A 57,671-nucleotide genomic window follows, 5' to 3' on the forward strand; every position below is an offset into this window, starting at 1 on the left:
TTCAAAGCAGAGTATATAATGGCCAAAAGGCTCAACTGGAAATCAGGTTTAAAAAGGAATTTGAAAATGGAAATTTCCCTTATGCATTAAAAAGCCAATTGGAATCCAAAGCAGTATTTACAGGCCTTGCCGATTTCATGATTTATGGCATTGGGGAAGGCTTTAATAATAAATTAGACAAAGAAACAACCAATTATGCACTGACACTGCAAGGTTATAACTATGAAAAGTTGTACAGATTTGCTGAACAGGTAAAAAGCCTGTTATTAAAGAATGCAAGAGTAGAGAAAATTAGTATTGGAAGCACAAGGGATCCGGAAGGGGAAAAAATGAATTATGAATTTGTATTCAGGGTGAACAGCCAGGAAAAATTACTGGAAAATAATTTGTCGCCCCAAATCATAAGCAATGCCCTCACAGATTTTTCAGTTGATAAAAGCACTGTCAGTACAATTTTTTACAAGGGCGGTTATGCCCCGGTCATTCTATCTACGGCAAATGAGCAGGCATCTGTTTGGCAGGTAATGAACCAACCGGTTGTTTATGATTCGGGAAGTTATGTTCGGTTAAAGGATTTTGCTGCTATAAATAAAGAAAAAGGCGCCAATGAAATTGTGCGGGAAAATCAGCAATATCAACTGGTGGTAAATTATAATTTTATAGGCGACAATTATTACGCATCTCTTGTTTCTGAAAAGATCGCTGACGAGGTAAGTAAGCAGTTGCCATTGGGGTTTAGCATTAAGCAACAGGAAATTAATTTTTGGAGTGGGGCTGAAAAAAAACTGACCTGGGCAATTTTTTTAACAGTGGCGATCGTGTTCTCCATTTGTGCAATTCTTCTGAACTCATTGCGTCAATCATTGGCGGTAATTGCCATGGTGCCCATATCTTTCATTGGTTTATTTATTACCAGCTGGTTGTTTGCATATAATTTCGATGAAGGAGGTTATGTAGCCTTTATTGTGTTGTGTGGTGTAGTTGTGAATGCCGCATTATTTATTCTTAATGATTTCAATAACTTAAAAAGAGATTATCCCACCAAACCTCTGCGCTTGCTTTATATTAAAGCTTATAATTCCAAAATCATTCCGGTTATATTAAGCAAAACTTCAATGATATTAGGTCTGGTGCCATTCATTATCGATTCAAAACACGAACCTTTCTGGTACCCGTTGGCGATGAGTGTAGCAGGTGGCATTTTGTTTTCAATGATTGCCATTCTGTTCTTTCTACCGCTTTTTTTAAAAGGTATTGGAAGTAAAAAATCTCATAACCTGTAAAAAAAACGAGTCAGTTAAAGAATAATTATGCCATGGTTAAATTTCTGATTAATAAGCCTGTTGCTGTTATCGTGGTATTTGTAGCGTTGGTACTTTTAGGAGCAATTGCGGTTCTGAAAGTTCCGGTATCTCCGCTACCCGATATAGATATACCTGAGATCACGGTTCATGTCAGTAAACAAAATACATCTTCAAAAGAATTAGAAAGTATTATTGCCAGTATACGTACACAATTACTACAGGTTCCCAACCTGCAGGATATTCATAGCGAAACCCGTGACGGTTATTCAATTTTACGGCTGAAGTTTGCTTATGGGGCCGATATTAATTATGCTTTTATTGAGGTAAATGAAAAAATTGATCTTTCTATGAACGCTTTACCCCGCGACATGGAAAGGCCGCGGGTAATAAAAGCAAGTGCTACAGACATTCCGGTTTTTCACCTTAACCTGAGTTTGAAAAATGACAAGACTGATATTCATGCTGCTTCCCGTTTTATAGAATTAAGCCAGTTTGCAGAACATGTTATCAAACGCCGGCTGGAGCAATTACCCGAAATCGCCTTTGTTGATATTACCGGAGTGTTGCAACCTGAAATATATATTATTCCTGACCCCGCAGTAATGGCTGCCTTGCATTTAAACGTTGATGACTTTAAACGGATAATAACTGGTCATAACCTTCTTTATGGGAATGTTACTGCAATGGATGGAGGCTTGCAATACAATGTACGTTTCGAATCAAAAAACCTGCTGTCTGTTGAAGATATTCGCAATATCAGCTTTAAGTATGCCGATAGAATTTTTAAACTCAGCGACATTGCTGATATTGGCTTAAGAGAAAGCGATGCAAAAGGCTGCTTTTTAGCCAATAACCAACCGGCAATCAGCCTTGCTATTATAAAACAACCCGACACTAAATTAGCCGACTTAAGAAGCAATATTAATGTACTGCTTACAGATTTTAAACGCGATTATCCCGATATACAATTTGAACAAACACAGGACCAAACAGAATTACTTGAATTTTCAATCACTAATTTAAAGCAGGATCTGATCATAGGAAGTTTTCTTGCTTTTATACTGATGTTCTTTTTTTTAAAGAATTTAAGGTCTCCGCTTCTCATAGGCATTGCTGTACCAGTTAGCCTTGTAATCAGTATTCTCTTTTTTAAAATATTCCATATCAGTATTAACATTATTTCCCTTTCCGGTCTTGTACTGGGTGTGGGATTAATGATAGATAATTCAATAATCGTTATCGACAATATCAGCCAATATAAACAACGAAATCACGACCTGGCAGAAGCATGTAGTAAGGGAACTATGGAAATTATAAGACCTTTGCTATCATCTGTATTAACCACATGCTCAGTATTTCTTCCTTTGATATTTTTAAGCGGAATATCCGGCGCTCTTTTTTATGAGCAGGCCATGGCGATTACTATTGGCCTGGTTATATCGCTGATTGTGTCTGTTACCCTGTTGCCTACACTTTATCGTCTTTTTCATAAAGGAAAGGTCCGGAAACTGGAAATCAATTTTTTTGAAAAATATGGCATTAATTTTTTTACAAGACTGTATGAGTTGGGTTTTCACTGGGTTTTTAAAAACAAGCTATATTCCCTCGCTATTGTAATTATGCTCATTGTTTTGAATGTTTTTCTGTTTACCCATCTGAAAAGGGAAAAACTACCTGCATTTCAGCAAACAGAGCTGGTATCGAAAATTGACTGGAACAGGAATATTACAATTGCAGAAAATAAAAGCCGTGTTTCATCTCTTATAACAACCCTGGGTAACAGACTGGTTCAATCGAACTGCCTGATTGGAGAACAGCAATATTTGTTAAATAAAGAAAAGGAACTGTCATCTTCTGAGTCGCAGGTTTATATTAAGATCAGTGACCCTGATTCTTTATTGTCAATAAAGAATGAAATCAGAAGTTATATCGAAAAAAATTATCCCGAAGCAAGTTTGAAACTTGGGGCGCCCAAAAATATCTTTGAAAACGTATTTGGCGATGACGAACCTCCATTAATTGTGCAATTGAAACAATCGGGAAATGAGGTTTTGCCTTCCAAAGAAAAAGCCTCTCAGGTATTAAAACTAATCGACCGGGCATTTCCTGGTTCTGAAATCACTCCGCTTCCTGTACAAAATTCACTGGCGCTGGTAGCAGACCCTGAAAAACTTTTGTTATACGATTTATCGTTATATGCAATATTTAACCGGCTTCGCGGCGCTTTACATGCAGATGAAGTTGCCAGTTTGCCAAACGGACAAAAAAGTACGCCTGTTGTAGTTACTGATAAAGTGCAGGACCTTAACTATGTTTTAAATAATGTATCTGTAACAAATAACAAAGGAATACAAATTCCTGTTCGCAGTTTTTTGAAAATTGTTAACGAGGAAACATACAAAACAATAGAGGGCGGAAAAAATGGCAACTACATTCCGTTGGCTATTCATACAAACAAACCGCAGGATATAATAAACTATGTAAATGAGCAAATTAAAGCAAAAAACAATTTAGATGTAAGCTATACCGGCAGCTTTTTTTCGAATAAAGAGCTGATTAAAGAAATGAGTATTGTGTTAATTGTTGCCGTGTTATTGTTATATTTTATTCTTGCTGCCCAGTTTGAATCGTTGATACAACCTGTTATTGTGTTGCTTGAATTGCCAATCAGTATGAGCGGGGCTTTAATTATGCTGTATGTATTTAACTCCTCCATTAACCTGATTTCATTAATAGGATTCGTGGTAATGTGCGGCATCATTATTAACGATTCGATATTGAAAATCGATATAATTAATCAATTACGAAGAAACGAAGGGTATGAATTAATGGATGCTATCCATGCCGGTGGAAAAAGACGGTTGCAATCTATCGTAATGACGGCCATGACAACCATTCTTTCTGTAGCGCCATTTCTGTTTGGCAATGATGTGGGGTCGGTATTACAAAGGCCTTTATCTCTTGCATTGATAGGCGGTATGGTCATAGGCACACCGGTAAGTTTGTATTTTATTCCGCTTGTGTACTGGTTTTACTACACCTATTTATCCAAACACTTTATTAAATTATAGTAATGAACATTATTGCCAGGTGCATCTTTATCCTTATAATTCATATCCCATTTCAAATTAACGCACAGATAATAAAACTCTCATTGAATAATGCGATCGTGCTTGCCCAAAAGAATTCCCTGGATTATAAAATCGCCAACAATATTGCGAAGTCGGCTTTTTGGGATTACCGGGCTTATAAATCAGGTTTTTTACCAAAGCTTTCATTAAGTGGTACGTTGCCTGATTATTATAGAACTATCAATTCAATTACATTACCTAACGGGCAAAGCCAGTTCGTAGCACAAAATCTTGCAAATTCGGGTGTGAGTCTCAACCTGTCGCAAAGCATTGGTTTAACCGGTGGCAGTGTTTCAATAGGCTCATCTCTTCAACGGATCGATAATTTCGGAAATTATAAAAGCACCGCTTACACGGCGGTTCCCCTTTCTTTTAGCTATTCCCAGCAAAGTCTGTTTTATAACGAATTTAAATGGCAAAGAAAAATCCAGCCAATCAGGTTCGAAGAATCGAAGAGGCAATACCTGGAAAGCCTTGAGGAAATTTCGTATAATACTATTTACAGGTATTTTGATTTATTAAAAGCAAATGTTCAATTGAAGCTTGATGAACAAAATCTTAAAAACATCGATACGCTTATAAAGATTACCCAGGCTCGCTTCGAAATAGGAACGGTGCAATTAAATGATATATTACAATCCAAAGTAAGCCTGATGAATGCAAAACGAGCTGTTTTGGCCTCCACTTTAAACCTTGAAACAGCAAAACAGAATCTGATCCGTTACTTAACCCTCGACAAGGATCAACAGATCGACTTGCTGGTTCCCGACTCGCTGACCTTCTTTAAGATAAGTAGTGACCTTGCTTTAAAACAGGCGCTAAGCAATCGAAAATTTGTTTCAGAATTTGAACGCAGGCGGTTGCAGGCTGAGCAGGAAATTGAAAGAACAAGATCCCAGGCCGGACCTACCGTTAGCTTAAGAGCGAATTTAGGTCTGACGCAAACCGCCATGACATTTAATCACAGTTATGAAAGCCTTCTTCGAAACCAGGCGGTGGTGATTGGTTTTAATATCCCTTTAATTGACTGGAACGTAAATAGATCAAACCGTAAAAGGGCAGAAGCTAATTTAGAATTGGAAAGTAATTATATAGCTCAACAGCAATTATCAGCCGAACAGGAAATCTCTTACGAGATAATGAAATGGAACATGCAGGAAGAACAAATTGAAATGGCTAAGTTAACAAGAGAACTTGCACATCAACGATACGAAATAGCAAAACAGAAATATGCCATTGGAAGTATTACTTACACCGATTTCAATAATGCACAAATAGATAAAGACAGAGCTGAAACGGAGTATATCAATAGTTTGCTTAATTATTGGGCGTCTTATTATTTGATAAGAAAAATAACGCTTTATGATTTTAGTAATAATAAAAGAATTGACTCTGAAAATAGGTTTTCAAATTGAACTGAGGACCGGCCAGGTTCCCTGCCTGGAAGCACTTTAATTTATACCCGGTTGATATATTATAAGCATTTCACATACTATTAAAATTCACTTCCGGGCACAGGTAACCGCCTGCAGGATGGATTTTGAAGATGGTTCGTGTTACCAGGTTAAACTCGGGTCAAAGGATAAACGTTCATACAGCATCGTATTTAATGATGGAAATCGGCCTTTGCCGTCGCAAAATCTGTCGTTGCATATAACACAGGAGAAAAGCGCCCTGCAGTTCCCATTTGAGTGTTTTATGAATATTTGGAAATTTCGCAAATCCCGCATTGAAGATTGCGGGCATTACAATGAACGGGGAGTACTTTTTACACTAATTTGAATTTTAAGACAACCGTGTGAGTTGCCTTAGCGACAGCTATGCCTGCAAATGTTTCAGGCTCACATTCAAGCCTGCATTTCCTGGTTTTAATTAGTTAGTATTAATTAATACACATTTATTATTGGTACACTTAGTTTGACTATCAGAGAATATAGTGCTTAAATTAAAAGAAATGGAGCTCAAAAATTGGTATGTTGCTTATACTCTTCCAAAGGCAGAAAAACAAGTTCAAAGAATGCTTGACAAAATGGGGATTGTTTCATTTTTGCCTTTAAATAAAGTAATAAGAATCTGGAGCGACCGTAAGAAACAAATAGAATTACCACTATTCCCTAACTACATTTTTATTTATACTTCTTTTCGTGATCGGTATAAACCCTTGCAGGTAAAAAGCGTTGTTAATTATGTTTGTTTTGACGGGAAGCCTGCCACTGTTTCTGAAAGTGTAATTGACACATTAAAAAAAGTTTTGAACGCAAATGTGGAGGTAACGAATGATAGTTTCAGTTACTATAGTACAGGCACGCGCGTTAAAATAGGCGAAGGCCCATTTGCCGGAACAGAAGGTATATTATTAAAAAGGAATGGTAAAAGCCGGTTGGTGCTTCAGATTGAATCTTTGAACAGAGAAGTTTCTATTGAAATTCCTGCCAATATGGTCATCCCTTATGCAGGTCAGCTTGAAAAAAAAGCTGTATAAATTTGCAACGTTGCTTTCCGAAATAGCGGGAAGTTGTTGAACGCTCTTTAACATTAAATGACGATCAGTCTCAAAATGGAACGTGTTCTTGTTACAGGCGGAGCCGGATTTATCGGAAGCAATCTGATAAAGCGGCTGCTTTCCCTGGGAAAATATTATGTTTATTGCCTGGATAATTTCGACGCGTTTTATGCAAAAGAACAGAAAGAGTTAAATATCAGAGATTTTTTCGGCAACTCCCGTTTTAAATTCATCATGGATGATATCAGGAATATAAACAATCATACAGAATTTGAGAAGATTGATATAATCATTCATCTTGCAGCAAAGGCCGGCGTAAGGCAAAGTATTCTGGACCCTTTATTATATCAAAATGTAAATATCGGTGGCACACAGGCGCTTTTGGAATTTGCGAAGGAAAGAAAAATAAAACAATTTGTATTCGCTTCTTCCAGCAGTGTGTATGGTATTAGTCCAAATGCGCCCTGGAGTGAAAATGAACAGATTTTTCCGATAAGTCCTTATGCAGGTTCGAAGCATTCAGCCGAAATGTTCGGTCATGTCTATAGCCATCTTTACAAGATCCGTTTTATTGCACTTAGATTTTTTACCGTATATGGGCCTGCCCAAAGGCCCGACCTGGCAATATATAAGTTTTTTGACTGCATACTGAAACAAAAGCCTATTCCTGTGTTTGGCGATGGCAATTCGGCAAGAGATTACACTTATATAGACGATGTTGTAAATGGAATTATATCTGCCATTGACTATAGAGCATCTGATTTTGAGATCATAAACATTGGTAATAATCGCACAGTTACATTGAATTATCTTATCCGTACAATCGAGCAGGTGTGCAAATGCCGGGCAATAATTCAATATTATCCTGAACAGGCAGGTGATGTGCCGATTACATATGCTGATATAAGAAAGGCTGCCCGTTTGCTCAATTACAAGCCTGCTACTGATCTGTTATGCGGCCTGAAGAATTTTTATAGCTGGTATACAAAGAACCAGTGTCTTCCGAATACTTATTAGCCTTACTAATATCATAAACGAACTATAATGAAAAGAAATGCATTATTATTTATAACGCTGCTCATTTGCTGTTTAACTGCAATCACTCAGGTTCCTGTTGATAACCCTTACAAAACCCGATTTAAGGTAAAGGAGCATTGGACAGACGATTTTAAATGGTCGAAAGTTACCAATGCGGCTGATGTAACAGGCTTGTTTAATGATAAAAAAGAAATTGATAAAACCGTACTTCAAAGTACACTGAAAAAGATTTCGGATGAAGGAGGAGGTGTTTTGTATTTTGGTCCCGGGGAGTACTATTTTAACTTCAATGTTAAATTATATAATGGTTGTGTGCTGAGGGGCGCAACTCCACGAGGTGTTACTAACGCGATCAGTTCGGGGTACAGGCCTCCTACCAAATTCCTGTTCCCAAAGTTTATTATGAAATTTCAGGGAGATAAAGTGAACGACGAGGATGCGTACAAAAAAATATATGTCGATTCGAATACCAATTTTGCAGTGGTGAACCTCGATATCAGCAGATCGCTGATATATGTTCATGAAAACTTTATATCAAACAATATGATATTCGGTGTAAGGTCGAATAATGCAACTGAACACAAGGCGCTTTTTATGCCATCTTCGATTGGTCTCGGGTGGGAAAGATATCCTACTGTAAATGTCGGCAACATTTTTACTACATGTAATAAGGGTGTGGTCGCAAACTGCCGGATCAACGATTCAATAACAGATGATTTCGAAATGCCCAATTTCATGGCGAATGATGGACGAGTTTTTAAAGATACCACTATAAAATTTCAATATGGTTTGCAAAGTGGTATAACGGTGAATAATTCGGAACCTAAACCCGGAAAGGTAGAATTGCTGGACAATTATGTTAAAGGGTATAATGTTTCTAATATTGGGGTTGACTTTGAAGGTGATAAAACCATAAAAAATAATCAATTTATTTTTCTTCCTTGCCAGAATTTACTGGGCGAAGAGTTTTATTCGAGGGAGCTCGAGGAGCATACCATCAGGGCGTTTGATAAGAAGTACTTTATAAATAAAGAAAATGATTCGCTGGAATATTGGCTCTTAACTCCTAAAAACTATGATCCGAACAAAAAGTATCCTATTGTAATGTTCTTTCATGGCGGAGGACAACGTGGGAAAAGAAATCCGCTTATTCACTATGTTTCTATTTACGCGAATGAAGAAGCGAGGGATAAATATCCTTGTTTTGTAGTTGTACCGCATATCAAAAAGGGAGAAGAGTTCTTTACATCTTTGAATGCTGCTCCTACCAAAGCTTACACTTTATCAATCGCCCTTTATAAATCGCTTAAGGAAAAATATTCTATTGATACCGGCAATACCTTTATTGCTGGTATTTCAACCGGTGGACAGGGTGCAATTGAAGCAACAGTTCGTGAGCCCGATTTGTTTCGCCACGCTGTTATTATGAGTGGGTATACGCCTCTCAATTCCGAACAAATGAATAGAATAAAGAATGTTCACTTTATAATCTCTGCAGGTACAGAAAATCCAAGGATAGCGGATTTCTTCCGTCAGTTTGTAACAGCTTTACGGAATCAGGGCAATAAAGTAGATTATTTTGAATATCCAATAGGGCACTGGAGCTGGCTGAATCTTTGTATCGATCAAAAATTTCTAAATATTATTTTGACAAGAATGTAAGTATGACAGCCTTCTGTTTTGTGTGCGCGAACAAAATTTGTTGAATATCTAAGACTTGTATATCCAATACAATGGCAAAAAATGAATTGTTGAAGAGATTAAAGGGTAACGGTTTAATGGTCTTTATCGATGATGCCGGTGAGTTGAAACTAAAGGTCAGGAGCGGTCAACAGGTCGATGACCGGATAATGCGGGAATTGAAAGAAAATAAACAACATCTTTTAAAATATTTAAAGGAGCAAAAAGAGGTTGAAAAGATCAGGGCGGCCTTTCTTAAAAGTAAGGAGGTACTATCTGCTTCGCCTGGCCGGAAAACTGTTTATGAAGCATCCCATCAGCAGAGAAAGGAGTATCTGCGATATCTGATAACAGGAAAAAATACTTCTAATGTATATTTTACTCTTCGACTCCGGAACGTGGAAAAGGAGGTCATAACAGCTGCGGTGTTCGAAGTGTTTAATCGTCACGAGAGTCTTCGAACCTCTTTTTACAGAACGGGAGATGGAAGCGTGAAAGCCACCACCAGAAATCCGGAGGACTTTTTTCCTATTGAATTTGTGGATTTACGTCAGGGCAACATGCACGAAATGGCCGCCGGCATAAAGAAAGAGCTCGATAGCATTAGTTTCGATTTTGAAAAGGGCAGCCTCGTAAGAGTTAAATTGCTCGCTTTGCCTGAACAGGAGTACATGCTGATCTTTGTCGTGCATCATGCCATAAGTGATGATGATTCGATTGACATACTGAAAAAAGAAATTGGCGTTTTGTGCGGATCATTTAAGAATCGATCAGAAAGCTCTCTTCCACCGGTGAAAACGCAATTCAGCGATTATGCTAACTGGATGAACAGTTGGATTGAAAGTGACGAGGGTAAGCAACATAGGGCGCTTTATTGCAATGGCATCATGGAGAGCCTGGAAAGGGTACAAGCGGTAAATTGTTCCGGACCCGGCGCCAGGTCATACAGGGCAGAGCTGAATGATCAGATGAAGGTGTTCCTTGGTGAGAGGAATAGCTCAGAATATCAGGATGCAGTAGGCGCTGTAGTAACTTTGAACCCTCCACCAGGGGCTGTTTATGTTTTTTTTATTGACGAACAGCTAACAAACAATTTGAATGCTCTGGCAGCCAGCTGCACTTCCAGCCTTTTTATGACCCTGATCTCGGCTTTTGTCATCCTCTTGTATGAAACAGAAGGTAAGAGGAATATACGGGTCAGTATACCTTTTTCAACGAGATTTTTTAATGAATTTAAAGATATCGTAGGGTGGCTGACCCATAATCTTATTGTTTGTTTCGAAGTAGATAGGGGCACAGATTGGAATGCTTTTATAACCGACGTAACCGAAACGGTACTGGAGGCTTCTGATTTTGCTGTATATCCTCACGAATTGATCATGAAAGACCTTGATCTGCCATTGGAAATACTGGCACCTGCATATATCAATCTTGTTAAGAATAAAGAGGAGCTGATAAACGATCTTACACCTTATCACCTCAGCAAAGGTTCGGGTATACTGCCGCTCAAATGTATTATTAAAGAATGTAAGAACGGCATCGAATTAAAGTTTCACTACAAAGTCGGCAAGTATTCCGGTTCCGATATAGAATTATTGAGCAAACGGTTTGTCGAAATTATGCACCGGCTTACCAATAACTTCTGATTCATAAAACTCCATCCTTTCATTGACGACGGAATTTCTGGCAGCAGATAACCTCCCCGGTCTTGTCAACCCGATCTGTCATAACCACCTTGCTGCACAGATATCTCAATACTTTCTCATACACCGGGTTGACTCCCTCCAAAAAAAGTTTTATTGCCGGATTGGGATCGGGCCTTGTTTCCAATCTCTCCATCAACAACAAGCTGGAAATGCCGGATATGTACGGGTTTATCAGGCTATAGAAGGCCGGCCTCGCGAAAATTTAGCACTATAAAAAAAATTATAAATGAGAAATGGGGATTTGAACATTGCACTCAGTGTTTTACGCCGTGCAAAAAGCAGGGGCGTTCAATTATTTTCAGAACAAGGAAAACTTAAATTTAAAATCCCTAAAAATGGAGTGCCGGATGCGGATTTATTGGAGGAAATAAAAAAACACAAGGATGTGCTTAAGGCCCTGCTCGACAACGGGGAAGACTTTTTTAATAACGAGAGTATCAGTGCAGAGTTGTCGGCTTCTTATCGGTTGGATAGTAAAAGGATTCCACTGTCGTATAGCCAGGAACGTTTGTGGTTCATCGATCAGCTGGGGGGGAGTGTTCAGTATCATATCCCGATGATGCTTCGGCTGAAGGAAATAAACGGCGAGGCGCTGGAGAAGGCGTTGCGGGGATTGATTGAACGGCATGAGGTGTTACGGACGGTGTACCGTCAGCATGAGGGGGTAGCCTACCAGGAGGTGCTGGAAGCCGGGGGCTGGCGGCTGGGTCGGCCGGTGGTGGGAGATCGCCTGGCCGAAGAGCTGGCCGGGGAGTTGATAGGCCGTCCGTTCGATCTGTCTGCAGACTACATGCTACGTGCCGACCTGGTTGAGAAAGCAGGTGCGGAGGCGATGCTGGTGGTGACGATACATCATATTGCCTCAGATGGCTGGTCATCAGATATCCTATACCGTGAGCTGCCGGAGTTGTATGAGGCAGATTTGAATGGTCGTTCGCTGGTGCTGGAGCCGCTGGGATTACAATATGCAGATTATGCGATCTGGCAGAGGGAGTATTTGTTGGGGCCGGTGCTGGAGGCAAAGCTGTTGTACTGGAAAGAGAAGTTGAGTGGGGTATTGCCACTGGAACTGCCTGCAGATCATATTCGCCCTGCAGTGAGCAACGGCCGGGGAGCGATGTTGACCTTTCACTTAGATAAAGAACTGAGCGAAAGGCTGCGGGAGTTATCGCAGCAAAAAGAGGTGACTTTATTTATGACGCTGCTATCGGTATTCAAAGTATTGCTGTACCGGTACAGCGGTCAGGAAGATATATGTGTAGGCAGTCCTGTGGCCAACCGTGGACAGCGGGAGGTGGGAGGGTTGATCGGCTTTTTTGTGAATACGGTGGCGCTGCGCAGTGATCTAAGGGGCAACCCATCGTTCAGCGAATTGCTTGATCAGGTGCGGGAGACGACATTGTCGGCGTATGCGCACCAGGACACGCCGTTCGAGAAGGTGGTGGAAGCGGTGGTAGACCACCGTGACCTGAGCCGGAGCCCATTGTTTCAGGTAATGTTTGAATGGCAGAATAATTTTTCGGGTAAAGAAAGCGTAACTAATATCGGAACCGTAATATCGAAACCAGTCGTTTATGAGCAAACGACTTCCAAATTTGATCTGACATTAACAACTCAATCCGGTGAACAGGGAATAATCGCCAGCATAACCTATAGTACAGACCTGTTTGAGGTGGAGCGGATACGTCGGATGGCGGGTCATTACGAGCGTTTGCTGCGGTCGGTGGTATCGGATCCTGAGCAGCGGATCGGTGAGCTTGAGCTGCTGAGTGAGGCGGAGCGCCGTCAGCTACTGGAGGAGTTCAATAATACGGCGGTAGAATATCCGCAGAACAGGACCGTGCTGGACCTGTTCAGGGAGCAGGTATTGCGCAGCCCCGGGGCCACGGCGGTGGTGTATGAAGCACAGCGGCTGACGTACCGGGAGCTGGATGAGCGGAGTAACCAGGTAGCGCACCATCTGCTAAAGAAGGGTGTTGTGGCGGAGACGCTGGTGCCCTTGTGTATCGGGCGGTCGGTGGAGCTGATCATTGGCGTGCTGGGGATACTAAAGGCGGGAGGGGCGTATGTGCCTTTGTCTCCTGAATATCCTGCTGAACGATTGTACCATATAATTACCGATACGGGAGCAGGCGTGGTTGTTACCAATGAATATACCCGGGAACTATTAAGTAAGTGGGAAAATTTACAAATAATCAGTCTTGAAAATACTAATATAAGTAAAGAACTAAACACCAGGCCGGAAGTATGGCTACATGCCGGCAGTCTTGCTTATGTAATATATACATCGGGAAGTACAGGATTGCCGAAAGGCGTATTAGTGGAACATGGTTCTGTAATAAATCTGATAGTTCATCAGAGTAAAGAGTTTGTAATCGAAAAAAGCGATAAGATATTACAATTTGCCAATTTCTGTTTTGATGCTTCGGTTGAACAGATATTTCTTGCCCTGGTCAATGGAGCCACGCTGGTTTTATTTCCTGAAGGTTTGCAGTTGTCGGCCGACAGGTTTGAACGGATGCTGTTAGATGAGCGGATCACTCATTTACATGCTACACCCGGTTTTCTTGAAACTATTACACCTGGCAGGCATGGAGGGCTAAAGCGGGTAATCGCAGGAGGAGAGTATTGTAAAAGTGAATTATGCCGGAAATGGATAGCCTATACAGATTTTTATAATGAATACGGTCCTACAGAAACTACGGTAACGGCTGTTGAGTATGCAGCAGTGACAGGAGATGCAAAAGCAATTGAAGGACTGCCGATCGGGAAACCATTATCCAATACACGGATTTATATCCTCGATGGCAACGGGCTGCCGGTTCCGGTAGGAATACCGGGCGAGATTTATATAGGCGGTGTTGGCGTAGCACGCGGGTATCTTAACCGTCGTGAACTGACAGCCGAACTATTTATCCCGGATTCTTTTTCGAAGGAAGCAGGCGGCCGCTTGTATCGAACGGGAGACATAGGTCGCTGGCTGTCTGATGGGAATATAGAATACCTGGGCCGGCAGGATAATCAGGTGAAGCTAAGGGGTTACCGGATAGAGCTGGGCGAAATAGAAAGTGTGTTGAACGAAAGTACGGGAGTATTGAATGGGGTGGTAATAGTACATGAGGATGATAAGGGAAATAAACAATTAATAGGTTATGTGGCGGTGGAAGAAAGTTATAACCGGGAGGAGGTGATAAAGTACCTGCAATCGCGGTTACCCTCGTATATGGTACCTGTTTTACTGATAGAACTTGAAGCGCTGCCGCTGACGGATAATGGTAAAGTAGACAGGAAGCAGTTAAGCAAAAGAGATGTAAATGGATTATTTAGCGATCAATATGAAGGTCCGCAAAATGCGATACAGGCCAGCATTGTGGAAATATGGCAGGAGTTGCTGGGCCGGGAAGTTATAGGAGTGCATGACAACTTTTTTGAGCTGGGCGGTCATTCGCTGCTGGCAATGCGGGTGCTGTCGGCGATACAGGCAAAGTTGAAGGCCGGGTTAGAGGTACGGGATATCTTCGGGCGTCCTACGATAGCGGGTTTGTCGGAATTGTTGCAGGAGCGTTCCGCAGAGGTACTGCTGCCTGCACTGGTTCGTCAGCCGCGCGGTGGGCGAATCCCGTTGTCGTACAGCCAGGAGCGGCTTTGGTTTATCGATCAATTGAATGGTAGTGTTCAGTATCATATTCCGGTGGTGCTGCGGATGAAAGGGATAAACGGCGCAGTGTTGGAGCGGGCATTACAGGGGTTGCTCGAACGGCATGAGGTGCTCCGAACCGTATACCGTCAGCAGGAAGGAGTAGCCTACCAGGAAGTGCTGGAGGCCGGCGGCTGGCGGCTGGGTCGGCAGATGGTGGAAGATCGCCTGGCCGAAGAGCTGGCCGGGGAGCTGGCGAGCCGTCCGTTCGATCTGTCAGCGGACTATATGCTGCGGGCTGATCTGTTGGGGTTTAATAACGGGGAGACACTGCTGGTAGTGACTGTACATCATATTGCCTCGGATGGCTGGTCATCGAATATCCTATATCGTGAATTGATGGAGCTGTATGAGGCAGAGGTGAGTGGTCGTGTGCCGGTGTTGGAGCCGCTGGGATTACAATATGCAGACTATGCGATCTGGCAGCGGGAGTATTTGTCGGGGAAAGTGCTGGAGGCAAAGCTGTCGTACTGGAAAGAGAAGTTGAGGGGGGTATTGCCACTGGAACTGCCGGCGGATTATGTTCGCCCTGCAGTGAATAGCGGTCGGGGTGCGGCGCAAAACTTCCGGTTGAATAAGGAACTGAGCGGTGGGTTGCGGGAGTTATCGCAGCAAAAAGAGGTGACTTTATTTATGACGCTGCTATCGGTATTCAAGGTTTTGCTGTACCGGTACAGCGGTCAGGAAGATATATGTGTTGGAAGTCCTGTGGCCAACCGTGGCCAGCAGGAGGTAGAGGGGCTGATCGGCTTTTTTGTGAACACGGTGGCGCTGCGCAGTGATTTTGGAGGCAACCTGTCGTTCAGCGGGTTGCTGAACCAGGTGCGGGAAACGACATTGTCGGCGTATGCGCACCAGGACGCGCCGTTCGAAAAGGTGGTGGAGGCGGTAGTAGAACACCGTGACCTGAGCCGGAGCCCGTTGTTCCAGGTGCTGTTCGTATGGCAGCAGGCCGCGCGGGGTCAGCATGAGGAGACTGGTTTGTTGGGTGTGGAGGTATCCGGAGAGGGGGTAGCGCACACGACCTCGAAGTTCGACCTGACCTTTACCTTAATAGAGGAAGGAGAAACCATCGGGGTAGCGGTAGAATACAGTACAGACCTGTTTGAGGCAGAGCGGATAGGCCGGATGTTTGATCATTACGAGCAGTTGCTGGGGTCGGTGGTATCGGATCCCGGACAGCGGATCGGTGACCTGCAGCTGCTGAGTGAGGCAGAGCGCCGTCAGCTGCTGGAGTTCAATAATACTGCGGTAGAATATCCGCAGAACAGGACCGTGCTTAACCTGTTCAGGGAGCAGGTTTTGCGAAGCCCGGAGGCAACGGCGGTGGTGTATGAAGAACAGCGGCTGACCTACCGGGAACTGGATGAGCGGAGTAACCAGGTGGCGCACTACCTGTTACAGAAAGGTGTAGTGCCGGAGACGCTGGTGCCGTTGTGTATTGAGCGGTCTGTGGAGATGATCGTTGGCGTGCTGGGAATACTAAAAGCAGGAGGGGCATATGTGCCGGTAGACCCGTCCTATCCGTCGGAGCGGATAGGGTATATGCTGCAGGATACGGGAGCGAAGTGGGTGCTGGGCAGCAGGGCGGCCGGCGAGCGGTTGCCATCCTCATTCGCAGGTGAGGTGATCCTGCTGGATGAGGGGGAAGAGATCTGGCATCAGCCGGTGACGGTAGTGGAGGCGCAGGTGTTGCCCGATCAGCTGGCGTATGTGATCTATACCTCGGGCTCTACGGGCAGACCCAAGGGCGTAATGATAGAACATGGCAATGCGTATTGTTTTCTGGAATGGTGCCGAACGATTTTCGAGCCGGAAGAATACGGGATTATCTATGCGGGTACTTCCCTGTCGTTTGACCTGTCGGTATTTGAGCTGTTTTATCCATTGAGTACGGGCAGGAGAATCCGTTTGCTGGAAGATGGCTTATCGATTGGCCGGTATGTGTCGAAGGATGAGGATATTCTGTTGAATACGGTACCGACGGTGATCCGCCATTTGCTGGAGGAGCAGACAGACCTGAGCCGGGTGAAGGGTATTAATATGGCCGGAGAGCCGATTGGAGCTGATATTTATAAGAGCCTTCCGTTAGACAGGATGCGGGTAAGAAATCTGTACGGTCCCACGGAAGACACAACATATAGTACGAGCTACCGGCTGAACAGTGGGGGCACGGCGTTGATAGGCAAGCCGATCAGCAATACGCAGATCTATATACTTGATAGCGGCGGTCAATTATCGCCGTTGGGTATACCAGGGGAGCTGTTTATCGGAGGGGCGCACGTTGCGCGCGGTTATTTGAACCGTGAGGAACTGACGGCAGAGAAGTTTGTGGCCGATCTGTTCAGTGGGGAAGTGGGGGCGCGACTGTACCGGACAGGGGACCGGGCCAGGTGGCTGGAAGACGGGAACATTGAGTTTCTGGGCCGCATAGACGACCAGGTGAAGATCAGGGGATACCGGATCGAGCCGGGAGAGATTGAGAGCATGCTGCAGGAGAGCGGCCTGGTGAAGCAGTCGGTGGTGGTGGCCAGGCAGCAGGAGGCAGGCGGTCAGCGGCTGGTGGGGTATGTGGTGCCTGCAGAGGGGTACAAGCGGGAGTCTTTGCTGTTGTGGGTGCGGCAGCGGTTGCCGGAGTACATGGTACCGGGGGTGCTGGCAGAGCTGGAGGCATTGCCGCTGACGGCGAACGGGAAGGTAAACCGGCTGGCGCTGCCCGAGCCGGGTCAGGCAGCCAGTAGTGCGTATGAGGCGCCGCAGACCCATATAGAGCGCGTGCTGGCGGAGATCTGGGGAGAGCTGCTGCGGGTAGAACGGGTAGGTATAAATGACAATTTTTTTGAACTGGGAGGCGACTCGATCATTACGATTCAGGTGGTGAGCCGGGCGCGCCGGCATGGATATATACTGGAGCCGAAGGATCTGTTTGTGCACCAGACGGTGGCCCGGTTGTCGGGCGAGCTCGGGGCGCGTGACCGGGAGGCGGTGAAGGCCGAGCAGGGAGTGTTAAAGGGCAACTGCGGGTTGTTGCCGATTCAGCGGTGGTATTTTAGCGGGGAACGCCTGAAGGAGTCTCATTTTAACCAAAGCGTACAGGTTGGTTTAGTGAAGGGGGTGCCCCTGGACCGGGTGAGGAAGGCGGTGTTGGAAATGCAGGAGCAGCACGATGCGCTGCGCCTGGTATATGGGCAGGGAATATCTGAGTATGGAGAAGTGTACAATTGTGTGGAAGAAATAGTAGTGGGCAGCCGGGAAGAGCTGTTAAGCGCAGCCGAAGAGGCGCAGCGGAGCCTGTCGATAAGGGAGGGCCGGCTGATGAGGGTCCTGGTAGTGCGAACGCCGGCGCAGGAGGAGCATGACCGGCTGCTGATGGTAATCCATCATCTGTCGGTTGATGGGGTGTCGTGGCGGATATTGCTGCAGGACCTGGAGGAATTGCTTAGCGGCTATGCGGAGGGCAGGCAGGTGAAGCTGGGAGCCAAAACGAGTTCCTATCGGGAGTGGGTGGAGAGTGTGGATCGGTATAGTCAAACGCGTCGTTTGGCAGACCAGGAGGATTACTGGCGGAGGGTGGTGAGCCGTTACCAGCCTTTGCGGGTGGATGAGGCAGAAGGGCAGCCGGCGCAGGAGTCGATGTCGGAGAGAGTAACGGTGGTGCTGGACGAAGAACGCACTCGTCAGCTGTTGCAGGAGTGCGGCCGGGCCTATTATACCGAGGTAAACGATCTTTTGCTGAGCGCATTACTGCGGTCGGTGGCTCAGTGGCAGGGGGTATCATCGGTGGTGGTAGGGCTGGAAGGTCATGGCCGGGAGGAGCTGGGGGAGCGGATGGATACGAGCCGTACGGTGGGCTGGTTTACCAGCCTGTACCCGGTGTTGCTGGCAGGTGATCGGGGATCAGACATGGGAGCGACAATCAAGGGCGTCAAGGAGCAACTGCGGAGTATACCAGACAAAGGACTGGGCTATGGGGTGCTGCGCTATATAAAGGGAGTGGAGGAGTGGAACGGACAGCGGGAGGACCCGTGGGACATTGTGTTCAACTACCTGGGGCAGCTCGACAATGCGGTGGAGCAGAAGGGGGGCTGGCTGCGGCCGGGCGGTGGCCCATCGGGAACGGATGTAGACGGTGGAGAGGTGTTACGCTACAAGGTAGCAATAAATGGAGCCGTACAGTCGGGTCAGCTGGTGTTGGGCTTGACCTACAGCTGCCGTCATTACAGGGAGGCTGCCATCAAAGAACTGGCTGGTTTATACCTGTCGGCGCTGCAGGAGGTGATCGATCATTGCCGGGGCCGTCAGGGTGAACACACGCCTTCTGACTTCGGACTGGAAGGAGAGGTGAGCTATGAAGAAATGGATGCATTCCTGGATCAGGAGCTGGAAGGGGGGCGAAAGCGCCGCCAGGAGATAGAGGGCGTGTACCGGCTGAGTGGTTTACAGGAAGGGATGTTGTTCCACAGTTTGTACGACCAGCGGTCGGGGGCTTATATGGAACAGATGAGCTATGAGGTAGTGGGGCTGGATGAGCAGGTGTTTGTACGCAGCTGGGAGGACCTGTTGAACCGGCACAGCATACTGCGTACAGGATTTTATGCGGATGCGTTCAGGATTCCGGTGCAGTGCGTGTACCGGAGAGTGGAGCCGCCGCTGGAGGTAGTGGATTACCGGCAGCTGGGTGAAGCGGAGCGCCGGGAGGCGGTAGATCAGTTTCGACGTGGGGATATCAACCGTGGTTTTGATCTGAAGCGGGCGCCGTTGCTGCGGCTGACGCTGCTGCGGCTGAACGAAGAGCGCAGTGCACTGGTATGGACCTTTCATCACCTGTTGATGGACGGTTGGTCATTGCCGGTAGTGCTGCAGGAATTGTTACAGGGGTACGATCATTATATACGTGGCGGCCTGGTGCGTGAGCAGAAACAGGACCGCTACGAAGACTATATCCGGTACATTGGAAGCCGGGACCGTTATGGGGAAGAGGCGTATTGGCGGGATTATATGTCGGGAGTAGAGGAAGGAACGCTGCTGCCGTTCGTGACCCCGGGACTGGAGCGGACAAAAGGGTCGGGTGAATACAAAGAGGAACAGCTGCAGCTGGGCCGGGAGTTGACCCAACAGCTGGAGGGGTATGCGCGCAGTCAGCGGGTGACGGTGAACACGATGATGCAAGGGGTATGGGCCTATCTGCTGTACCGGTATACGGGCAAGCGCGACGTGGTATACGGGGTAACAGTGTCGGGTCGTCCCGGGGAACTGGATGGGATAGAAGAGCGGGTTGGGCTGTACATCAACACGCTGCCGCTGCATGGAGTGATAGAGGAGCACATGGAGGTGGGAGAGTGGTTGCGTGGGATCCAGCATGACCAGTTGTCGTCACGTACCTACCAGTATACGCCGTTGAGCGCTATCCAGAGCTGGACGGGTATAAAGGGGGATTTGTTCGACAGCCTGCTGGTGTTCGAGAACTACCCGGTGTCGGAAGTCATCTCGTCGAAGAAGTGGGAGTTACGGGTAGAGAAGGTCTTAAAGATGCAGGAACAGACCAATTATCCGATGACCGTTACAGTTGGAGCATCGGATACAATCATAGTGTCCTTTAATTACAATGCGGAGTTGCTGCTGCCGGAATATGCGGGCAGGATACGGGATCATTTTGAGCAGTTGCTATTGCAGTTGATAAATGGGGACGTAAATCGGATAACCGATTGGGAGCTGCTGAGTGAGGCAGAGCGCCGTCAGCTGCTGGAGTTCAATAATACTGCGGTAGAATATCCGCAGAACAGGACCGTGCTTAACCTGTTCAGGGAGCAGGTTTTGCGAAGCCCGGAGGCGACGGCGGTGGTGTATGAAGAACAGCGGCTGACTTACCGGGAGCTGGATGAGCGGAGTAATCAGGTGGCGCATTACCTGTTGGCAAGGGGTATTGAGCCGCAAACACTGGTGCCGTTGTGTATTGAACGGTCCGTGGAGATGATCGTTGGCGTGCTGGGAATACTAAAAGCAGGAGGGGCATATGTGCCGGTAGACCCGTCCTATCCGTCGGAGCGGATAGGGTATATGCTGCAGGATACGGAAGCAAAGTGGGTGCTGGGCAGCAGGGCGGCCGGCGAGCGGTTGCCATCTTCGTTCGTAGGCGAGGTGATCATGCTGGATGAGGGGGAAGAGATCTGGCATCAGCCGGTGACGGCAGTGGAGGCGCAGGTGTTGCCCGATCAGCTGGCGTATGTGATCTATACCTCGGGCTCTACGGGCAAACCCAAGGGCGTAATGATAGAGCATAAAGGAATCTACAATCGTTTGCTTTGGGCTCAGGATTTTTACCGGTTTACGCCAGAAGATCGGATTCTGCAAAAAACGACCTTTTGTTTTGACGTATCCGTTTGGGAATTGTTATGGCCTCTTTTGACAGGTGCACGATTGGTTTTTGCAAAAACGGGGGGGCAGGCAGATACGAATTACTTGTTGGAACTGATCGAAAGAGAAAAAATAACAGCGCTGCATTTTGTGCCATCAATGCTGGAGCAGTTTCTGATGGATATGACGCCGGGGCGTTGTATTAGTTTGACGAAGGTTTTATGCAGCGGAGAGTCATTAAAGGTCTTACATCTGCGGCTATTCAGGGAAAAGCTCCCTCATGCTGAACTGCATAATTTGTACGGACCAACGGAGGCTTCAATAGATGTCACCTATTGGGCAATGCCGAATAAAGGCATTGAAGACCTGAAGGTGGTCCCGATAGGCAGGCCGGTATCCAATACGCAGATTTTCATTTTAGGGAAAAACGGGAAACCAGTACCGGTCGGTGTAGCAGGCGAAATATGCATTAGGGGTGTACAGATCGCAAGGGGATACCTGAATTTGCCTGACCTGACAAGGGATCGATTTATTGTTCATCCATTTGATAGAAACGAAATTGATAAGGTTTATAGAACAGGAGATGTTGGGAGATGGCTTCCTGATGGCCAGATAGAGTTTTTGGGGCGACAGGACAACCAGGTTAAAATACGTGGGTTCAGAATCGAACCAGATGAAGTAGCATTCGTGTTGTTGCAATGTCTGCTGGTAAAACAGGCCGTAGTGCTTGTGACAAAAGGAGGAGAGGGCGACCGGTTAGTGGCCTATATAGTACCCAACGATGCTTTTGATAAAGGCGGGATTATGGCTTATATGCAAACCAGATTGCCTGAATATATGATTCCCGGACTTTTGATAGAAATACCGTTTATTCCGCTGACATTGAGTGGCAAGCTGAACACGAAGGCCTTGCCGGATCCGGCAATGCTAAGGGAGTATGAAGAGCCGGTCAACGAGCTGGAATGGAAGCTGTCTGCTATCTGGCAGGAATTATTGGGTGTTGCCAGGGTAGGACGAAGGGATAATTTCTTCGAGCTGGGTGGGCATTCAATACTCGCCATACGAATGGTCTCTGCTATCAGGATCAGGCTGCTTTCGGATATACGGGTGAATGAGATATTCCGGAACCCAACGGTGGCGGCTTTGGCCGAACAGATAAAAGTGTCGCTAAAGAGTTTGGCCGGAAAAGATGAAGGGTATGATGAAATAATAATTTAAAAAAATAAACCAGCAATGGAACTTTCAACACCTCAGTTACAGTAATACGAGGAGAAAAGCGGTTAAACCGTTCTTTTCTTTTTTGCCCCCGGGTCATAGAATGTGTTTAACCAGGTAATAAAGTAGCCGGCTCTTTTTAGTTATGCTTCATTCCCGGCGGCAACTGTTCCTGTGTAAGATTGAACATGCCCACAATTCAAGCCAATCATTATATTTTTTCCCTGTATCTTATTCCTTTGAGTTCACCTTTGTGAGTGACACTTACTTTTCTGCTTTAAATTTTCCCCGGGGAAGTTTGTATTTGTTTTTAAATGCACGAGTAAAGTGCATGTTGTCCTCAAATCCGCTCTCCATGCAGATTTCATCAATACTGTAATCGAAGTTTTCAAGCAGGTATCCGGCGTATGCCAATCGCTTTTCTATTAGCCATTTTTCCCGGCGTAGTCACTACAAAAGGCAGACGGTAAAAGTAGCCGGCTCTTTGTAGACGTTAGAGTCATGTGTAGATTATACAAATTGATTTTAATCAAAGAATAGCGATCCGTTATATCGATTTAGATGTATGCAGTTGTTCTTTAAAATCTTTTTCCGAACTTACATATAAACGGGATAAACAACGCATTTGCAATAACAATGAAAGGTAAACGAAATTTCTTCAAAGAAATTTTGTGTCTGTCCTTTCATCCTTTAATAAACCATCTTTTGCTTACCTAAACCCAGTAATCCCGTGGCTTCCTACCTTCCCCCGTGAGGTCAAACGTTCACTATTTGGGAAGATCATATGTCAATTATAAAAACCGGATGCTTTTTCGAAACGCCCCGATACGAAAAAAATTACTAAGGATCATTTTACTGATCAATGGGATTGTTATACTCGTTGCCTGCATCGCATTTTTTGTTTATGAATACTATATATTCCGTAAAGCGGCTATAGAAAATATCTCAGTCATTGCAAGGATCACTGCAGCTAACTGCACAGCAGCTATCACCTTTGAAAATGCAGAAGATGCGACGGAGATAATACAAAAGTTGAAAACAGAACCGCATATTGTTGCTGCCGGAATTTATGATGTAAAGGGAAAGTTATTCTGTAAATATTTTAAAGACAGCATCAACCTGGATTTACCAACCATTCCGCAAACTGAACAATACCGCTTTGGCGATTCGTATCTGGAAGCTGTAGAACCTGTTGTAATGGAGGGCAGGCAACTGGGCACCCTGTACCTGAGGTCTGATCTGGGCGCCTTGCACGAGAGGATGGTACTGTATGCTATTATTGTTGGCTTTGTGCTAATGGCATCCTTGCTGCTCACATATATACTGGTGAAAATTTTGAAAAAAAGTATAACTGCACCAATAATTGCACTGGCCAATACCGCAGAGATTGTTTCCAATAAACATGATTTTTCGGCGCGTGCCGTAAAAATGGGTAACGATGAGTTAGGTAAACTTACCAATGCTTTTAATGAAATGCTTGATCAAATCGAGCAACGCGATAACGCCCTGAGAGAATTTAATGAAACCCTTGAACAGAAAATAAAAGATCGTACAAGTCAGCTGGAATCTGTTAATAAGGAATTGGAAGGTTTTTCCTATTCGGTTTCTCACGATTTAAGAGCCCCATTGCGGGCAATTATAGGGTACGCGGCTATATTGCAGGAAGATTATGGCAATAAGCTGGACGACGAAGCCAGGCGCATTATGTCGGTTATCAGAAACAATACTGTAAAAATGGGGCAGCTCATTGATGACCTGCTTGCTTTTTCCAGAATGAGCCGGCAGGAAATGGTAAAGGGCAGAGTCGACATGGCATTGGTAGTTAATGAGGTGCGGGAGTCGTTAGCTACCCAATTTGATTTTACAAGAATACACTTGCAAATACAATCATTGCCCGAAGTAAGGGCGAACGAAAATATGATCAGGCAGGTATGGGTTAACCTTATCTCCAATGCCATTAAATATTCGTCGAAGCGTGAAGTATCGCACGTTGAAATTGGCACCTTTTCGCAGAACGGGCACGTTGTATTTTTTGTAAAGGATAACGGTGCAGGCTTTAATCAGCAATATGCAGAAAAGCTGTTCAAAGTATTTCAGCGGTTGCACAGTGCCGCGGAATATGAAGGCACGGGTATTGGCCTTGCCCTGGTTGAAAAGATCGTTTCAAAACAAGGCGGAAAGGTGTGGGCTGAAGGCGAAGTGGATAAAGGCGCCTGTTTTTATTTTAGTTTGCCAAAGTAATTATCAAAGGACTCATATTTTATTTTCCCGTATGTACTCCTTCAGCAAGGGCAGGCCGGTGATCATAACTTATTATGCGTGCCATTTTCCAGTCGCCATTGTTTAACAACCATACATGAAAAAATTGGGTTATTCCGTCAGGCCTTTCAGGTTTTCCTTTTTCCTTTATGTAAAATATTTGCGCTCCGCTACAAACGGCTCCATATATAATCCCGGAATTCTTTAGCGGAAATATTTTAATACTACTGTCAACCGGCTCCCTTCTTATTCTGAAACGATCGATATTATCAATGAGGCTTTTTTTTAAGGAGTTGATCAGGTTCAACTGTCCGGTAGTTATACCACCTTTATCGTGGTAAAACTCTACGTCTTTCGAAATAAACGAAGCCATTTTTGATATATCATAGGCATTGTAAGCATGCCAGAAAAGACTGTCTTTATTTAAAATAAGGGCTGTTAATTCCTGCTCATTATTCTGTGCAAACAGAACATTGCCAAAACCGGGCAATAATACTGTCAATGCCAAAATGGTTTTTTGAATATGCTTTTTCATAAGAAGCTGTTTGAAGTAAAGATAAAGTTCTATGTTTTTTTATACAAGGATATCTTTTTGGAGGTCCTTATTTACAAGTTACCTTTATAGTAAGGTGCCTGAATTTCAGGCGCCCAGCCATCAACAAATTAAAACCTTTGGGCGATTTTGATGCTATAATAGTAGGTTCCGGACCAAATGGTTTAGCTGCTGCAATCACTATGCAACAGCAAGGGCTATCCGTTCTTTTGCTCGAAGCGAAAGATACCATTGGCGGTGGATTGCGTACGGCAGAACTTACCCTGCCCGGTTATTTGCATGATATCTGCTCGGCGGTTCATCCTATGGCATTGGCTTCTCCTTTTTTTGCCACCTTGCCTTTGAAAGAACATGGGCTTGAATATATTTTTCCTTCGGTGGCAGCGGCCCATCCCTTCGACGATGGAACAGCTGCGGTGCTTACCAACTCAATCAATGAAACGGCCGGTTTGCTGGGTGAAGACGAAGCTACTTATTTGAAGCTCATAAGTCCTTTGATTGCCACCTGGCCCCAAATTGCTGCTGATATTTTAGGCCCCCTGCATTTTCCCAAACATCCTTTGCTGATGGCACAGTTTGGGGTAAACGCTTTATCATCGGCGTGGCAGCTTTCAAAAAAGTTTCGCACACAAAAAGCTAAAGGATTATGGGCCGGCATGGCGGCTCATTCCATTCAACCATTAACCAATGCGGCTACTTCGGCCTTTGGTTTGGTATTAATCACTGCGGCGCATCTGAAAGGGTGGCCCATACCAAAAGGAGGTTCTGTTTCCATTGCCAATGCATTGGCTGCTTATTTTACTTCGATAGGAGGTAAAATACAAACCGGGTTTTATGTGCGTTCGCTTAATCAGTTGCCTGCCACTAAAGCATTGCTGTTTGATGTTACACCCCGGCAATTACTGCAAATTGCCGGCGACCGATTTTCATCCATTTATAAATGGCAGTTGAAAAAGTATCGCTATGGTATGGGGGTTTTTAAAATAGACTGGGCTTTGCGTGAACCCATTCCCTTCACCGCACCTGAATGCCGGCAGGCAGGGACCATTCATATTGGCAATACGCTGGAAGAAATTATGGAAAGTGAGCAACTATCATTCAATGGCATTCATTCCTCAAAGCCATTTGTATTATTGGCACAGCCCACCGTGTTTGATGTATCAAGAGCACCGGATGGAAAACACATCGCCTGGGCATATTGTCATGTGCCGCATGGTTCAGCGACAGACATGACTGATGCTATAGAAAACCAGGTAGAACGATTTGCACCGGGATTTAAAGATTGCATACTGGCAAGGCATACTATGAATACCTTGCAAATGGAAAGCTACAATCCTAATTATATAGGCGGCGATATTAACGGAGGCATCATTAACCTGCGACAATTGTACACACGACCAGCCATACGTATTTCGCCATATGCTACTTCTGCAAAGGGAATTTATATATGTTCCTCTTCTACTCCTCCCGGTGGTGGTGTTCACGGCATGTGTGGTTACCATGCCGCCCGAAAGGCGTTAAAAGATGTGTTTAAGATAACTCCGGCCTTACCTTAGACATTCCTGTTATGAATCGACGTATTACCTGTTCTCTAACCACTGCAAAAAGCCGGTGGTCTTTTCCTTACCTAACAATAAATTATCAGGGCTGGGTATAACCAGCTTTACCAGTAGCTTTCTGCCGTAATAATGCTCAACTTCCTTGATAGCGCTGAAGTTGATCAGGTATTGTCTGTTCAGCCGGTAAAATAGTTTGGCCGAAAGCTGGGTTTGCACCTGGTCGAGCGATTGAGGAATGGTATACTTCTGTTCGCGGAGGGTTACAATGGTTGTTGTATCATGTTTGATATAAATAAAAGCAATCTGATCTGTAGGTATGGTAATGTATTTGTTGCTGCTAAAAACCAAAAAGCTCTTTTTCCCTTCATCAACTCCCATTCTTTTTATTAACTCATCAAGGTCAGGTGTCGTGTTTTGCTGGAAAAAGTTTTTAAAATTATCAACCTTTTCAAAAGCATGTTGCAGTTCTTCTGTTGAAAACGGTTTTAATATATAATCAATTCCATTCGCTTTAATGGCATCCATGGCATATTCGCCATAAGCAGTACAAAAAATAACCGGGCAATTAATTTTAACTGACCTGAATATTTCGAAGCATAAACCATCCGAAAGCTGAACATCCATAAATATCAGATCAGGTGCTGAATTTTGCGAAAGAAAATTAACTGCACTTTCGATACTCTGTAAACTGGCAACAATGCAGGCGCCGGGTCTTATTTGTACAATCAGGTTGGCCAGTGATTTTGCAGCTTTTATCTCATCCTCAATAATGACGATTTTCATATATAACGGGCAGTTTTATTGTGAAAAATTGATCACCGGGCTGAATGACTATCTTTTTATCCTGCAGATGCATATAACGCTGATTGATGTTTTCGAGGCCCATTCCCATAGAAGATTCCGGTGTTCTTTTTAGTTGCAGCTGGTTTTGAACAATGATAAAATCCTTTTCTGAATATATGTTTATATGCAAAGGATGCTCAAGCGATACAACATTATGCTTGATGCAGTTTTCGACCAGCAATTGCAGCGTAAACGGAGGAATATATGTTTGATAAAGCTGCTGATCGATAGAAACGGAAAGTTCAATGCCCTCTTCGAACCGGGCCTTTAACAAAAACACATAGGCCTCCAGTATTTTCAGCTCCTCGGCAACTTTGATCAGATTCAGCTTGCGGCTTTCGAGAGTGAACCGGTAAAAATCAGATAATTTTAAAACAAATTCAACCGTATGGTCATCCCGGCTTTCAACCATATATTTTAAGGTATTCAAACTATTGAACAGAAAGTGCGGGTTCACCTGTTGTTTAAGCAGTTCGTACTGGGCGCTCAGACTATCCATTTTGGTTTGTTCCAATTCAATGCTTACCTGCTGGTTATGATAACTCTGGTACAAAAGGTGAATAAACATATAAAAAGTAAGACTGATGAGAATGCCTCTTACTTCTATCATTAACATTACCTGTCCAAAATTGAGGTGTGATAATAAAAATTGCTGAAGACAGGCCAGTAAAAACATAACGGATATTCCCATGACCAGGTTTTTTACCAGACGTTTCGTGGAAAATCCTTTGGCGACATCTTTTGAGGAATATACAGGAAGCGTAAATACATTGTAATACCAAACGAATAATGAAAAAAGGAACGTTATAACCGAATTGGCAATCGTTTCATAAATATTAAAATGCGGTTCGGCAATTTTGGGAACAGCCATAAGCACGCCCAGCAAAAAAGAACTCAGCCATATAATTTTATTCGATATTTTAAATGTTTCTTTTCTCATTGCAGGCTCAAAGTTAACAGGATTTCATTTGTGGTAACAATTGCGCGCCTGAATTGGGCAATACGAATCGTGAGCGAGGCATTTTGCACCCTGAAATAGTAGTGTAGAGGCGCCGGCGCCTGACGTATGCGATCTAATAGCTATATAGGGAATTAGAATAAAGCGGGGATTGTACAATTTAACCCAGCCAGTTGTCCGGCTCAGCACCCGATTCGTCTACATAACGATTTTATGCATTTCAATCCGTAGATATTGAAGTCTATTTGCATCAGCATTTAAATAATAACATATGAAATCAGCAGGTATATTAATGATAGCAGTGATAATCGCCGCGTTTGTTCATCCTCTTAATAAAAAAGATAATGCAAAGCCGGAGATTCCCAATACAGGTAATGGCTTTGCGGTGGCAGAACTATTTACATCAGAAGGTTGCTCCAGTTGTCCGCCGGCCGATAAACTGGTAGAAAAAATTCAAAGTGAAAATCCCGGTAAGTCAATTTATATACTGGCTTTTCATGTCGATTACTGGAATCATTTGGGTTGGAAAGACAGGTTCAGCGACCCGGCGTACACGGCAAGACAACGCAGGTATGCCGATTGGCTACATCTTGAAACGGTATATACGCCGCAAATAGTAATCAACGGACGAAGCGAGTATGTGGGGTCAGATGAAAACGCAGTAACAAAAGCGATTACCGAAGGGCTTGCTCAGCCATCACCAAAAACATTAACGCTTCGTGCAGGTGTTGAAGGCAGCAAGCTGCAGGTTGATTACGAGGTTGCCGGCGAAAAGAATGCTGAACTGGTACTGGCCCTGGTACAAAAATCTGCAACCAGTAAGGTAGGAGCGGGGGAAAATGCAGGCAAACAATTATCGCATGTGCAAATAGTAAGGCAGTTGGTTTATCAGGATGTGAGCAATCAAAAAACGATCACTATGAATTTACCCAAAGATTTTAATGAAAAAGGCTGGGAGTTGATTGGTTTTATACAGCATAAGAAAGATGGGCGCATTACAGCCGCTGCCCGTTTTGATTTTCAATCTCAAAAACAATTATAATATGAAAAGTAGTTTATTATCATCAAAACGAAATTATTTATCGGTTTTAGCGGTGATCCTTTTATTCTGTTGTATGGCAGTTCGGGTAACAGCGGCGCCGCCCAAAAACAAACAGCAGGCAGTAAGTGAAGTAAAGAATATTGTAATTGTGCATGGCGCATTTGCCGACGGATCGGGATTTAAAAAATTATACAGTGTATTAACTAAAAAAGGCTACCATGTAACCATTGTGCAAAACCCGCTTACTTCTTTGAAAGATGATGTTGATGCTACCCTGCGGGCGCTTGATAAACAGGATGGCCCGGTTATTTTGGTGGGTCACTCATGGGGAGGTACGGTAATTACCGAAGCCGGAATGCATCCGAAAGTGGCGGCACTGGTGTACATCGCGGCATTCATGCCCGATAAGGGAGAAACCACAGGACAACTGGCCATGTCGTTACCCATGAAAACCGAGGGAGGTATTTTACCGCCCGATGAACATGGCGTGGTGTATTTCGACAAAACTAAATTTCATGCAGGTTTTGCTGCTGACCTCAGTAAAGAAGAGGCCGATTTCATGAGCGCCTCGCAGGCACCCATATTCGGCGCTTGTTTCGGAGCACCGGTTGCAGAGGCTGCATGGAAAACCAAACCGAGCTACGGTATTGTTGCAACTGAAGATATGGCGCTTAATCCCGATATCGAGCGCAACATGTATAAAAAGGCCGGCGCCGTTATAACTGAAATAAAGGGAAGTCATGTAGTATTTATTTCGCATCCCGAAGCGGTTGCGAAGGTTATCATCGATGCTGCCAATGGAAGAAAATAAGAATTCTTTTTTCTGAGAACAATTAACGATCAATCTCGTTTAATCGGAAGGTTACATACTTTGCCTCTGGGAAATAGCAACCTCTCTGCGGAGAGGTTTTGCTTTTATTACATATTAATAAGTTATTCAAAGAGAATGAATTAAGAAAGAAATGTGCAAAATTTAAACATTGCAAATCCATACTGCAGGGGCACTATTTCCAAAATGGAAATAGTTCGAAAAAGAGTAAAGGGCAGTTGTTGAAAAAAATGCGACAACTGGATTTAAATGCAGGAGCAGGGTAAAAAACGCCAACTGTTGCAAAAAATGCAACAGTTCAAATGGAAGGAAAAAGAGAGTTATCTGTAAATAGAATCTTACAATCCTGAATTTGATCAATATCAGAAATTGATATCTTCGGTTAGAAAAAATAATAAATGACAAATTATTTAATCGTACCCGGACTTGGAAATTCGGGGCCGGAGCATTGGCAAACATATTTTGAAAAATCAGGCAATAACTTCATTAGAATTGAACAACGTGAGTGGGATGCTCCGAACTGTCAGGAATGGGTTGAAACGATTGATAATAAAGTTTCAGAATTTGATCCTTCTACTGTTGTACTTATAGGCCATAGTTTAGGTTGCTCAACCATCGCTCATTGGGCTACAAAATACAAACGACAAATCAAAGGAGCTTTATTGGTTGCGCCAAGCGACCTTGAAGCGCCGCAATACACTTTTCCTGCAACAGGGTTTGCACCTATTCCGCTCAACAAAATAAATTTCAAAACAATTGTAGTAGCAAGCGAAGATGACATTTGGGTTTCATTAAACAGGGCAAAATTCTTTGCAGCGCACTGGGGCAGTGAATTTATAAATATTGGTAATGCCGGGCACATCAATGTTGCTTCGGGACATACAAACTGGGATGAAGCCATGCGAATATTAAAAACATTGGGTTGATAAAATGCACTGCTATAGTTGGTAAAAAAAACAATATTTGCCCGGAAATTTCGAAATGATCTATTGCAACTATATGAAACAAAAATTATTTGTACTCTTATTCTTCATTGCCGGTAGCAGCCAGGCGCAAACAACAAATAATCTAAAACTGTGGTACGATAAACCCGCCGCTAACTGGAACGAAGCGCTGCCCATTGGCAATGGCCACGTGGCCGCTATGATATTTGGCACCACCGAATCGGAACGGCTGCAGCTGAATGAAGAAACAATTTGGGCAGGTGAACCCGGAAATAACATTATTGAAGGAACCTACGACAGCATTCAAACAATACGTCGCCTGATTTTTGAAGGCAGGTATAAAGAGGCACAGGAACTATCCAATAAAACCTTTCCCCGCCATGCACCCGCAAATACTAATTATGGAGTGCAGTACCAGCCTGCCGGTAATTTATTGATAAACTTTCCTCATCACGATAAAGTAACCAACTATTACCGCGACCTGGATATTCAAAATGCAATTGCCTCGGTTTCCTATACAGTGAACGGCGTGCAATTTAAACGCGAGCAATTTGCTTCACTGGCAGATGGCGTGATTATCGTTCGCTTAACAGCCAGTAAACCGAAAAGTATTACCTGCATATTGAGTTTGAACAGTCCGCATAAAGTGAGTGCTGTACAAACGCAGCAGCATAAACTGGTACTAACCGGCCAAACCAGTGATGTTGGTAATAAAAAAGGAAAGATCCGTTTTGAAGCGCAGGTTCAGCCAACCGTTGAAGGGGGTACATTTTCAACGACTGATACTTCTATTATTATAAAAGATGCTGATGCCGCAACAATATACATCAGCATTGGTACCAACTTTAAAAAGTACAACGATATCAGCGGTGACGCATCAGCAAAAGCTGCCGGTTATTTGAAAGAAGCCTTGTTAAAAGATTATACCACAGCAAAAGCAAGGCATACAAAAATATACCGCAGCTATTTTGACAGAGTAGCATTTGATATTGGCACCACTGAACAGGCTTCAAAAACAACGGATGTTCGTATTAAAGAATTTGCTGCAGGCAACGATCCGCAGCTGGTGGCATTGTATTTTCAGTTTGGCCGCTACCTGCTCATTTCTGCATCGCAACCCGGAACGCAGCCTGCCAACCTGCAGGGTAAGTGGAACGATAAACTGAATCCGCCATGGGATTCTAAATACACGATCAACATCAACACCGAAATGAATTACTGGCCCGCCGAGGTTACCAATCTCAGCGAAATGCACAGGCCATTGTTTGAAATGATAAAAGAGCTGTCGGTTACCGGCACAGAAAGCGCCTCGAAAATGTATCATGCCCGCGGATGGAATGCGCACCACAATACCGACTTATGGCGCATCACCGGGCCCGTTGATGGTGGCTTTTACGGCATGTGGCCCATGGGTGGTGCATGGCTCACCCAACATTTGTGGTATCATTATGTATTCACCGGTGATAAACAATTTTTAAAAGAAGTTTACCCGGTGTTGAAAAGCGCCGCAATGTTTTATGCTGATGTGTTGCAGGAGGAACCTGAACACAAATGGCTGGTAGTGGCGCCTTCTATGTCGCCCGAAAATACTTTTCAAAAAGATGTTAGTCTTACGGCCGGCACCACTATGGACAATCAACTGGTATTCGATGTATTTTCCAATGCCATTACAGCGGCTTCACTATTGAACACCGATAAGGCTTTTGCAGATACCCTGAAAGAAAAGCTCAACCGGTTGCCGCCTATGCAGATAGGCCGGTTTGGACAATTGCAGGAATGGTTACACGACTGGGATAATCCGGATGATAAGCATCGCCATATTTCTCATTTGTATGGTTTGTTTCCGGGCAATCAGATTTCTCCTTACCGCCATCCTGAATTATTGGAAGCGGCAAGAACTTCATTGATACACCGGGGCGATAAATCAACCGGCTGGAGCATGGGCTGGAAAGTGAACTGGTGGGCCAGGTTACTCGATGGCAACCGGGCGTACAAATTAATTGCCGATCAGTTAACACCCGCTCCAACAGAAGAGAATTGGAAAGATGGTGGTACGTACCCTAATTTGTTTGATGCGCATCCGCCGTTTCAGATCGATGGCAATTTCGGATGTACCTCGGGCATTGCCGAAATGCTGGTACAGTCGCACGACGGCTCTATACAAATTCTGCCGGCATTGCCCGATGCATGGCCAAACGGTAAAGTGGAAGGCCTGGTAACCAGAGGCGGATTTGTCGTGCACATCACCTGGAAGAAAGGTAAAATCAACACGTTAAAAATTGTTTCGAAGCTGGGAGGCAATTGCAGAATAAAGCTGTACAACGAAATAGTGCCCGCAAAGGGTGTAAAGCTGGCAAAAGCCACAGGCGAAAATCCAAATCCGTTTTTTGTCGTAGCCAACATAAAGGAGCCTTTGGTGGCCGCATCAGCAACTATTTCGAAAACAACTTTAAAGTCAACATACGTTTATGATTTTGCCACGGCGCCCGGCGGTGTGTATATATTTCAGGTAAAGTAGTAACCCATTGATGGAATTATAAAACCAAATGAATGTTCGTATATGCAGTGCCAATCAGGATTTTAAGCTGGTATATATTATGATAAATGAATAAAAGTTGCAAAAAATAGTTTGTAGATTGGCCCATTAACTGTTAATTTTACGATTCCAGCATTTCGCACCGGTTTTGAGTTAAATGGCCGGTATATGTAACAGGAACTAAACGATGGCTTTCCCCAAAAAGGAAGGCTTTATTATTTTGGTGATAGTATGAAGTTCTTAATTATCATGAGTGAACAGGACAATAAAAACTACGCTCAGTAAGTTAAACAGCAGCGTAAGTATAACTCTGATAACCTGTTAACCGGTTTTTAACAACATTCTAATGTGGTTATATAGTACACTTCATATTATTTTTGACGCCTGATGATGAGGTTGTTTATAAGATTTCTACTGTTATTTTGTTTTCTCCTTTTGGGAAGGTATGCGCCTGCCCGTCAAGATCATATTGGATTCAATTCCGAAAAACTTGTTGAAAAATTACCAAAGGCTGATATTGCATACGGACTGAATGACGCACGCCCAATCTACAAATCCGCCACACCGGCAAAAGGAAAATTATACGAAAAAATAAAGGCCGTTGAAATCGAAGACGACGACGACGACGATGAAGCGGGCTCCTTCAAAAAGAATGTAAAGCCCGGTAATGACTTCATATCTGTTTTTTACGAACAAAGGCTTGAAAACAGTTACCGCTACTGTACCAGCCCCCTGATATTCTTTAAACATATTGAATGGTCAACTCCTGATAAATTCATATTTCACCAGGTTTTCAGGATTTGATTTAACCACACCTTCAACAGGCTATAACGAGGCCTGATCTATCTACAATTATATTTTATTGCTCTGCCTGCCATAGTAAAGCTATTGAGGTCAGGTGTAGTGTGCACCAGCCAAAAAATGCTCAGATAACTCTGAATTAAGAACCCATAAATATTATGAAAAGAATTTTCATGCTCATGGGCTTGTATGCCTTGTTATGCCATACAAGCTGTAAATCAAAGGAAGAAGAAAAAGAAGCCCCCACTAAATTTTTAGTTACCAGTCCGTTGAAAATGGATACCACTGTAACCAAGCAGTACGTGTGCCAGATCAAGTCGATCCGAAATATCGAGTTGCGGGCACAGGAAAAAGGTTACCTGCAGGGTATTTATGTCGACGAAGGCCAGTATGTAAAGGCTGGGCAGTTGTTGTTCAAGATCATGCCTAAAATTTATGAGGCCGAAATGCAAAAAGCCGAGGCCGAAGCCAATGCCGCTGAAATTGAAGTGCAGAATACACAGGCCCTTTCTGATAAAAATGTAGTGTCGAAAAATGAACTCGCTTTGGCCAACGCCAAATGGCAAAAGGCAAAAGCTGAATTGGCACTTGCCAAAGTGCATCTGGCATTTACCGAAATCAGGGCGCCCTTCGAAGGCTTTATCGACCGCCTTCATTTAAAACTCGGTAGCCTTGTTGAAGAAGGCGACCTGCTTACCAGCCTCAGCGACAACAGCCGCATGTGGGTATACTTCAACGTATCGGAACCCGAGTACCTGAATTATGAGGCCAGTCTTAAAAACAAAAGCAGCGCCAAAGTAAATCTGTTGATGGCCAATAACGAGGTGTTCAAACATCCCGGCGTTGTTGAAACCATCGAAAGCGAGTTCAACAACGAAACCGGCAACATTGCATTCAGGGCTACATTCCCTAATTCTGAAGGTCTGTTAAGACACGGTGAAACAGGTAATATACTCATGGAGCAGCAGCTGAAAAGTGCGATCATCATTCCTCAGAAGGCAAGTATGGAGATCATGGACAAAAAATATGTGTATGTGGTGGATAAAAACAATGTAGTGAAGTTAACACCCATTACCATTGGTGCCGAAATGCCTGATCTGTATGTGATCACAGAAGGTTTGAACGAAAATGATAAAATATTACTCGAAGGGTTAAGAAAAGTGAAAAATAACGATAAGATATCATTCGACTACGAAGAACCACAATCGGTACTCGGCCATTTAAAGTTGCCCACTGAATAATATCGAATATCGAATTTCAAATGACCAATGTCGAAGTTCTCCCTACTTATCATTTCTCTGTATTCTTTCGACATTCATTATTCGATATTCGTTATTCATCATTTTAAAAAGACTTGACGATGTTTAATATATTCATGAAAAGGCCGGTGTTTGCGATAGTGATATCACTTGTCATTATCTTCATGGGCATACTGGCCATAACCACCCTTCCAACATCACAGTTCCCTTCTATTGCGCCACCAAGGGTGATCGTTAGTGTAGCGTACCCCGGCGCCAGTGCCGATGTACTGGTGAAATCTGTTCTCATCCCTATGGAAAAGGCCGTTAACGGTGTGCCTGGCATGAAGTACATGACTTCAGATGCTACCAGCGCCGGTGAGGCCAACATTCAGGTTGTTTTTGATTTGGGAACCGATCCCAACCAGGCGGTAGTGAATGTGAAGAACCGTATTGAACAGGTAACGAACAGGCTTCCCGAACTGGTGCAGCGCGAAGGTTTAATTGTAAACATTCTGCAGCCAAACATGCTGATGTATGTTAACGTATACAGTAAAGATCCCAAGGCTGATGAAAACTTCCTGTACAACTTTTCCCAGGTTAACATATTACGTGAACTGAGCCGTGTAAAAGGTATTGGTAATGCGCAGATCCTCGGTAGCCGGCAATACGCCATGCGTGTTTGGCTGAAGCCCGATCGTATGCGCGCTTATAATGTATCGACCGATGAGGTAATGGAAGCACTGGGCAGCCAGAGTGTAATCGGTTCACCCGGCCGTATTGGCCGAAGCGACGGTAAACGTTCACAGGCGCTGGAATACGTATTAACATACCAGGGAAGATATAACCAGCCCGAACAGTATAAAGACGTTATTATACGTGCCAATGCAAGCGGTGAATTAATTCACCTGAAAGATATAGCCGATGTAGAGCTGGGAAGTGAGTTTTATGATATCTATTCAAACCTCAATGGCCATCCTTCGGCGGCTATTGTATTGAAGCAAACCTATGGCAGTAATGCCAGTGATGTAATTAAAGAAATTAAAGCTAAGCTCGAAGAAATTAAAACAAGTTCATTTCCGCCGGGAATGGATTATGAGATCGATTATGATGTATCGAGCTTTTTGAATGCCTCTATCGAAAAAGTATTGCACACATTGGGCGAAGCCTTCGTGCTGGTGGCCATCGTGGTGTTCCTGTTTTTGGGCGACTGGCGTTCAACGCTTATCCCAACACTGGCCGTTCCGGTATCGCTGGTAGGCGCCTTTTTCTTCATGCAAATGTTCGGTTTATCTATCAACCTCATCACCTTATTCGCCCTGGTACTGGCAATCGGTATCGTGGTAGATAATGCCATTGTGGTGATCGAAGCCGTGCATGCCAAAATGGAAGAAACGCATCTTTCGCCTTATCAGGCAACCAAAAAAGTGGTGCATGAAATCAGTGGGGCCATCATCGCTATCACCTTCGTAATGGCGGCGGTGTTTATTCCCGTGGCGTTTATGTCGGGTCCTGTAGGTATCTTTTACCGGCAGTTTTCTATTACCATGGCTACAGCCATCGTATTGAGTGGTGTGGTGGCATTGACGCTTACACCGGTGCTTTGCGCCATGTTGTTAAAGAATACGCATGGTAAACCCCGGAAGAAAACACCCATCAACAGATTCCTCGATGTTTTTAATAAAGGCTTCGATAAACTAACGGGTAGGTACACGGGACTGATGGAAAAGATCGTGAACCGCAGGGTGGTTACTTTTGGTCTTTTGATCGCTTTTGGCCTCGGCATATTCGGCATAGGTAAAAACCTTCCAACGGGCTTTATTCCCAGTGAAGATCAGGGTATGATCTATGCCATTATTCAAACGCCGCCCGGTTCTACACTCGAAAGAACCAATGATATGGCGCGCAAGGTGCAGGAGATTGCAGAGCATGTCGACGGCATTCAATCGGTTTCGGCACTGGCCGGTTACGAGGTGTTGACCGAGGGTCGCGGATCCAATGCAGGCACCTGTTTGATCAGCTTGAAAGACTGGTCAGAGCGTAAGCATAATGTGAATGAGATCATTCGTGAGCTGGAAGAAAAATGCCGCGATATTCAGGGAGCTACCATCGAATTTTTCGGACCTCCGGCCGTACCCGGTTACGGTGCTGCAGGTGGTTTTGCCTTGCGTTTGCTCGACAAAACCAATAGCGATAATTACCTCGAAATGGAAAAGGTGAATGAAGATTTTATGGAGGCTTTGAAGAAACGTAAAGAGCTTACCGGATTATTCACTTTTTACAGCGCCAACTATCCTCAGTACGACCTCGAGATCGACAACCAGGCAGCGATGCAAAAAGGTGTGTCGATCGGTAAAGCCATGGATAACCTGTCGATTTTGATTGGTAGTACCTATGAGCTTGGTTTCATACGCTTCGGTAACTTCTTCAAAGTATATGTGCAGGCATCTCCTGAATACAGAGCGCTGCCCGATGACCTGTTGAAACTATACGTAAAAAATAACCGCGACGAAATGGTGCCGTATTCGGCTTTCATGTCGATCAAAAAAGGACATGGGTTGAATGAAATTACGCGGTACAACATGTACAACTCATCAGCCATCAGAGGGGAACCCGCAGCCGGGTACAGCAGTGGTGAGGCCATCAAAATTATTCAGGAAGTGGCCGACAAAACATTGCCTCGTGGTTATGGTATCGACTGGGAAGGTTTGTCGAAAGATGAAGCAAGCCGTGGTAACGAAGCGATCTACATCTTCATGATCGTATTATTGTTTGTATACTTAATTCTGGCTGCGCAGTACGAAAGCTTTATACTGCCGCTGGCGGTGATCCTTTCGTTACCTGCGGGTGTATTCGGATCATTTTTGCTGATCAAGATAATGGGCCTTGCGAACGACATTTATGCACAGGTGGGCCTGGTAATGCTTGTGGGTTTGTTAGGTAAGAACGCCGTGTTGATTGTGGAATTCGCCGCTCAGAAACACCGGGCAGGCATGACCGTATTCAGGGCCGCCATCGAAGGCGCCAGAACGCGTTTCCGCCCCATCTTAATGACTTCTCTCGCCTTTATTGCCGGTTTGATTCCGCTGGTTGTTGCAACCGGTCCGGGCGCCATCGGTAACCGTACCATCGGTTCTGCCTCATTGGGAGGTATGTTGATCGGTACGGTGTTCGGGGTGATCATTATTCCCGGATTGTATTACACATTCGGCAAAATAGCGGCTAAGCGCAAGCTGATAAAAGATGAAGAAGAAAATCCATTAACAGAAGAAATTGATCACAATGTTTAGAAACAACCTATTTAAGTATGTAGGTATAACCTGCATTTCGCTGGCGTATGCGGCTTGCAAAGTTCCTGTTTTGGTTACTAAAACAGAGAACAAAGCAGTACCTGCCGGTTATAACAATTCGCAGGATACTACCAATACGGGCACCGTAAAATGGAACCAGTATTTTACCGATCCGCATCTGGTTGCCCTGATTAATACGGCGCTGGAGCATAACCAGGAACTGAATATTACTTTACAGGAAATTGAAATTACCCGTAACGAAATTCAGGCACGCAAAGGGGAGTATTTACCGTTTGTTGGACTGAAAGCCGGAGTAGGTGTTGATAAAGCAGCCAGGTATACCAACATTGGCGCTATGGAAAAGAACACCGAAATTGAACCGGGTAAAGAAATGCCCGAGCCGATGCCCGATATCTTGTTAGCAGCTACTGCTACCTGGGAGGCCGATATATGGCATAAACTGCACAACGCTAAAAAAGCAGCGGTAACCCGGTATCTTGCTACTATAGAAGGCAGAAATTTCGTGATCACGAACCTGATTGCCGAAATAGCTAATTCCTATTACGAATTACTGGCGCTCGATAATCAACTGGATATTGTAAGGAAGAACGTGGAAATTCAATCCAACGCCCTCGACATTGTAAAGCTGCAAAAAGAAGCAGCCCGTGTAACGGAACTGGCTGTACGTAAATTTGAAGCAGAGGTGTATAAAACCCGCAGTCTTCAGTTCGATATTCAGCAAAAGATCACCGAAACCGAAAATAGGATCAATTTTCTGCTCGGTCGGTTTCCGCAGCCAATTCCCCGCAGTGATCAGGGGTTTGATAATGTTGTACCTGCCACTATTCATGCCGGTATTCCGGCGCAGTTATTAGCCAACCGGCCCGATATTAAACAGGCCGAGCTGGAACTGGCAGCTGCGAAATTAGATATACAGGTAGCCAAAGCACAGTTTTATCCTTCATTAGGTATTTCTGCCGCTGTAGGTTTGCAGGCATTTAATCCAACTTACCTGGTGAAATTACCCGAGTCGATACTGGCTTCACTTGCAGGCGACCTCGTTGCACCTTTGATAAATAAGAATGCGATAAAGGCAACCTATTATAATGCCAACGCAAAGCAAATACAGGCTGTTTACAACTACGAACGTACCATTGTAAATGCGTATGTTGAAGTGGCCAACCAGCTGGCGAAGATCGGTAACCTTGAAAAAAGTTACGATCTGAAATCAAAACAGGTTGAGGCGCTTACACAGTCGATCAACATTTCGAACGACCTTTTCAAATCCGCAAGAGCGGATTATATGGAAGTGCTGCTCACACAGCGCGATGCGCTGGAATCGAAATTCGAACTGATTGAAACCAAAAAGCAGCAAATGAATGCCGTAGTAAACATCTACCAGGCGTTAGGGGGTGGATGGAATTAGACACCGGACACATCAATGCTTTTTATTGTAGTCCCGCCAAAAGCGGGACTATTTTTTTTATTGTAATATGAAAGAAAAATTGGCGATAGCGAATTTCGCCGTATATTTTGACGGCAAAAAAAGCCATTAACGATGCTTGTATCATGTTCCATTAAAACCAGATCGGTACTTACTATTGTCTTTTACACATTTTATTTGTTTTTGCCGGCAGCGAATGCACAAATGGCGCCTGCACCCACAAGCGGGGAGGCCGTCATTACCGTTGATCTGGGCAAAACAGTAGGGCCTATGTATCCCGCCTGGGCCTGGTTTGGCTACGATGAGCCCAACTACACCTACATGAAAGATGGTAAAAAGCTGTTATCAGAAATTGCAGCGCTCAGTCCGGTACCGGTATATGTACGGGCGCACAGCTTACTGGTTACCGGCGATGGGGTGCCTGCATTGAAATGGGGATCAACCAATGCCTATACCGAAGATGCCAATGGAAAACCGGTGTATAACTGGACGATCATCGACAGCATTTTTGATACCTATATACAACGTGGCATGAAGCCCCTGGCGCAAATAGGATTTATGCCCGAAGCATTATCAACAAATCCGCAACCCTACAAGCACGACTGGAAGCCGGGCGATCCATACGGAAAAATTATGACCGGCTGGGCCTATCCGCCAAAGGATTATAAAAAATGGGCCGAACTGGTGTATCAGTGGGTAAAACACAGTGTTGACAGATACGGAAAAAAAGAAGTGGAAAGCTGGTATTGGGAGTTATGGAACGAACCCAATGGTTACTGGAAAGGAACCATGAACGAGTATTTTAAATTATATGATTATACAGCCGATGCCGTAAAACGCGCACTGCCTACGGCAAAGATCGGAGGTATTGATATTGCCGGCACCGGCAGCGAAGGCGCGCAAAAATGGCTGAATGCATTTGCAAAGCATTGCATTCAGGATACCAATTATGTTACCGGAAAAAAAGGAGCGCCTGTTGATATGATCCTGTTTCATGCCAAAGGCTCGCCAAAACTGGTAAATGGCCATGTACAAATGAATATGGGCCGGCAGCTAAAAGACATTGAAGCGGGTTTCAAATTCGTAGCTTCTTACCCGCAATTAAAGAATTTGCCAATTGTTATCGGCGAATCAGACCCCGAAGGCTGTGCAGCCTGCGGCATGCATACCAATCCCGAAAATGCGTATCGTAACGGCACCATGTATTCGAGCTATACTGCTGCTTCTTTTGTCCGTAAATATTTACTGGCCGATTTGTACAAAGTAAATTTCAAAGGGGCTGTTTCATGGTCGTTCGAATTTGAGAACCAGCCCTGGTTTTATGGCTTTCGCGACCTCGCCACTAATGGAGTTGATAAACCGGTACTGAATGTGTTTCGCATGTTTGGCATGATGAAAGGCAACCGGGTAGCAGTTTCCTCCGATCATGGTTATGATTTGCGCACAGCGGTAGATTCAAGTTTCAGAAAGCCGTACTCCGATATCAACGGCATGGCCTGCGCAGCTGCCGGTAATGCAACAGTTATGTTATGGAATTATCACGATGATGATGTAAAACCCGAACCCGAACAGGTAATGGTGCAAATAAAAGGCATTCCTGCCAAACAGGTTTTATTACAACATTATCGTATCGACGATGAGCACAGCAACAGCTATGAACGCTGGAAAAAAATGGGTTCGCCGCAAAATCCTTCTGCCGAACAAATAACCGAATTGGAAAAAGCCGGCCAGTTGCATTTGCTTGGTTCGCCCGAATACATCAAAACAAATAATGGCGAGGCAACGATCAGGTTTATGTTACCGCGTCAGGGTGTGTCGTTGTTGAAGTTCGATTGGTGAGTCGTGAATGGAATGTCTCGCGCAAAGGCGCAAAGCCGCAAAACTTCTCCCGACGAGTAGTCGGGAGCCTTTTCTTAGCGTTCTTAGAGATCGCGAAGCGATCCTCTTTGCGCCTTAGCGCCTTTGCGCGAAATAAAATCCGATTGTATCTTAGCGCCCTGGCGCGAAAATTATGTTATGAAAAAAACGATTGTCTTTACCTGCTTCCTGCTTGCGTTTTGTATTTCTTTCAGTCAGCAAACGATCGTTCAATATTTATCCGGCACCGATAAAGACCATACGGTAGCGTGGGACTTTTTTTGCACGGAAGGCAGCAACAGCGGTAAATGGACAAAAATACCTGTACCCTCCAACTGGGAAATGCAGGGCTTTGGTACCCTGAATTATTCGCACGATAAAAACAATACCGGTGAACAGGGAATGTATAAATATAAGTTTACCGTTGATGCAGCATTGAAAGGTAAGCGCGTATTTATTGTTTTTGATGGCGTAATGACAGATGCCGAAGTTGCCATAAACGGTCAGGCTGCCGGACCTGTTCACCAGGGCGCCTTCTACCAGTTTAAATATGATATTACACCTCATATAAAATTTGGTAAACAAAACCAGCTCGAAGTAAAAGTAAGTAAGCACTCAGCCAATGAATCGGTTAATCGGGCCGAACGCCAGGCCGATTTTTGGGTGTTCGGCGGCATTTTCAGGCCTGTATATCTTGAAATTGTTCCACCTGTTTTTATTGAACGGGTAGCGATCGATGCAAAAGCCAGCGGCGAATTTTCGATGCAGGTTTTTTCAAATGCCGATGCCAATACACAAACCATCGAAGCAAGGGTAGAAGAGCTGAAAGGAAAAATGGTGGAGGAACCATTTACCGAAAGACCGGGTGTAATAAACGAATTAAGACATCCCTTTAAAAATATCACCACCTGGAATCCCGAGCAACCTTATTTATATAATGTGATCGTGTCGATAAAAGACAATGGCAAAACCGTTCACACCATCAAACAACGCTTTGGGTTCAGAACGGCAGTGATGAAACCCGGTGATGGTTTTTATGTGAATGATGCAAAAGTGATATTTAAAGGCGTGAACCGGCACAGTGAATGGCCCGAAAGCGGACGCACCCTTTCGCGCAGCATTCATTTAATGGACATTGGCCTCATAAAAGAAATGAACATGAATGCGGTTCGTATGAGCCATTACCCACCCGATAAGGAATTTCTTGACCTGTGCGATTCGCTTGGGCTTTTTGTACTGGATGAATTGACCGGCTGGCAAAAAGCTTATGATACGGTTACGGCAAAGCGCCTCGTGAAGGAACTGGTGGTGCGCGATGTGAATCATCCCTGTATTGTTTTATGGGATAATGGCAATGAAGGTGGCTGGAACAGGAGCGTTGACAGAGATTTTGCTTTATATGATCCGCAACAACGATGGATTATTCACCCCTGGGAACGTTTTGATTATACCGACACCAAACATTATCCTGAGTTTAATTATATAACCAACTCGGTTTTGTATGGCACCGATGTTTTCTTTCCCACCGAATTTATGCATGGCTTATTCGATGGCGGTCATGGCGCAGGGTTAGATGATTACTGGAACGAAATGTTGAAACATCCGCTGGGAGCGGGCGGCTTTTTATGGTGCCTGCACGATGAAGGCGTTGTTCGCAAAGACCGGCACGATAGCATTGATGTGGCCGGTAACCAGGCGCCCGATGGCATTGTTGGTCCGCATCGCGAAAAGGAAGGAAGCTTTTATACCATCAAAGAAATATGGAGCCCTATACAAATTCCCTTACAAAAACTACCGGTTGATTTTAATGGGAAATTGCCTGTAGAAAACAGGTACTTATATACCAGCCTGCAACAATGCCGGTTTGTGTACAAGCTCGTTCAGTTTGTAGCGCCTGCCGATACGTCGCGAACTGAAATTATTATTGCTACCGGTAATGCAACTGCTCCGGCATTGAATCCGGGCGAAAAAGGTTGGCTCAATTGTCAGTTAGACACCAATTATAAAAAGGCCGATGCTTTATACCTCACAGCTTATGGGCCCGATAACAATGAAGTGTTTACCTGGAGTTGGGCGATAACCATGCCCTGGCAGATGGTTGTTAAAAATTGGAAGATTGCCGATACATCCGGTTTTATTACCAGCGAAACCGGCGACCTGTTCACCATTACTTATGATAGCATATCCTACACTTTCAATACAAAAACAGGCTTTTTGCAAAATGTAAATAATGGAAAAACCAGTTTTTCATTTGCCGGTGGTCCGTGTTACACCGGTGGCCCGCAGCAATTAATTGCATTTAATAAAAAGCAAATAGAAGGCGCCTATATTATTGACCCGGTTTATAAGGGCGATGAATTATTTTCGGTGCGATGGTTGTTTGAACGGGGCCAACTGCCGCGCATGATATATATTTATGATGCTAAAAGTGAAACCGATTATACCGGCGTTACCTTCACATTTCCCGAAGAAAAAATTACGGGCATGAGATGGCTGGGCCGCGGTCCTTACCGGGTATGGAAAAACCGGTTGAAGGGACAACGCCTGGGCATCTGGCAAAAGAAATATAATAATACCGTTACCGGTGAAAGCTGGAATTACCCCGAGTTTAAAGGATGGCATTCGGAATTGTATTGGGTAACCATACAAAACAAGGAAGCTGATTTTACCATCTATTCAGAAGTAGAAAACACCTTCCTGCAAATGCTGCAACCTGCGCGGCCTGCTGCAGCGGGTAACGATAATACCAGTCCGCCGTTTCCCGGTAACTACATTGGTTTCTTTAATAATATTAGTCCGATTGGTACCAAATTTAAACCCGCAGCAACCATGGGCCCGCAAAGTCAAAAGAACCGCCCGTTAAATGGACCTGTTCGCGGATGTTTGATGTTTGATTTTCGTATTCATTAATGAAGGAAATTTTCATGGTTATGATAAGAGTTTCATTTTTTGTTGTTATAAACATATTGCTTTGCGTTCAACGATTGGCTGCACAGGCCCAGCCCGATAAATTGTTATTTGGCGTTGCCTATTATGATGAATACATGCCTTATGAACGGCTCGAAAAAGATGTGCAGATGATGAAAGACGCGGGCATTAACGTAGTGCGCATTGCCGAATCAACCTGGAGTACCGAAGAACCGCAGGAAGGTGTGTTCGACTTCAGCCATATCGACAGAGTGTTAAATGCCATGAACAAGGCCGGTATTAAAGTAATTGTAGGAACACCTACCTATGCCGTGCCCACATGGCTTGTAAAAAAATATCCCGATGTGTTGGCCATTACTCCACAGGGCCCCAACCGCTACGGCACCCGGCAGAATATGGATATTACCAACAAACATTTTTTGTTTTATGCCGAACGCATCATCCGGAAAATAATTGAGCACGTAAAAGATCATCCGGCTGTAATAGGTTACCAGGTCGATAACGAAACCAAAGCGTACAATACTGCCGGTCCCGATGTGCAGCAATTATTTGTTCAGTACATGAAGCAAAAATTTGTTTCACTCGATAGCATCAACAAAGCGTTTGGCCTCGATTACTGGAGTAACCGCATCAACAACTGGGACGATTTTCCTTCGATGACCGGTTCTATCAATGCAAGCCAGAATGCCGAGTTTGCGAAATTTCAGCGTAAGCTGGTTACAGATTACCTCGCGTGGCAGGCTACTATTGTAAATGAATACAAGCGTCCGGGCCAGTTCATCACCCAGAATTTTGATTTCGACTGGAAGGGACATTCATACGGAATACAAACTGAAGTAGATCATTTTGCTGCTGCCAAAGCATTGGATATTGCAGGCGTAGATATTTATCATCCTTCGCAGGATGCTTTAACGGGAACAGAGATTTCATTTGGCGGTGATGTAGCCCGGTCTATGAAAGGAGGAAAGAACTACCTGTTACTCGAAACCGAAGCACAGGGTTTTCCTGCATGGGTGCCTTATCCCGGTCAGTTACGTTTGCAGGCATTCAGTCACCTCGCCTCCGGGGCCAATATGGTTGAATACTGGCACTGGCATTCTATTCACAATTCATTCGAAACTTATTGGAAAGGATTGTTAAGCCACGATTTTGAGCCTAATCCTACTTACGAAGAAGCCAAAACAATCGGAAAAGATTTTCAGCGATTGAGTGCGCATTTGTTCAATCTTAAAAAAACAAACAAAATAGCTATATTATTCAGCAATGAAGCATTAACTGCCTTTAACCAGTTTAAACCCGGCCGCGAAAGCTACAATGACATCCTGCGCAATATGTATGATGCATTGTATCGCATGAATGTGGGCGTTGATTTTGTAGATCCCACCAGTAAGAATATTGAAGACTACAAGCTGTTGATCGTTCCTGCCTTATACGCAGCGCCGGATAGTTTGCTCGAAAAATTAAACCGTTTTGTAAAGAACGGCGGACATATTGTGTATACATTCAAAAGTGGATTTTCTGATCAAAATGTAAAGGTGCGATCCAGCCGCCAGCCGGGGATCATCGGCGAAGCATGTGGCATTTATTATAATGAATTTACCAATCCGCAGAACGTATCGTTAAAGAACGATCCTTTTCAGGTTGGTAGTGATAATAATAAAGTATATACCTGGATGGAATTAATTACGCCTACTACTGCGCGTGTACTGGCATACTACGATCATCCTGTTTGGGGGCAATATGCGGCTGTAACCCAAAATGCATATGGAAAGGGAATGGCCACCTATATCGGTTGTGTAACAAGTAATGCTGTTACTGAAAAGATAATGGAAAATACCCTGAAATTAGCCGGCTTATGGGGCAAAGACCAGGAGCTGAAATATCCGGTTATTGTTAAATCGGGTTTGAACCAGCAGGGAAAAATCATTCATTATTATTTCAATTATTCGGCGCAGCCGCAAACATTTGTGTATCCATATAAAAAGGCAACCGAGTTATTGAGCGGCTCACCGGTAGCTACTCAAAGTACCAATACCTTGCCGCAATGGGGAATAAAGATCATTGAGGAGCAGTAATGGTTCGTTCGTTTACGATTGTGATAAACAAAAACAAGGAAAAAGATGTTTGTTTGTATATAACACTTTACTATGGAATTTTTGCACCCCGCCATCAAAAACGGAAAGAAGTATCAGAACCCGGTTCCAACAGATGTAATGTCAGGAACAAACATGCTGCAGGTTTTCTGGGAGTACTACACCAACAAGGCCGAAACTGTACCCAAACGAAAATTAGGACCTTTTACCACCGATACATCAGTTTATGCAACGGCACCGGCAAGCGGACTGCGCATCACCTGGCTGGGACATTCGAGCCTGCTGATTGAAATGGATGGCATACGCATATTGACTGATCCTGTGGTGAGTGAACGCGCATCGTTTTCTTCTTTTGTTGGCCCGAAAAGATTTTTTGCCGCACCACTGGCGATAAAAGATCTGCCTCCACTGGATGCTGTTATTATATCGCACGATCATTACGATCATCTCGATAAAGGGGTGATAAAACAATTTGCAACATCTCAGGTTCCGTTTTATTGTTCCTTAGGTGTTGCCCCTTATCTTATGCAATGGGGCATTCAAAAAGAGCGAATCACCGAAATGAACTGGATGGATAAAGTGGTTATTGCCAATAGTTGCGAAGTAACGGCCCTGCCCACCCGACATTTTTCGAGAAGAAGTTTGTTCAACCGGTTCGAAACCTTATGGTCGTCGTTCGTTATTAAAACGGCTGGCCATAATATATACTTTGGCGCCGATTCGGGATGGTTCGAAGGGTTTAACGAAATTGGTGAAGTGTATGGTCCGTTCGATCTTACGATGCTTGAGATTGGCGCCTATAATAAGAACTGGACCGATATTCACATGGGGCCTGAGAATGCGGCAAAAGCACATCTGGCCTTAGGTGGCAAGCAGTTGATGCCCATCCATTGGGGCACATTTAACCTGTCGCTGCATGCGTGGAGAGAACCCGTTGAAAAGATATTGGAACAGGCTGCCACACAGAACATTCAATTGTTATTACCAAAGCCGGGCGAGCCAACTAACGTAACCGGTAATACGTATAATTCAGGATGGTGGGTGTGATTGTCTCTATGAATTAATTCTGATATAGAATAAAATAGTGCCTGTTATAACGCAAAGCACACTTAGTATCATCATATTTCGTCCATGCTTAAGGTCTGCTTTCGAATACATTTTCACAATTTGTCCATCTGATAAAGTATGTTTGGCATGAACAATAGACAGCCCTGCAAAAAATCCGATGGCGCCGATAAAGAAGTAAGTGGTAAGGCCTGTAAAGCAGGCAAAATATCCAACGAAGATCCAAATTTTATCCAGCTTAGCCGGTGTATTCGAAACGGCATTATTAACAGGGGCAGCAACAGCAACCTGCTCTCCGGTGTTTTTTGATAGCAGCGTGGTGGCTACCTGAATGTCGTAAGCATTCCAGCCGGTGGGATCGTAAAGCATTTCCTGAAGTTCTGTAATTGAAGAAGATTGCAGATAATGCTCAAAGCCCGGTTGCTCCATATCTGCGTTTGCCTGGTTGGCCAGCAATGTATGAACCTCGTTAAACCGGTTGCCGGGAATTCTTAACACGAACATAGCTTCAATATTCTCGCCAATGTAAACTTTGTCGAGTTGGTTCACCTCGTGCTCGAGCGTATAAGGAATATTGTGTTGTTGTAAAAGCGTTATCAGAAACTGAGCATTCTCCGGGGTATAGAATTTCGAGTAGATAGCGTATTGTGACATAATAAGGATGTAGGGTATTGCCACAAGATACAGTAAATTTTAATATATAGGTAGCCTGTAAAATCAGGTATTTTCCGAAAGCATTTTACCGGTTCTTAAAAAATATAGGTACCGATGGCTGTTATGTTTTGTATTCTTGTTAAATTGGGAATAAACACTAAGGGGAATTTACATGCTGCCAATGAAACAAACCAACACGTTGATTGTGGGCGCCAGTATATCGGGACTGGCATCCGCCGCATCTTTACAAAAGCAGGGCATTGAATATATTATAATTGAAAAGCATGATCAGGTAGCTACCCCCTGGCGCAATCACTACCAACGCCTGCATTTGCATACCAACAAAAGAATGTCGCAATTACCCTATAAAAAGTTTGGAAGCGAATTACCCCGGTATCCTGCGCGGCAGCAGGTTGTGGATTATTTAGAAGATTACCGGAAAGCATTCAATATTCAGCCCGTTTTTAATACACAGGCAACAGCTATAACAAAAGAGGGAGATCACTGGATTACACAAACGAACAATGGCGCCTTCAGGTCGAAATATGTGATAATGGCTACAGGTCCTTATGGCATGCCGAAGCCCGTTCAGTTCAAAGGCATGGAAACATTTGCCGGAAAAATAATTCACAGTAGCGAGTACAAAACGGCCAAAGATTATACAGGGCAAAAAGTGCTGGTGGTAGGTTTTGGTAATTCGGCCTGCGAAATTGCGATTGACCTCGTTGAGCAGGGAGCGAAGCCTTTTATGTCTGTTCGTTCGGCAGTAAATGTAATTCCCCGCGATGTGCTTGGAATACCGGTGCTGGAGCTGAGTTTATTAATGAACTTTTTATCGCCCCGTACAGCCGATACACTCAATGCCCCTTTGATAAAGTTGCTTGTGGGCGACATTACAAAACTCGGACTTAAACAAAAGGAGTACGGTCCGCTTGAGCAGATTCAACGCGAAGGAAATGCCCCGGTATTGGATATCGGAACTATTAATCTGATTCGAAAAGGATATATCAAAATTCTGGGCGACATCGATCACATCGAAGGCAGCATGGTACATTTTACAGATGGTGAAAAACAATCATTCGATGCCATTGTTGCCTGCATAGGGTACAGCCGCGAAGATGCAGAAATTGTAGCGGTAGATAAAAGCCGGTTCGACGACCTGCGGGTAAGCGTTGACAAGCAAAAATATTTTGGTAAGGATGGGCTGTACTTCTGTGGGTATTGGGTTAGTCCGACCGGCCAGATACGTGAGATAGCGAGGGATGCGAAGAAGATTGCGAGGGATATTGGGGGGAAGGAGAAGTTGGGATGAATGAAAGCCCGGGAGGGCTTCAATGTCAATAGCTCCGGGTGAAACCCGGGGAACAAAAGCGTGTTGAGAGCAGCCCCTACGGGGCTGAATGTTTTTAATGAGAAAAGGTTGAAGGTGTCGCCTGTGCAACGAAGCCCCGCTATCATATGTCATGCAGGTACAAACCTAACGTATGAAAAGCATATTTACTGTTTATGCCCTATTGCTGGTATTTGCCCTTGCCTCCTGTAAGAAGGATACAACTCCCTACAGCAAGGAATATGATTCAAGCTATCATGCATGGCTCGATTTTAAAGCCGCTTCCGGCAATTCGTATAGTTACGAGGTGACCACCAGTTCATGGGTTGGGTACAGTACAGAAACAATAATTACCGTAAAAGGCGGAAAAGTAGTTGAACGTTCCTTTGTGGCAAAAAGGTATGATAATGGTTCCATTATTATTACCGAAGAGTGGAAGGAAGATGAGACACAGCTTGGTACACATCAGAAAGGCGCATTGTTGCAAACGCTGGATGACATATATACCGAGGCCAGGAACAACTGGTTATTGAAAAGGGATGATGCTGAGATTTTCTTCGAAACAAAGAATAATGGAATGATATCTTCCTGTGGGTATGTGCCCAAAAACTGTGCAGATGATTGTTTTATGGGTATTACGATTGGGTATATAAAAGCGTTGTAGAGTTATTCGAACAAAACTGAGAAGTATATCGATCCGGCAAATTATCTTCGCTAAATAAACCAGTCAACCGGATTGTATGAAAAAACTATTGCTTCTCACCATATGTCTTGCGCAATTCATGACAGCCACTTTTGCTCAGCAAAAAAAATCTACTATAAAAAATACACAGGTAAAAGTTGTTAGTGGTATTATTGAGGGTAATCTGGAACAAACGGGTATCGTTTCGTTTAAGGGAATACCCTATGCGACCCCGCCTGTTGGCGACTTGCGTTGGAAAGAACCCCAACCGGTGCAAAGCTGGCAGGGTGTGCGGGCGGCGAAGAATTTTGGTCCGCGTGCCATGCAGCCGCCCATTTTCAGCGATATGGTTTTTCGCTCGAACGGCATGAGTGAAGACTGTTTGTATTTAAATGTATGGACACCGGATACAAAGGGAAAATTGCCGGTGTTAGTATATTTCTATGGAGGAGGATTCGTTGCAGGTGATGGTTCAGAGCCCCGTTACGATGGGGAAAGTATGGCGCAGAAAGGCATCGTAGCGCTAACGGTTAACTACCGGTTAGGTGTGTTCGGGTTGCTGGCCCATCCTGAGTTAACAAAAGAATCGCCACACCAGGTTTCGGGTAACTATGGTTTGTTCGACCAGGCAGCTGCGCTGAAATGGGTAAAGGAAAATATTGCCGCCTTTGGAGGCGATCCCAATAAAGTTACCATTGCCGGAGAATCGGCCGGTTCCATTTCGGTAAGTGCGCAAATGGCTTCGCCATTGAGCAAAGGTTTAATTGCCGGTGCTATTGGCGAAAGCGGCTCTTTGTTAGGCGCCTTACCGCCTATTGCCATGAATAAGGCAGAAGAAAACGGTGCACAGTTTGCGAAAGCTGTTGGTGCTAATTCATTGGCAGAACTGCGAGCGTTGAATGCAGATACATTGGTAAAGATGGCAACCAAATATGGACCTTTTCGATTTCCAATGACCATTGATGGTTACTTCTTTCCCAAAGACCCGCTTGCTATTTACCAGAGTGGCGAACAGGCGCATGTGCCATTGCTGGTAGGCTGGAATTCGCAGGAATCGGGTCCCCAGGCCATCATGGGTGGTTCATTCACGAAGGACAATTTTGAAAAAGCAGTACAACGGTTATACGGTGATAAAGCTGCCGAAATATTGAAAGTGTATGCAGTAAATTCAGATGAAGATGCAGAACAGGCCGCTACCGACTTAGCGGGTGATCGTTTCATAGGTTTCAGCACCTGGCGCTGGACCGATCTGCAAACAAAAACAGGAACAAAACCCGTATATCGTTATTATTATACGCATCCGCGTCCACAGGCAAAAGGGGCATCGCATTCAGCAGAAATTGAATATGCCATGGGCAACTTATCTACGAACAAAGTATTCGCATGGACACCCGATGATTATAAAGTATCGAACATTATGCAGCAGTACTTTGCAAACTTTATTAAAACCGGCAATCCCAATAGTTCAGGTTTACCAAAATGGCCGGCTACCAACAGCAACCCTGTTGTTCCTGTAATGCATATTGATGTGAATGCACGGGTGGTGCCGGGGACGAAGGATGTAAGGTATGAGGTGCAGCAGCGGTTAGGGCAGTAGGTCATCTTCAGCCTGAGAAACCCAATCAGGCGCCTGATTGATCGACTGCCTTAAAAGCAAATTCAACTGCGCTGCGTGATGTTGAACATGCCGCAAGTTGTAGAATAAGATTTCCAATATTGAATAGTTCATGGTGATCGAAGCCGCTAAATCCAGATTCATATCGCCCGACTCATCTATCCATTTTTCATTCAGTTTTTCTTCTGTGAGGTTGGCGATTACCGCACGACACTTTTCACGGCTTGCTTTTAGATAATCGAGCATTTCCTTTTTACTGTAAATGCTGTTGGGTACCACATCGTCAATAGCGTCTTTAGGTATGTGATCAGCATCAGTAAGGGTGTAGGGTAGAGGTGGTGAAAAGTTTTTCGGAGGAATGGTAAGGTAGTAATCCAGAAACACCGCGCAATGATATACCATATAATAAAACTTTCTGTTGGTATTCCAGTGATCCTCCGGGCAAAGACTAATAGCGTTTGCAAGCATGTCGATGCTGGCGGCGAAATTTTTCCAGAGTGTTTGTTTTAGGTTGGTGAGCATGGTGTTGCGTTATTCAGCATAAAGTTATGAAGATGCCTGTATAATGAAAGCTGTCGGGATATGACCCGGCACATTCTCTTTACTTGCAAATAATAAAGAATTTATGTTGAAAGCCAATCTTCAAAACTTGTTTATAATGATTAAGCAATGGAACTTTTTTCAAGCTCTCTAATCCCTGTAGCCCAACCTATACTCTCCCCACCTCCCTCTTACCAAAACACTCAAATATACCATATCCGCCTTATGCACATACCGCGCACGTCCTCTTTCAAAACTTTTTAAGTCATTATTGTCAATTGGAAATTGACCGGTAATTTTTCGTTCTACCAAGTCAAAAATCTTTATATTATCCTGACAAATTAAAAGCACTGAGTCTTTTATTCCGCATTCACTGATTATAAATTTTTCGTCTTCAATTTCGTCATTGATTTTTATGTAAGTTTCACTGTCTGATAAGTAGCAGTAGATGTCATGTTGTATTACTTTGTCATAACCATTATCATAAAACACAACTCCATTGAAATTCCTCGGAACGAAACAAATGCCCTTCAGTTTATTTTGAATTTTGGAACCAAAGATTGTTTTTAATTTACCCGTGGTGATATCGTATTGAAGGACCCTGTCTCCAAGATTTATTATTGTAAAGTAACATGATTTTGAATCGACTGACCAGGGATAGTATGATAATTGTCTGATCGGATCGCCTTTTTTATATTCCCAAATAGTTTCTCCGGAGCTTACTTTTATTATTTTACCATAATGCCATGAGTCTCCATGAGGATACTCTCCTGCATATTCTAATTGTAATTTATATTTTCTATCTAATGAAAAACAGCTGTCTTCATGCGGTTCCCAAAGATTTTCGGCGTAAAGATTGAGTTCTTCCCGATAAGTTTTATCGTCAATTTTGCGTAGCTCCATGTTGGTTGGTCTAAAGATTGTAATACTACTATTCCTTCTTTTTAATCAAAAACTTTTTTGCAACTAATTTTTTTAAGATAATCAAAAAAACGTACGCCTGATAGAAGACCACTGGAATATCCCTAAAAACAAATGTCTTTTCCCATATCACTGCCATATCCCACCCATATCCATCCCATATATGTTCCATATCTATCCCATATCAGTCCCATATCCAACCCATATGCGCTCCTTACCTGCTCCATATAATTGCCATATCAGTTGCTTATCAGTGCCATCTGTTACTTATATAAAGACAGCATTATACCCCACATCCACCCGCGACAGAAACGTCAAAAGGGCATAAAATGGCCAAATTGGCCAAAATGGCCAAAACGGCCATAGGTGTTTTTCGACCCTCTTACTTTTGGGTTGTCAATTTCGTTAGTCATGACAACGATTATTTTTTCACCTTCAAAAACTATGTGTTATGCCAAAACAAATCGGTACACACAGGGTCGTGGGAACCACAGGTAACATGACCTACTCAAAAACAAAAGACGGCTACCTCGCAAGAGAAAAAACCGTCGTTAACACTGACAGGATCAAAACATCAGAATCCTACAAGCTTGTTCGCGAAAACAATGCACATTTTGGTGAAGCAGCTAAAGGTGCCCGTTTAATTCGCAACGCGTTTTCGGATCTGATAAAAACCGCGGCCGATGGTCGAATGACCAGCCGTTTAATCACCGCCTTGTTACAAGTGGTTAATTCCGATGCCACCAGCAACCGCGGTGAGCGAAAGGTTCACAAAGGCAATGTGCAATTAATGCAGGGGTTCGAATTCAACAAAAGCACCCAACTGCCCTCTATCTTGCATATGCCTTATACGGTAGAACCTGACCGCGCAAACGGCCTGTTCACGGTTAGCCTGGCGTCTTTTATTCCTGAAGAGGCCGTTACATGGCCACCGGGGGCTACACATTTTCGAATCACAGCCGCAGCCGCGGAATTGGATTTTGAAAATCACAGCATGGTGAGCGACACACAAATGAGCGCCGCCATATCCCTGAATGATGCCTCTGCAACGGTAGCGCTAAGTCCTAAAGTAACCGCTCAATCGGACTTTCCGCTGTTCCTCGTAATGGGTATACGCTTCTTCATGCAAGAGCATGCAAAGCTATACCCACTTGCGAAAGGATTAAACGCCCTGGCGCTGGTTCACGTTGATGTAAAACTGTAAAGTAATGCTGTAAGATGAATAATGGGTATACACTTTGTTTATTTCATGGCGTTGAAGCAATCTTTACTTAAAGTCCCGCGATGTTGCTGCTGCAGCTTACAACATCCGCGGGACTTTTTACAATAAAGGCGCGCCAACGCCGCGAGGCCAGTGGCGTTAGGTGTATAGAAGGGGAAGATAAAAGGAGTTGTAATTTATTATGGAAATGTCAGGTGCCTGCAAATACACCGGTTCTTTAAAAATACAAGATCTCTTTTTTTCTCTTTCTACTCTTTCAAGCTCTTAGCTCTTAGCTCTCCATAACAAAATCCAATATAGTCTTCTTGCTCAACTGCGTATACTTATGAAGATCAAAATAGGTAACAGGGCCGGTTACAGGTAAATCCATCGACTGTCGTATATCATCCAAAAAGCTACGGGCATCATCCGGTGAACAGTCATAAATAAGTTCAATGTCTCTGGGAAAGATGGTGATGCGCTGGGGTCTCGACCGGGGAGGGTCTCGTTGATCAGGACCCATATTCCGGTATATCCATTCATTATCTTCTATTGATTCAGGAAGATCGTACCAGTCCCTTGTTTGCATAAACTTACTCCAGGGATCATCGCGATGATGAGTGGTATATATTAATTCATACAGCTGCATATATATAGGTTTAATGATTGTATCAGGTTAACTTTCCATGATGTGGTTGTGAACAGTTTCGTAGTCAATTAAGGTATACTCGCAAAAATCTTTAATCGTAACAGGACTACCTTTAGGCAAACCCTTCTCTTCCCGTATCTCCTGTAATAACCGGCGCGCATGCCGGCCCGACCTGCCATAAATAACCTCAACATCTTTGGGGTAAATAATTAAACGGGCTGGTCTTTTTGCCATCCACTTCCGTTCAATTTCATGCATGTCGTGGTAAAGACCATGATTATATCGTATAGAACTGGGGAGATCATAAAAATCCCGTGTTTTTAAATACTTTCTGACAAGCCGTTGATATTCCGGTACAGTCATTCTTCCACTGGCGAGCATACGTTTAGGTTTAATGATTGAAGCAATTAGTGTTTGTGTGTATTATAAATTTACAACCAAATAGGATTATGCGAAGTTGATTTGGAACAAGAAATTGGAGTTAACGGGGATATGATACAATGAATGCGCATGAAACCCAATGCTCCGTTAGGAGCCTGACTGTTTATAACCCAGATATATGGTAATAAAAAAAACGGCTCCGTAGGAGCCGCCTGTATGATTTTCGCCTTATCTATGAAATGCAAATGGATTCGTCGTTAGTAGCCACAACCGTCCAGTATACTTTTAGGTGCTCCTACCAAAAACAGGTAAGTAAGTAAGGCATGAAAGCATTCCACTGAAATTTTTACTGTAAGCGGATAATCCAGCGAATCTACCTCATAACCACCTTTTACGGGCTGGTAGTTATCAAAAGGATCTTTGGGGAAATCAGGCACTAAATCAGGCCAGTTGTAAATGCGGTAATTGGTGGCTACATTAGTATTGTAAGTATTAGCAAAAATTGTATCACCTACCCGTGGTGACGCAAACGTATATACGCGTGGTTGTGTATTATTACCCCTTGATGTAATGTCTGCTGCATACAGTGTGATCAATGCAGCGCCCAGACTATGACCTGCAGCAAACAGGGTAAAATTGCCGTCTGCCTTTATTAGTTCAGGCCTGGCTGCTGTATCTTTTAATAACATCGCAGGTTCAGTAGTGGAACCGGGTGCTGTTACGGTAATGGTATTATAAATCGAAAGAAAACCATCAGCAACGCATGCCCCGTTGTTATAGTAAGGGAATGGTACCAGCCCCCAGTGAAAATCATCCCACCATTCAACCCAG

Annotated in this window: 37 protein-coding genes (2 of these 37 cut by a window edge); 26 read left to right on the top strand and 11 right to left on the bottom strand. The window is 44.1% G+C overall.

Annotated features, from left to right (window positions below):
* From AC59IL_RS19205 to AC59IL_RS19240, 8 genes are all read left to right on the top strand, one after another.
* Positions 1-1,283, top strand: partial view of an efflux RND transporter permease subunit gene (locus AC59IL_RS19205; protein WP_496553804.1) — the end only. 1,912 nt of this gene lie to the left of the window's left edge; the window shows 1,283 of its 3,195 coding nt (coding positions 1,913-3,195); its start codon lies off the left edge, out of view; the stop codon is at positions 1,281-1,283.
* Between the two features lie 32 nt (positions 1,284-1,315).
* Positions 1,316-4,375: an efflux RND transporter permease subunit gene (locus AC59IL_RS19210; RefSeq protein WP_496553805.1), complete on the top strand. Its 3,060-nt coding sequence runs from the start codon at positions 1,316-1,318 to the stop codon at positions 4,373-4,375.
* Between the two features lie 83 nt (positions 4,376-4,458).
* A complete protein-coding gene (locus tag AC59IL_RS19215; protein WP_496553806.1) occupies positions 4,459-5,850 on the top strand; it encodes a TolC family protein in 1,392 nt (463 codons plus the stop codon).
* A 539-nt stretch (positions 5,851-6,389) separates the two neighbouring features.
* Complete coding sequence (locus AC59IL_RS19220; protein ID WP_496553807.1) at positions 6,390-6,917, top strand: UpxY family transcription antiterminator; 528 nt, start codon at positions 6,390-6,392, stop codon at positions 6,915-6,917.
* A gap of 75 nt (positions 6,918-6,992) precedes the next feature.
* A complete protein-coding gene (locus AC59IL_RS19225) occupies positions 6,993-7,955 on the top strand; it encodes an NAD-dependent epimerase/dehydratase family protein (RefSeq protein ID WP_496553808.1) in 963 nt (320 codons plus the stop codon).
* Between the two features lie 27 nt (positions 7,956-7,982).
* Complete coding sequence (locus AC59IL_RS19230; protein ID WP_496553809.1) at positions 7,983-9,638, top strand: carboxylesterase family protein; 1,656 nt, start codon at positions 7,983-7,985, stop codon at positions 9,636-9,638.
* A gap of 71 nt (positions 9,639-9,709) precedes the next feature.
* Positions 9,710-11,302 (top strand): condensation domain-containing protein, encoded by a 1,593-nt coding sequence (locus tag AC59IL_RS19235; protein ID WP_496553810.1) that lies wholly within the window; start codon positions 9,710-9,712, stop codon positions 11,300-11,302.
* A 286-nt stretch (positions 11,303-11,588) separates the two neighbouring features.
* Positions 11,589-22,631, top strand: coding sequence for an amino acid adenylation domain-containing protein (locus AC59IL_RS19240; protein WP_496553811.1), 11,043 nt, complete (start codon positions 11,589-11,591; stop codon positions 22,629-22,631).
* Between the two features lie 261 nt (positions 22,632-22,892).
* Here AC59IL_RS19240 and AC59IL_RS19245 read toward each other — a convergent pair whose 3' ends face one another.
* On the bottom strand, positions 22,893-23,054 hold the full coding sequence (locus tag AC59IL_RS19245) for a helix-turn-helix domain-containing protein (RefSeq protein WP_496554060.1): 162 nt from the start codon (positions 23,052-23,054) through the stop codon (positions 22,893-22,895).
* Positions 23,055-23,399: 345 nt separating this feature from the next.
* Between AC59IL_RS19245 and AC59IL_RS19250 the strand changes: the two genes are divergently transcribed.
* Positions 23,400-24,869, top strand: coding sequence for a sensor histidine kinase, YfiR-like protein-associated (locus tag AC59IL_RS19250; protein ID WP_496553812.1), 1,470 nt, complete (start codon positions 23,400-23,402; stop codon positions 24,867-24,869).
* 19 nt (positions 24,870-24,888) lie between these two features.
* Here AC59IL_RS19250 and AC59IL_RS19255 read toward each other — a convergent pair whose 3' ends face one another.
* Positions 24,889-25,422, bottom strand: a complete 534-nt coding sequence (locus AC59IL_RS19255; protein WP_496553813.1) for a nuclear transport factor 2 family protein — start codon at positions 25,420-25,422, stop codon at positions 24,889-24,891.
* A gap of 137 nt (positions 25,423-25,559) precedes the next feature.
* Here AC59IL_RS19255 and AC59IL_RS19260 point away from each other — a divergent pair, with 137 nt between their 5' ends.
* Positions 25,560-26,996, top strand: coding sequence for a phytoene desaturase family protein (locus AC59IL_RS19260; RefSeq protein WP_496553814.1), 1,437 nt, complete (start codon positions 25,560-25,562; stop codon positions 26,994-26,996).
* Between the two features lie 24 nt (positions 26,997-27,020).
* Here AC59IL_RS19260 and AC59IL_RS19265 read toward each other — a convergent pair whose 3' ends face one another.
* Both AC59IL_RS19265 and AC59IL_RS19270 read right to left on the bottom strand, forming a co-directional pair.
* Positions 27,021-27,782: a LytR/AlgR family response regulator transcription factor gene (locus AC59IL_RS19265; RefSeq protein WP_496553815.1), complete on the bottom strand. Its 762-nt coding sequence runs from the start codon at positions 27,780-27,782 to the stop codon at positions 27,021-27,023.
* Complete coding sequence (locus AC59IL_RS19270) at positions 27,763-28,782, bottom strand: sensor histidine kinase (protein WP_496553816.1); 1,020 nt, start codon at positions 28,780-28,782, stop codon at positions 27,763-27,765. The genes AC59IL_RS19265 and AC59IL_RS19270 overlap by 20 nt, the downstream gene beginning before the upstream one ends.
* Positions 28,783-29,071: 289 nt before the next feature.
* Between AC59IL_RS19270 and AC59IL_RS19275 the strand changes: the two genes are divergently transcribed.
* The 12 genes from AC59IL_RS19275 to AC59IL_RS19330 all read left to right on the top strand — a co-directional run bounded on the left by AC59IL_RS19275 (position 29,072) and on the right by AC59IL_RS19330 (position 48,849).
* On the top strand, positions 29,072-29,842 hold the full coding sequence (locus tag AC59IL_RS19275; RefSeq protein WP_496553817.1) for a DUF1223 domain-containing protein: 771 nt from the start codon (positions 29,072-29,074) through the stop codon (positions 29,840-29,842).
* Position 29,843: 1 nt separating this feature from the next.
* Positions 29,844-30,653, top strand: a complete 810-nt coding sequence (locus tag AC59IL_RS19280) for an alpha/beta hydrolase (RefSeq protein ID WP_496553818.1) — start codon at positions 29,844-29,846, stop codon at positions 30,651-30,653.
* Between the two features lie 416 nt (positions 30,654-31,069).
* Positions 31,070-31,597, top strand: a complete 528-nt coding sequence (locus tag AC59IL_RS19285; RefSeq protein WP_496553819.1) for an RBBP9/YdeN family alpha/beta hydrolase — start codon at positions 31,070-31,072, stop codon at positions 31,595-31,597.
* 73 nt (positions 31,598-31,670) lie between these two features.
* Entirely contained in the window at positions 31,671-34,133 is a 2,463-nt protein-coding gene (locus tag AC59IL_RS19290) for a glycoside hydrolase family 95 protein (protein ID WP_496553820.1), read from the top strand.
* Positions 34,134-34,586: 453 nt separating this feature from the next.
* Positions 34,587-34,955, top strand: coding sequence for a hypothetical protein (locus AC59IL_RS19295; protein WP_496553821.1), 369 nt, complete (start codon positions 34,587-34,589; stop codon positions 34,953-34,955).
* A 155-nt stretch (positions 34,956-35,110) separates the two neighbouring features.
* Complete coding sequence (locus tag AC59IL_RS19300) at positions 35,111-36,193, top strand: efflux RND transporter periplasmic adaptor subunit (protein WP_496553822.1); 1,083 nt, start codon at positions 35,111-35,113, stop codon at positions 36,191-36,193.
* Between the two features lie 119 nt (positions 36,194-36,312).
* Complete coding sequence (locus AC59IL_RS19305) at positions 36,313-39,480, top strand: efflux RND transporter permease subunit (protein ID WP_496553823.1); 3,168 nt, start codon at positions 36,313-36,315, stop codon at positions 39,478-39,480.
* On the top strand, positions 39,473-40,906 hold the full coding sequence (locus AC59IL_RS19310) for a TolC family protein (RefSeq protein ID WP_496553824.1): 1,434 nt from the start codon (positions 39,473-39,475) through the stop codon (positions 40,904-40,906). The genes AC59IL_RS19305 and AC59IL_RS19310 overlap by 8 nt, the downstream gene beginning before the upstream one ends.
* 132 nt (positions 40,907-41,038) lie before the next feature.
* Positions 41,039-42,763 (top strand): GH39 family glycosyl hydrolase, encoded by a 1,725-nt coding sequence (locus AC59IL_RS19315; RefSeq protein ID WP_496553825.1) that lies wholly within the window; start codon positions 41,039-41,041, stop codon positions 42,761-42,763.
* A 177-nt stretch (positions 42,764-42,940) separates the two neighbouring features.
* A complete protein-coding gene (locus AC59IL_RS19320; protein ID WP_496553826.1) occupies positions 42,941-45,691 on the top strand; it encodes a glycoside hydrolase family 2 TIM barrel-domain containing protein in 2,751 nt (916 codons plus the stop codon).
* A gap of 20 nt (positions 45,692-45,711) precedes the next feature.
* Positions 45,712-47,784, top strand: coding sequence for a beta-galactosidase (locus tag AC59IL_RS19325; protein ID WP_496553827.1), 2,073 nt, complete (start codon positions 45,712-45,714; stop codon positions 47,782-47,784).
* Between the two features lie 72 nt (positions 47,785-47,856).
* Positions 47,857-48,849 carry an MBL fold metallo-hydrolase gene (locus tag AC59IL_RS19330; protein WP_496553828.1) on the top strand — a complete coding sequence of 331 codons (993 nt, stop codon included), beginning with the start codon at positions 47,857-47,859 and terminating at the stop codon, positions 48,847-48,849.
* Between the two features lie 6 nt (positions 48,850-48,855).
* Here the strand turns inward: AC59IL_RS19330 and AC59IL_RS19335 are convergent, their stop codons facing one another.
* The gene (locus AC59IL_RS19335; protein ID WP_496553829.1) at positions 48,856-49,521 is read right to left on the bottom strand and encodes a hypothetical protein; all 666 of its coding nucleotides are present in this window, start codon (positions 49,519-49,521) and stop codon (positions 48,856-48,858) included.
* A gap of 181 nt (positions 49,522-49,702) precedes the next feature.
* On the opposite strand from AC59IL_RS19335, the gene AC59IL_RS19340 reads away from it, so the two are divergent.
* The 3 genes from AC59IL_RS19340 to AC59IL_RS19350 all read left to right on the top strand — a co-directional run bounded on the left by AC59IL_RS19340 (position 49,703) and on the right by AC59IL_RS19350 (position 53,130).
* Positions 49,703-50,833 carry a flavin-containing monooxygenase gene (locus tag AC59IL_RS19340; RefSeq protein ID WP_496553830.1) on the top strand — a complete coding sequence of 377 codons (1,131 nt, stop codon included), beginning with the start codon at positions 49,703-49,705 and terminating at the stop codon, positions 50,831-50,833.
* Between the two features lie 172 nt (positions 50,834-51,005).
* Positions 51,006-51,515, top strand: coding sequence for a hypothetical protein (locus AC59IL_RS19345; protein WP_496553831.1), 510 nt, complete (start codon positions 51,006-51,008; stop codon positions 51,513-51,515).
* Between the two features lie 76 nt (positions 51,516-51,591).
* Complete coding sequence (locus AC59IL_RS19350) at positions 51,592-53,130, top strand: carboxylesterase/lipase family protein (protein WP_496553832.1); 1,539 nt, start codon at positions 51,592-51,594, stop codon at positions 53,128-53,130.
* On the opposite strand, the gene AC59IL_RS19355 is transcribed toward AC59IL_RS19350, so the two are convergent.
* The 3 genes from AC59IL_RS19355 to AC59IL_RS19365 form a co-directional block, all read right to left on the bottom strand.
* A complete protein-coding gene (locus AC59IL_RS19355; RefSeq protein WP_496553833.1) occupies positions 53,119-53,670 on the bottom strand; it encodes a DinB family protein in 552 nt (183 codons plus the stop codon). The two genes, AC59IL_RS19350 and AC59IL_RS19355, sit on opposite strands and share 12 nt — an antisense overlap.
* Before the next feature lie 168 nt (positions 53,671-53,838).
* The gene (locus tag AC59IL_RS19360; protein ID WP_496553834.1) at positions 53,839-54,591 is read right to left on the bottom strand and encodes a hypothetical protein; all 753 of its coding nucleotides are present in this window, start codon (positions 54,589-54,591) and stop codon (positions 53,839-53,841) included.
* Positions 54,592-54,713: 122 nt separating this feature from the next.
* On the bottom strand, positions 54,714-54,836 hold the full coding sequence (locus AC59IL_RS19365) for a hypothetical protein (protein WP_496553835.1): 123 nt from the start codon (positions 54,834-54,836) through the stop codon (positions 54,714-54,716).
* A 224-nt stretch (positions 54,837-55,060) separates the two neighbouring features.
* On the opposite strand from AC59IL_RS19365, the gene AC59IL_RS19370 reads away from it, so the two are divergent.
* Positions 55,061-55,813 (top strand): hypothetical protein, encoded by a 753-nt coding sequence (locus AC59IL_RS19370; RefSeq protein ID WP_496553836.1) that lies wholly within the window; start codon positions 55,061-55,063, stop codon positions 55,811-55,813.
* A 289-nt stretch (positions 55,814-56,102) separates the two neighbouring features.
* Here the strand turns inward: AC59IL_RS19370 and AC59IL_RS19375 are convergent, their stop codons facing one another.
* From AC59IL_RS19375 to AC59IL_RS19385, 3 genes are all read right to left on the bottom strand, one after another.
* On the bottom strand, positions 56,103-56,459 hold the full coding sequence (locus AC59IL_RS19375) for a hypothetical protein (RefSeq protein ID WP_496553837.1): 357 nt from the start codon (positions 56,457-56,459) through the stop codon (positions 56,103-56,105).
* A gap of 27 nt (positions 56,460-56,486) precedes the next feature.
* Positions 56,487-56,840, bottom strand: coding sequence for a hypothetical protein (locus AC59IL_RS19380; protein ID WP_496553838.1), 354 nt, complete (start codon positions 56,838-56,840; stop codon positions 56,487-56,489).
* A 257-nt stretch (positions 56,841-57,097) separates the two neighbouring features.
* A protein-coding gene (locus AC59IL_RS19385) for a lipase family protein (protein ID WP_496553839.1) crosses the window boundary here: on the bottom strand, positions 57,098-57,671 show its 3' portion. It continues 269 nt past the right edge of the window; the window shows 574 of its 843 coding nt (coding positions 270-843); the start codon falls outside the window, past its right edge; the stop codon is at positions 57,098-57,100.

It is taken from the genome of Niastella sp. sgz303648 (assembly GCF_059587045.1).

Excerpts from the sequence above, each read along its gene's own strand:
- AC59IL_RS19275 (WP_496553817.1), top strand. The coding sequence starts at position 29,072 with ATGAAATCAGCAGGTATATTAATGATAGCAGTGATAATCGCCGCGTTT.
- AC59IL_RS19350 (WP_496553832.1), top strand. The coding sequence starts at position 51,592 with ATGAAAAAACTATTGCTTCTCACCATATGTCTTGCGCAATTCATGACA.
- AC59IL_RS19370 (WP_496553836.1), top strand. The coding sequence starts at position 55,061 with ATGCCAAAACAAATCGGTACACACAGGGTCGTGGGAACCACAGGTAAC.
- AC59IL_RS19265 (WP_496553815.1), bottom strand. The coding sequence starts at position 27,782 with ATGAAAATCGTCATTATTGAGGATGAGATAAAAGCTGCAAAATCACTG.
- AC59IL_RS19310 (WP_496553824.1), top strand. The coding sequence starts at position 39,473 with ATGTTTAGAAACAACCTATTTAAGTATGTAGGTATAACCTGCATTTCG.
- AC59IL_RS19305 (WP_496553823.1), top strand. The coding sequence starts at position 36,313 with ATGTTTAATATATTCATGAAAAGGCCGGTGTTTGCGATAGTGATATCA.
- AC59IL_RS19355 (WP_496553833.1), bottom strand. The coding sequence starts at position 53,670 with ATGCTCACCAACCTAAAACAAACACTCTGGAAAAATTTCGCCGCCAGC.
- AC59IL_RS19360 (WP_496553834.1), bottom strand. The coding sequence starts at position 54,591 with ATGGAGCTACGCAAAATTGACGATAAAACTTATCGGGAAGAACTCAAT.
- AC59IL_RS19325 (WP_496553827.1), top strand. The coding sequence starts at position 45,712 with ATGATAAGAGTTTCATTTTTTGTTGTTATAAACATATTGCTTTGCGTT.
- AC59IL_RS19300 (WP_496553822.1), top strand. The coding sequence starts at position 35,111 with ATGAAAAGAATTTTCATGCTCATGGGCTTGTATGCCTTGTTATGCCAT.
- AC59IL_RS19335 (WP_496553829.1), bottom strand. The coding sequence starts at position 49,521 with ATGTCACAATACGCTATCTACTCGAAATTCTATACCCCGGAGAATGCT.
- AC59IL_RS19290 (WP_496553820.1), top strand. The coding sequence starts at position 31,671 with ATGAAACAAAAATTATTTGTACTCTTATTCTTCATTGCCGGTAGCAGC.
- AC59IL_RS19255 (WP_496553813.1), bottom strand. The coding sequence starts at position 25,422 with ATGAAAAAGCATATTCAAAAAACCATTTTGGCATTGACAGTATTATTG.
- AC59IL_RS19345 (WP_496553831.1), top strand. The coding sequence starts at position 51,006 with ATGAAAAGCATATTTACTGTTTATGCCCTATTGCTGGTATTTGCCCTT.
- AC59IL_RS19285 (WP_496553819.1), top strand. The coding sequence starts at position 31,070 with ATGACAAATTATTTAATCGTACCCGGACTTGGAAATTCGGGGCCGGAG.
- AC59IL_RS19220 (WP_496553807.1), top strand. The coding sequence starts at position 6,390 with ATGGAGCTCAAAAATTGGTATGTTGCTTATACTCTTCCAAAGGCAGAA.
- AC59IL_RS19230 (WP_496553809.1), top strand. The coding sequence starts at position 7,983 with ATGAAAAGAAATGCATTATTATTTATAACGCTGCTCATTTGCTGTTTA.
- AC59IL_RS19225 (WP_496553808.1), top strand. The coding sequence starts at position 6,993 with ATGGAACGTGTTCTTGTTACAGGCGGAGCCGGATTTATCGGAAGCAAT.
- AC59IL_RS19240 (WP_496553811.1), top strand. The coding sequence starts at position 11,589 with ATGAGAAATGGGGATTTGAACATTGCACTCAGTGTTTTACGCCGTGCA.
- AC59IL_RS19235 (WP_496553810.1), top strand. The coding sequence starts at position 9,710 with ATGGCAAAAAATGAATTGTTGAAGAGATTAAAGGGTAACGGTTTAATG.
- AC59IL_RS19380 (WP_496553838.1), bottom strand. The coding sequence starts at position 56,840 with ATGCTCGCCAGTGGAAGAATGACTGTACCGGAATATCAACGGCTTGTC.
- AC59IL_RS19315 (WP_496553825.1), top strand. The coding sequence starts at position 41,039 with ATGCTTGTATCATGTTCCATTAAAACCAGATCGGTACTTACTATTGTC.
- AC59IL_RS19280 (WP_496553818.1), top strand. The coding sequence starts at position 29,844 with ATGAAAAGTAGTTTATTATCATCAAAACGAAATTATTTATCGGTTTTA.
- AC59IL_RS19340 (WP_496553830.1), top strand. The coding sequence starts at position 49,703 with ATGAAACAAACCAACACGTTGATTGTGGGCGCCAGTATATCGGGACTG.
- AC59IL_RS19210 (WP_496553805.1), top strand. The coding sequence starts at position 1,316 with ATGGTTAAATTTCTGATTAATAAGCCTGTTGCTGTTATCGTGGTATTT.
- AC59IL_RS19375 (WP_496553837.1), bottom strand. The coding sequence starts at position 56,459 with ATGCAGCTGTATGAATTAATATATACCACTCATCATCGCGATGATCCC.
- AC59IL_RS19330 (WP_496553828.1), top strand. The coding sequence starts at position 47,857 with ATGGAATTTTTGCACCCCGCCATCAAAAACGGAAAGAAGTATCAGAAC.
- AC59IL_RS19320 (WP_496553826.1), top strand. The coding sequence starts at position 42,941 with ATGAAAAAAACGATTGTCTTTACCTGCTTCCTGCTTGCGTTTTGTATT.
- AC59IL_RS19365 (WP_496553835.1), bottom strand. The coding sequence starts at position 54,836 with ATGGAGCAGGTAAGGAGCGCATATGGGTTGGATATGGGACTGATATGG.
- AC59IL_RS19270 (WP_496553816.1), bottom strand. The coding sequence starts at position 28,782 with ATGAGAAAAGAAACATTTAAAATATCGAATAAAATTATATGGCTGAGT.